The 44,410-nt window shown below is 69.3% G+C and carries 38 protein-coding genes; 17 read left to right on the top strand and 21 right to left on the bottom strand.

What is annotated here, in order from left to right; translation table 11 throughout:
- Nucleotides 1-331: 331 nt before the first annotated feature.
- The 3 genes from QL987_RS09745 to QL987_RS09735 all read right to left on the bottom strand — a co-directional run bounded on the left by QL987_RS09745 (nt 332) and on the right by QL987_RS09735 (nt 6,548).
- Entirely contained in the window at nt 332-1,630 is a 1,299-nt protein-coding gene (locus QL987_RS09745) for a SpoIIE family protein phosphatase (RefSeq protein ID WP_290157453.1), read from the bottom strand.
- Nucleotides 1,631-1,784: 154 nt separating this feature from the next.
- A complete protein-coding gene (locus tag QL987_RS09740; protein ID WP_290157451.1) occupies nt 1,785-5,648 on the bottom strand; it encodes a TIM-barrel domain-containing protein in 3,864 nt (1,287 codons plus the stop codon).
- Nucleotides 5,649-5,825: 177 nt separating this feature from the next.
- Complete coding sequence (locus tag QL987_RS09735) at nt 5,826-6,548, bottom strand: type II CAAX endopeptidase family protein (RefSeq protein ID WP_111074850.1); 723 nt, start codon at nt 6,546-6,548, stop codon at nt 5,826-5,828.
- A gap of 156 nt (nt 6,549-6,704) precedes the next feature.
- Here QL987_RS09735 and QL987_RS09730 point away from each other — a divergent pair, with 156 nt between their 5' ends.
- Genes QL987_RS09730 through QL987_RS09710 form a run of 5 tightly spaced genes read left to right on the top strand, consistent with a single transcriptional unit; the run spans nt 6,705 to nt 13,004 of the window.
- Complete coding sequence (locus tag QL987_RS09730) at nt 6,705-8,147, top strand: polysaccharide biosynthesis tyrosine autokinase (RefSeq protein WP_111074851.1); 1,443 nt, start codon at nt 6,705-6,707, stop codon at nt 8,145-8,147.
- Nucleotides 8,148-8,163: 16 nt separating this feature from the next.
- Complete coding sequence (locus QL987_RS09725) at nt 8,164-9,093, top strand: hypothetical protein (protein ID WP_290157448.1); 930 nt, start codon at nt 8,164-8,166, stop codon at nt 9,091-9,093.
- A 13-nt stretch (nt 9,094-9,106) separates the two neighbouring features.
- Nucleotides 9,107-10,573, top strand: a complete 1,467-nt coding sequence (locus tag QL987_RS09720) for a sugar transferase (RefSeq protein ID WP_290157455.1) — start codon at nt 9,107-9,109, stop codon at nt 10,571-10,573.
- Nucleotides 10,570-11,706 (top strand): glycosyltransferase, encoded by a 1,137-nt coding sequence (locus QL987_RS09715; RefSeq protein ID WP_290157446.1) that lies wholly within the window; start codon nt 10,570-10,572, stop codon nt 11,704-11,706. Before QL987_RS09720 ends, QL987_RS09715 begins: the two co-directional genes overlap by 4 nt.
- On the top strand, nt 11,703-13,004 hold the full coding sequence (locus QL987_RS09710) for an oligosaccharide flippase family protein (protein WP_290157444.1): 1,302 nt from the start codon (nt 11,703-11,705) through the stop codon (nt 13,002-13,004). Before QL987_RS09715 ends, QL987_RS09710 begins: the two co-directional genes overlap by 4 nt.
- A 247-nt stretch (nt 13,005-13,251) precedes the next feature.
- On the opposite strand, the gene QL987_RS09705 is transcribed toward QL987_RS09710, so the two are convergent.
- The 5 genes from QL987_RS09705 to QL987_RS09685 form a co-directional block, all read right to left on the bottom strand.
- Nucleotides 13,252-14,565 carry an O-antigen ligase family protein gene (locus tag QL987_RS09705; protein ID WP_290157442.1) on the bottom strand — a complete coding sequence of 438 codons (1,314 nt, stop codon included), beginning with the start codon at nt 14,563-14,565 and terminating at the stop codon, nt 13,252-13,254.
- 220 nt (nt 14,566-14,785) lie between these two features.
- Complete coding sequence (locus tag QL987_RS09700) at nt 14,786-15,553, bottom strand: hypothetical protein (protein ID WP_290157440.1); 768 nt, start codon at nt 15,551-15,553, stop codon at nt 14,786-14,788.
- 152 nt (nt 15,554-15,705) lie between these two features.
- Nucleotides 15,706-16,410, bottom strand: coding sequence for a glycosyltransferase (locus QL987_RS09695; protein WP_290157438.1), 705 nt, complete (start codon nt 16,408-16,410; stop codon nt 15,706-15,708).
- A gap of 266 nt (nt 16,411-16,676) precedes the next feature.
- Nucleotides 16,677-17,606, bottom strand: a complete 930-nt coding sequence (locus tag QL987_RS09690) for a hypothetical protein (protein WP_290157436.1) — start codon at nt 17,604-17,606, stop codon at nt 16,677-16,679.
- Nucleotides 17,607-17,804: 198 nt separating this feature from the next.
- Nucleotides 17,805-18,830: a glycosyltransferase gene (locus QL987_RS09685; protein ID WP_290157435.1), complete on the bottom strand. Its 1,026-nt coding sequence runs from the start codon at nt 18,828-18,830 to the stop codon at nt 17,805-17,807.
- On the opposite strand from QL987_RS09685, the gene QL987_RS09680 reads away from it, so the two are divergent.
- The 3 genes from QL987_RS09680 (at nt 18,793) to QL987_RS09670 (ending at nt 22,756) form a co-directional block, all read left to right on the top strand.
- Nucleotides 18,793-19,842, top strand: coding sequence for a glycosyltransferase (locus QL987_RS09680; RefSeq protein WP_290157433.1), 1,050 nt, complete (start codon nt 18,793-18,795; stop codon nt 19,840-19,842). The genes QL987_RS09685 and QL987_RS09680 overlap by 38 nt on opposite strands.
- 85 nt (nt 19,843-19,927) lie before the next feature.
- Nucleotides 19,928-21,748 carry a DUF4012 domain-containing protein gene (locus tag QL987_RS09675; protein WP_290157431.1) on the top strand — a complete coding sequence of 607 codons (1,821 nt, stop codon included), beginning with the start codon at nt 19,928-19,930 and terminating at the stop codon, nt 21,746-21,748.
- A 450-nt stretch (nt 21,749-22,198) separates the two neighbouring features.
- The gene (locus tag QL987_RS09670; RefSeq protein ID WP_290157430.1) at nt 22,199-22,756 is read left to right on the top strand and encodes a hypothetical protein; all 558 of its coding nucleotides are present in this window, start codon (nt 22,199-22,201) and stop codon (nt 22,754-22,756) included.
- A gap of 268 nt (nt 22,757-23,024) precedes the next feature.
- On the opposite strand, the gene QL987_RS09665 is transcribed toward QL987_RS09670, so the two are convergent.
- Nucleotides 23,025-23,378 (bottom strand): hypothetical protein, encoded by a 354-nt coding sequence (locus QL987_RS09665; protein ID WP_290157428.1) that lies wholly within the window; start codon nt 23,376-23,378, stop codon nt 23,025-23,027.
- Nucleotides 23,375-24,535: an ATP/GTP-binding protein gene (locus QL987_RS09660; RefSeq protein WP_290157426.1), complete on the bottom strand. Its 1,161-nt coding sequence runs from the start codon at nt 24,533-24,535 to the stop codon at nt 23,375-23,377. The genes QL987_RS09665 and QL987_RS09660 overlap by 4 nt, the downstream gene beginning before the upstream one ends.
- A 116-nt stretch (nt 24,536-24,651) precedes the next feature.
- Here QL987_RS09660 and QL987_RS09655 point away from each other — a divergent pair, with 116 nt between their 5' ends.
- Both QL987_RS09655 and QL987_RS09650 read left to right on the top strand, forming a co-directional pair.
- Complete coding sequence (locus tag QL987_RS09655) at nt 24,652-24,984, top strand: hypothetical protein (RefSeq protein WP_290157425.1); 333 nt, start codon at nt 24,652-24,654, stop codon at nt 24,982-24,984.
- Entirely contained in the window at nt 24,981-25,334 is a 354-nt protein-coding gene (locus QL987_RS09650; RefSeq protein WP_290157423.1) for a hypothetical protein, read from the top strand. Before QL987_RS09655 ends, QL987_RS09650 begins: the two co-directional genes overlap by 4 nt.
- A 42-nt stretch (nt 25,335-25,376) precedes the next feature.
- Here the strand turns inward: QL987_RS09650 and QL987_RS09645 are convergent, their stop codons facing one another.
- A complete protein-coding gene (locus QL987_RS09645) occupies nt 25,377-25,916 on the bottom strand; it encodes a VanZ family protein (protein WP_290157421.1) in 540 nt (179 codons plus the stop codon).
- A gap of 284 nt (nt 25,917-26,200) precedes the next feature.
- Between QL987_RS09645 and QL987_RS09640 the strand changes: the two genes are divergently transcribed.
- Together QL987_RS09640 and QL987_RS09635 are read left to right on the top strand one after the other, a co-directional pair.
- On the top strand, nt 26,201-26,524 hold the full coding sequence (locus QL987_RS09640; protein ID WP_290157419.1) for a hypothetical protein: 324 nt from the start codon (nt 26,201-26,203) through the stop codon (nt 26,522-26,524).
- 358 nt (nt 26,525-26,882) lie between these two features.
- Nucleotides 26,883-33,689, top strand: coding sequence for an Ig-like domain-containing protein (locus QL987_RS09635; RefSeq protein ID WP_290157417.1), 6,807 nt, complete (start codon nt 26,883-26,885; stop codon nt 33,687-33,689).
- A 103-nt stretch (nt 33,690-33,792) separates the two neighbouring features.
- On the opposite strand, the gene QL987_RS09630 is transcribed toward QL987_RS09635, so the two are convergent.
- Both QL987_RS09630 and QL987_RS09625 read right to left on the bottom strand, forming a co-directional pair.
- Nucleotides 33,793-34,332, bottom strand: coding sequence for a hypothetical protein (locus QL987_RS09630; RefSeq protein ID WP_290157415.1), 540 nt, complete (start codon nt 34,330-34,332; stop codon nt 33,793-33,795).
- Nucleotides 34,333-34,415: 83 nt separating this feature from the next.
- The gene (locus QL987_RS09625; protein WP_290157414.1) at nt 34,416-35,264 is read right to left on the bottom strand and encodes a histidine phosphatase family protein; all 849 of its coding nucleotides are present in this window, start codon (nt 35,262-35,264) and stop codon (nt 34,416-34,418) included.
- 22 nt (nt 35,265-35,286) lie between these two features.
- On the opposite strand from QL987_RS09625, the gene QL987_RS09620 reads away from it, so the two are divergent.
- Nucleotides 35,287-35,766, top strand: coding sequence for a GNAT family N-acetyltransferase (locus QL987_RS09620; protein ID WP_290157413.1), 480 nt, complete (start codon nt 35,287-35,289; stop codon nt 35,764-35,766).
- 39 nt (nt 35,767-35,805) lie between these two features.
- Here the strand turns inward: QL987_RS09620 and QL987_RS09615 are convergent, their stop codons facing one another.
- The 4 genes from QL987_RS09615 to QL987_RS09600 all read right to left on the bottom strand — a co-directional run bounded on the left by QL987_RS09615 (nt 35,806) and on the right by QL987_RS09600 (nt 38,217).
- On the bottom strand, nt 35,806-36,384 hold the full coding sequence (locus QL987_RS09615) for an NADPH-dependent FMN reductase (RefSeq protein WP_290157411.1): 579 nt from the start codon (nt 36,382-36,384) through the stop codon (nt 35,806-35,808).
- 25 nt (nt 36,385-36,409) lie between these two features.
- Nucleotides 36,410-36,586, bottom strand: a complete 177-nt coding sequence (locus tag QL987_RS09610) for a hypothetical protein (RefSeq protein WP_290157410.1) — start codon at nt 36,584-36,586, stop codon at nt 36,410-36,412.
- A 99-nt stretch (nt 36,587-36,685) separates the two neighbouring features.
- Complete coding sequence (locus QL987_RS09605; RefSeq protein ID WP_290157409.1) at nt 36,686-37,507, bottom strand: ornithine carbamoyltransferase; 822 nt, start codon at nt 37,505-37,507, stop codon at nt 36,686-36,688.
- A gap of 29 nt (nt 37,508-37,536) precedes the next feature.
- Entirely contained in the window at nt 37,537-38,217 is a 681-nt protein-coding gene (locus QL987_RS09600; protein ID WP_290157408.1) for a hypothetical protein, read from the bottom strand.
- Nucleotides 38,218-38,341: 124 nt separating this feature from the next.
- Between QL987_RS09600 and QL987_RS09595 the strand changes: the two genes are divergently transcribed.
- Nucleotides 38,342-38,899: a hypothetical protein gene (locus tag QL987_RS09595; protein WP_290157407.1), complete on the top strand. Its 558-nt coding sequence runs from the start codon at nt 38,342-38,344 to the stop codon at nt 38,897-38,899.
- Between the two features lie 33 nt (nt 38,900-38,932).
- Here the strand turns inward: QL987_RS09595 and QL987_RS09590 are convergent, their stop codons facing one another.
- From QL987_RS09590 to QL987_RS09580, 3 genes are read right to left on the bottom strand one after another with little or no spacing between them, the layout of a single operon-like run.
- Nucleotides 38,933-39,664 (bottom strand): SOS response-associated peptidase, encoded by a 732-nt coding sequence (locus QL987_RS09590; RefSeq protein WP_290157406.1) that lies wholly within the window; start codon nt 39,662-39,664, stop codon nt 38,933-38,935.
- Between the two features lie 38 nt (nt 39,665-39,702).
- Entirely contained in the window at nt 39,703-40,350 is a 648-nt protein-coding gene (locus QL987_RS09585) for a maleylpyruvate isomerase N-terminal domain-containing protein (RefSeq protein WP_290157404.1), read from the bottom strand.
- A 47-nt stretch (nt 40,351-40,397) separates the two neighbouring features.
- Nucleotides 40,398-41,072, bottom strand: a complete 675-nt coding sequence (locus QL987_RS09580) for a hypothetical protein (protein ID WP_290157403.1) — start codon at nt 41,070-41,072, stop codon at nt 40,398-40,400.
- A 130-nt stretch (nt 41,073-41,202) separates the two neighbouring features.
- On the opposite strand from QL987_RS09580, the gene QL987_RS09575 reads away from it, so the two are divergent.
- Nucleotides 41,203-41,628, top strand: a complete 426-nt coding sequence (locus QL987_RS09575) for an organic hydroperoxide resistance protein (protein ID WP_111074879.1) — start codon at nt 41,203-41,205, stop codon at nt 41,626-41,628.
- Between the two features lie 37 nt (nt 41,629-41,665).
- Nucleotides 41,666-42,046, top strand: coding sequence for a YchJ family metal-binding protein (locus QL987_RS09570; protein ID WP_290157402.1), 381 nt, complete (start codon nt 41,666-41,668; stop codon nt 42,044-42,046).
- A gap of 174 nt (nt 42,047-42,220) precedes the next feature.
- On the opposite strand, the gene QL987_RS09565 is transcribed toward QL987_RS09570, so the two are convergent.
- The gene (locus QL987_RS09565) at nt 42,221-43,093 is read right to left on the bottom strand and encodes a shikimate dehydrogenase (protein ID WP_290157401.1); all 873 of its coding nucleotides are present in this window, start codon (nt 43,091-43,093) and stop codon (nt 42,221-42,223) included.
- A gap of 69 nt (nt 43,094-43,162) precedes the next feature.
- On the opposite strand from QL987_RS09565, the gene QL987_RS09560 reads away from it, so the two are divergent.
- Entirely contained in the window at nt 43,163-44,176 is a 1,014-nt protein-coding gene (locus tag QL987_RS09560) for an iron-siderophore ABC transporter substrate-binding protein (protein ID WP_290157400.1), read from the top strand.
- The last annotated feature ends 234 nt before the right edge of the window (nt 44,177-44,410 follow it).

Here is a 44,410-nt window from a genome sequence, read left to right as displayed (position 1 = left end):
GGGGGGCGACAGCGCTCGCGCTGCCGGGCGCGTGCGGTGTCGCTGGGGGCGAGCCTCGGCCTGGCGGACGGTTTGCGCCTGTGGGCGGCCGCAGGGTGTCCGCGTGGCCGAGGCTCGGGCGGGAGGCGCGTGGCGGGGCTGGGACGGGCCTCCCGGCCGGCGTGGGGTTCGCGGTGGGCGACTGCGCTCGCGTGGCTCGCTGCGTGCGGTGTCGCTGGGGCCGAGCCTCGGCTAGGCGGGCAGTTCGCGCCTGCCAGGCGGCGCAAGTTGTCCGCACAGGCGAGCCTCGGCGCCCGCCCGCACGCCCGCGAGCGGCGCGGCCCAGCGCCCCTCAGGCCGCGCGGGAGCGGGACAGCGGCGCGGCCGCGACCTCGGTCGGCTCGGCGGACGCAGCCTCGCGGCGGATCGCGATGACCGTCACGTCGTCGTCGTGCGGCACCTCGGCCGCCCGCTCGGCCAGGGCCGCGACGATCGCCGCCGGCGTCCGGTCGGCACGCGCCAGCTCGGCGACCGAGTCCACCGCGTCGTCGCGCCCGCCGAACAGGTCGAGCACGCCGTCGCTGAACGAGATGAGCAGGTCGCCCGGCTCGAGGGTGCCGGTGGTGGTCGCCCACTCGTCGCGGAGGCCCATCCCGAGCGGCAGGTCGACGGAGCGCAGGCGCTCCACCCCTCCGGCAGCACGGAGGATGAAGCTCAGTCCGTGCCCGGCGTCGGCCCACTGCAGCCCGCCGTCGTCGTCGATGCGCGCGTGGAACAGCGTGGTGAAGGTGACGTCGGTGCCGGCACCCTCGGCGGCGAGGCCGTCGGAGGCGCGGCGCAGGGCCTCGGAGGCGTCGTCGACCGTGCGGGCGCTGCGGATCGTGGCGCGGACGGCGGCGGCGATGAGTCCGGCGCCGACGCCCTTGCCCATCACGTCGCCGAGTCCGACGGCGATGCCGTTCTCGGTGCGGTACCAGTCGAAGAAATCGCCGCCGACGCTCTTCGCCGGCATGCAGGTGCCGGCGACGGTGACGCTCTCGCCCAGGCCGTCGCTCGAGGTGGGCAGCAGGGAGCGCTGCACGGCGGCGGCGCGCTCGATCTCGGCGCGGACGCGGACCTCGCGGGCCTCGGCGGAGCGGACGGAACGGCGGGCGCGGCGGGAGAGCTCGTGAACGATGACGGCGACCGTGCCGAACACGACGACGGTGATGCCGAGGCGCACCAGCTCACTGGCGCGGATCACGGAGCCCGGCTGCAGCAGGTACGGCGCCAGGATCACGATCGTGACGCCGAGGATCGAGTACAGGATCGTGCGTCGGCCGTCGAGCGACGCCCACCACACCACCGGCAGGACCACGAGCGAGGTGAACACGGACGCCCCGGCGCCGGTGCCCGTCCGGAACAAGGCGAGGGACACGAAGTCGACGGCCAGCAGGATCGGCACGAGCGGGACCACGCGCGGGAAGTGTGCAGCGAACGCGGCGAGCAGGGTCGCGACGCCGACGGTGACCAGGCTGGCGAGGAACATCGTCAGGTCGCTGATCTCGAGCGTCGGCAGCGTCACCGTCAGCAGCGCGCCGAGGGCCAGCAGGCCGCTGATCGGAGCCTGCCGGACGAGGGGGTTGTCGATGACGCTGGTTGGGCGAGACATGCTCAGCCGAGGCTACTGGACAACGGGGTGGACCGACGGGGTGTCGACCCGAAGAGGGGCCACGCCGGACGACAGGTGTCGGGCGGTGCGGACGGCGGGACTCCCGTTCCCGGGTGCCCCGCCGTCGTCTGCACCGTGGTGCCGTGCCGCGGACCTACTCGGCCCGACGGTGGCGTCGTCGGCGCTGTGTCAGCAGCAGCCCGCCGGCGGTGAGGAGCACCAGGGCGAGGACACCGAGGGGCACGACGTTCGCACCCGTCCAGGCGAGGGCGCCGTCGCCGGCGGGGGACGAGCCTCCCGGCTGGGTGCCCGCACCGCCGGAACCCGGGCCGGCACCGGCGCCGTCACCCGGCGCGGGAGCAGGCGGGCCCGGTGCGGGAGCAGGCGAGCCCGGCACAGGAGCAGGCGAACCCGGCGCGGGCGACGGCGATGCCGTCGGCGGAGCGGTCGCCGCCGCCGTCACCGTGAACCCGACCCGCGCCAGCACCACGCCGCCCACCGAGGCGGACACCGTCACCCGGCCGGAGGCCGTGGCCGGCACCGCCAGGTCGCTGCGGAACGTGCCGTCGGCACCGGTGCGGACGGTGACCTGGCCACCGAGCGCCGGCGTCGTCGACAGTGTGACCGTCGCCTCCGCCGGGAACCCGGAGCCGGTCACCGTCTGCGTGTCACCGGCGGTGACCGTCGGCGCGGCGACCTGGAGGCTCGGCACCGCAGCAGCGACCCTCGAGTACCGCACGATGGTCCGGTCCGTCACCGAGCGCTCGGCGACCGGCACCGTGATGGTGCGGCTGTCGGCGTCGTACGTCCAGTCGGACGCGGCGACGGGAGCCCCGTCGACCGTGACGGAGACGGGGCGGTCGGCGTCGGTGAACGTCGCCGTCCACGAGCGGTCGCGCACCTGGCCGGTGAACGAGCCGTCGGCCGGGGCGATGTCGAGCGTGCCGCCGTCGGCCTGCTGGGTGAACCGCATCGTGGTCGACGCGGAGTTGCCCGCGACGCGAGCAGAGGAGGCCGCCGCGGTCGGCTGACCCTCGCCCGAGTCCTCGTGCAGGGCGAAGGTGCCGTCCGCGCCGGTCGCGACCGTCACCGTGACCGCGTCGAGCGGTGCGGCGTCGTTCGCGACGTGGTGCGAGCGGGTCGGGACGATGCCGCCGCTGCGGACGAACACCGGCATGGTGGTCAGGTCGGTCGTGACGTCGGCCGTCGTGCCGCCCTGGTAGGTCGTGCCGGTGAACCAGTCGGTCCACGAGTCGCCGGCCGGGAACCAGACCGAACGCGTGGCCTTCCCGGTGTCGTCGTTCGCGGTGGTGACGGGCGCGACCAACACGTCCTTGCCGTAGAGGTACTCGGAGCCGGCCTGGGCATAGGACTCCTGCGCCTCCGGGTACTGCAGGTAGAGCGGCTGCAGCATCGGGGTGCCGGTCGCCGAGGCGTCGGCGGCCAGGGTGTACGTCAGGGGGAGCAGGTCCTCGCGGAGGTTGAGGAACTGCTTCGCCGACGCGTTCGCCTCGGCCGGGTACTGCCAGGGCAGCCGGTCGCTGTGGTTGCTGTGCAGGCGGTCGATCGGCTGGAACGCGCCGAACTGCACCCACCGGGCGTACATGTCGGCCGGCAGCTGGGTCGTGCCCGGCTCCTTGCCCGCGATGCCGTACTGCGCACCGTTGTGCCCGCCGATGTCGTGGCTGATCGCGGACAGGCCGGTCGCTGCCGACTCACCGGGGGTGTAGCCGACCTGGGCGGCGAGCTCGTCCCACGAGGACGTGGTGTCCCCGGTGAAGTGCACGGTGGTGCGCTTGTCGGCCCAGGGTCCGGTCGGCACGGCCTGCGGGTTGCCGTAGCCGCCCGCGGTCAGCGAGCCGTAGGCGCGGGAGAACGCCAGACCGCGGCCCTTGAGCTGCTCGTCGGTGTACTTCGCGTACTGCTGGTTGATGAACGCGTCCGGCGTCACCCCGTTGGCGGAGTACTTCGAGTTCTCACTGCAGCACCAGTCGAGCCACCACATGTCGACGCCCTCCGGCTGCAGCGAGGTGTGCAGGTCGAAGTAGGCCTTGAGTTGGTCGGGGTCCGACCAGTCGAACAGGTAGCGGTCGCCGTCGCCCTGGGTGAGCTTGCCCTTCGCGGTCGCTTGCGCTGCCGCGAACTCCGGGTCCTTGCTGGAGATCGACGGGTGGATGTTGAGGGTGTTGTGGATGCCCTCGGCGTGCCAGTCGGCGAGCAGGCTCGTCATGTCCGTGATCCGGGCCGGGTCGACCGACCAGCCGTCCCACTTGCTGTCGCCCTCGTTGGTGGGGCTGCCGGTCTTGTAGTCGGTGTCGATCGCCATGACGTCGACGGGGACGCCCTCGTCCTGGAAGCGCTTCGCGATGTCCAGGTAGTCCTGCTGCGACCGGTCGTAGTACTCGGAGTACCAGACGCCGTACGCCCACTGCGGCAGGAGCTTCGACGGCCCGGTCAGGGTCGCCAGGTCCTTCAGCGCGGTCGTGTACTCGGTGCCGTACCCGAAGACGTAGCCGTCCTGGTAGCCCTCGCCACCGTGGTCGCCGCGGGGCGTGGTCTGCTCGGTCGCCGGGTCGTACAGTGCCGAAGCGGTGTCGTCGAGCAGCGACCAGCCGTCCTGGTAGAGCAGGCCGGGGTTCGTCTTCGCGGCACCGTTGGCGGTGTCGAGGTCACGCCGGTAGCCACCGAGCGGAGCGTGCGCGGCGAGGACGGGCGACGCGGTGTCGACGACCGCGATCGTGTCGAAGTTCACGTTGCAGTTGGCCGCCACGGTCGGACAGCCGATCGCGATGTCGTTCGCGCCGGCCGCCAGGTGTACGGGGACCGTCACGGTGTTCCAGTAGTCCCAGCCGCTGGTGCGGGGGAGCTCACCGGTCGTGGCGGTCTGGCCGACGGGAGCAGCGGTCAGCGTGGGCGTGCCGGCCGACCCGTTGGCGTACCGGACCTGCAGCGCGTAGTCGCCCGCGGCCGGGACCCCGGTGACGTGCGCGGTCATCTGGGCGCCGGCGCGCTCGAACCCGGCGACGAAGCCGTCGCCGGCGAAGCCGTTGTGGTTCGTCGCCACGGTCGCGGGGTCGCTGCGTGCGGCGTCCTCGGCCTGGCAGACGACGCCGAAGGCGCAGTCCTGGCCGGCGGACGCTGCGGTCGGCGCCGGGTAGGCCGCACCCGAGGGGACGATCGCCAGGCTGTCGACGTTCACCCGACCAGAATCGGCGTCACCACGGACGACCTTGACGGTGTGCGGACCGGCGGTCAGGTCGAGGGCTGCGGTGGTCTGCTTCCACTCGTCCCAGTTCGCGCCGGCCGGCAGGCTGAGGGTGACCGGGGCGCGGTCGTCGACGACGATGCTCAGCGTGCGGGTCTCGACCTTGCCGTCGCCGCCCTGGTTGTTGGCGTACCGCATGGCCAGGTCGTACGACCCGGCCATCGCGACGTCGGTGCGGAACGTCATGGAGTTGCCGACGTTCTCGAACCCGGCGGCGAAGCCAGCGCCCGTGTACCCCTTGTGGTCCGTCGCGTTCGCCAGGCCCTGCAGCGCGAGTGCCTCGCCCTCGCAGAGCGTGCCGATCGCACACGAGGGCGTCCGTGCCGTGACCCAGGGGGACCCGGTGACGGCCTGGCCCGCGGAGGTCTCCAGCGTCACCCGGAGGTTGTCCTGGCTGAAGTCGCCGGTGCCCTGCCGGTACTGCACGGTCATCGACCCGGTGTCGAGCGTCAACCAGCCGTCCTGCACGGTCTTGGTGAACGGCGTCGGGGCGAAGTCGTCACGCCCGACCACGTTGAACGTGCCCTGGTCGGTGAACTGCCCGTCGCCCGCGTACTCGGTGCGGATCAGGGTGGGTGAGAGCACCTGGAAGCGGGCCTCGCCGGACACCACGGTGCGGGCGTCGGGAGCGGCTGCGGCCGGCAGGGCGGAGATGCCGAGCCCGCCGAGCGCGAGCGCTCCGACGACGGCTGTGGCGAGTGACGGCCCGAGGAAGCGACGGCGCCCCCGGCTCGAGATGAGAGTGGGACGCAAGGGATGGGCTCCTCGTGGACGACGTCGTCCGGTCTGATCGGTGGCGCGGGCGCCCCCTAGGCGCCCGCGTTACAACGTGGGAAACTGTAGGGCCTCATAGCTCCTGCATGGAAGACCGCAAGGAGGATGGGCGCCGTCGACGGCGCTCAGTGGACCAGACGGGAGGCGCGGGTCGGCTCAGCGAGGCCAGGTCGCGACGACCGCCACCGCGTTGAAGAGCACGTGCGCCATGATCGCGCCGCCGATGCGGTTCGTCATCGCGACCAGGGTGCCGGTCAGCGACCCGAGCACGAAGATCGTCAGGAACACCCGGAAGCCCTCGAGCTGCGTCCCGCCGGCACCGAGCAGGACGTGCAGCACCGCGAACAGGAACGCGGTGAGGAACACGGCCAGGAACCGCGTGCGCGGGGTGAGCTCGGCGGCCATCCGGCGCTGGAACAGCCCGCGGAAGAAGACCTCTTCGAGGAACGGACTGACCAGCACGATGCCGATGGCCGACACGATCAGCAGCGTCTCGTCCGGGGTCCCGAGCGTCGGCGCCGGGGTCAGGCCCGTCGAGCCGGTGAACGCCAGGCCGAGGAACACGTCGAACACCCGGCACAGGATCACGATGCCGATCGCGAAGATCGCGTCACCGAGTCCCAGGCGCAGCCGGGCCGCACGGTCCGTGCTCGCCGATCGGCGCAGCACCCAGACGATGCCCGCGACGAGCGGCAGCCAGACGGCGAAGTCGGCCACCAGCACCTGCATGACGGGCGGCTGGATCTTGCCGGCGGTGTTGAACCCCGACGCGACCCGGGCCAGGATCACCGCCACCCCCAGCGCGACCAGCAGGATCACGAGGTCCCGCTGACGGCTGGTGTCGGGCTCGGCGTGGGTCACGTCGGACTCGGTGCTCATGGGCTCACCGTAGAGGACGGGTGGCCCAGAACGGCCGATACAGCCGAGCGTTGCTCGATCATGTGGCACTATTTGAATGCCGTACACCGGGACATCCCCGGGCACTCGTGTTGGGACCACGGGCGAGCGGCGGGATCGTCGGGGAAGGCGGGCCGCGTGGAACTACGCGACTACATCACCGTGCTACGTAAGGGATGGGTCCTCATCCTGGTCTTGGCACTCGTCGGAGTTGCCGCTGCCGCGGGCTTCTCCCTGCTCAAGAAGCCGGTGTACTCCGCTTCGGCGCAGGTCTTCGTCTCGACGGAGACCTCGGGCAGCGCGAGTGACCTGGCTCAGGGGAACACCTTCACCCAGCAGCGTGTCCTGACGTACTCGAACCTGGTGTCGACGCCGATCGTGCTGCTGCCGGTCATCTCGAAGCTCCAGCTCGACATGAACGCCGACCAGCTCGCGACGATGGTGTCCGCGACCGCGCCGACGAGCACGACCCTGATCTCGATCAGCGTGAACGACACCGACCCGGTGCAGGCGGCGAACATCGCGAACGCGACCTCGCAGAGCCTGACCAACGTCGTCGAGGACATCGAGGCCACCGACGCCGACGGCAAGAGCAGCGTCAAGCTCACCCGCGTCAAGCAGGCCGACGTGCCGAGCGTCCCGGTCAGCCCGAACGTCCCCGTCAACGTCGCACTCGGCCTGCTCGTCGGGCTCGCCCTGGGCGTCGGCATCGCCGTGCTCCGCGAGACGCTCGACAACCGCGTCCGCACCGAGCAGGACGTCGAGAAGATCAGCGACAAGCCGGTCGTCGGTGGCATCGCCTTCGACAGCAAGGCCTCGGAACGTCCGTTGATCGTGCAGGTCGACCCGCGCAGCCCGCGTGCTGAGTCGTTCCGCACGCTGCGCACCAACCTGCAGTTCCTGGACATCGGCACCGGCGCCCGCACCTTCGTGATGACGTCGTCCGTGCAGTCCGAGGGCAAGAGCACCACGGTCGCCAACCTGGCGATCGCGCTCGACAGTGCCGGCTTCCGCGTGATCCTCATCGACGCCGACCTGCGCCGTCCCCGCGTCGCCGAGTACATGGACGTCGAGACCAACGCCGGTCTGACCGACGTGCTCATCGGCCGCGCCGAGCTCGAGGACGTCGCCCAGCCCTGGGGCCGCGGCAACCTGGTCGTCCTGCCGGCCGGACAGATCCCGCCGAACCCGTCCGAGCTGCTCGGGTCCCGCGCCATGCAGGACCTCATCGAGCGGCTCGAGGGCGAGTTCGACTACGTCCTGTTCGACGCCCCGCCGCTGCTGCCCGTCACCGACGCCGCGATCCTGGCGAAGAAGGCCTCCGGCGCGATCGTCGCCGTGGCCTCGGGCAAGACGCACAAGGGCCAGTTCGCCGCTGCGGTCTCCGCCCTCGAGAGCGTGGGTGCGCCGATCGCCGGCTTCGTCATCACGATGATGCCGGTCCGCGGCCCGGGTGCGTACGGCTACGGCCGGTACGGCTACGGGTACGGCTACGGCATCGAGGACGAGGACACACCGAAGGTCAAGCCGCCCAAGCGCGGCGGGAAGAAGCTCGGCGCCCTGAGTCGCGCCGAGCGCTGAGACGAGGTCGGGGGACATGGACACTCGCCGGGGGACCCGAAACCTCGGTTCGTCGCTCACGCGGACGACCCTGGTCTGGGTCGCCATCGTGATCGTCGTGCTGGTCGTCATCGACATCGCACTCGTCACGCTCGCCTTGGGACGCACCGCACCGAACTCCGGTGACCCGGCGGGCCCGATCCCGACCTTCTCCAGCTCACCGCGCTCCAGCGAGAGCGCGTCCCCGACGCCGACCGCGGACGCCGCCGGCGCACGTCGCTCGCTCTCCGCGGTCGACGGCCAGGAGGCATGGCGCGCGTCCGGCGGGACGTGCGGCGGTCCGGCGCCCACCCTCGAACACACGACCGACGCCGGTGCGACCTGGAAGCCGGTCGCGCTGGGAGCCGACGTCTCGTCGGTGATGGCGATCCGTGCCTCCAGTGCGGACCTGACGATCCTGGCCGGTGTCGGCGACAACTGCGCCCCCACGGTGCGGTCCAGCACCGACGGCGGCGTCACCTGGGGCGCTGGCGGAGCCGGGGCGGCCGGAGCCGGCGTCTCGCCCGCCGGGCTGGTCCTGTCGACCGGGGTCGTCGCCCCGCCCTGCAGCGAACCGGTCGAGGCGTTCCAGGGGAAGCAGACCTCCGTCGTGCTCTGCGACGGCCACTTCGAATGGCGTTCCGGTACCGGCGCCTGGGTGGACGTGCCGCTCACCGGGGTCCGTTCGCTCGCTGACGCCGGCAACGACTACTCGCTCGCACGCGTCGGCGCCGAGACGTGTGCCGGCGTGCAGATCGCGTCGATGCCCGCTGTCGGTGTGACGCCGGCGACGACGCCCACCGCGGTCGGCTGCGACGCGGACGCCGCCACCGACGGTCCGATCGGCCTGGCCCGTTCCGGCGACGACGTGTGGCTGTGGGCCGGCGACACCGTCACGGTCTCGACCGACGGCGGGGCCACATGGTGAGCCGGTGGCGGACATGACCGCGGGCGCGGTTCGCGTCTCCCCGTCGACAGGGTCCACCGAGGAGTGGAGCCGGTCGTTCTCGCGCCGCGTCCTGGTCACCGACCTGCTCGCCCTGTTCTGGGTCGTGTTCGGCGTCCAGATCGCCTGGCTCGGCCTGGACTCCAACCTGGCCACCAACACGGCCGACCTGCGCCTGAGCTACACCGGCATCTCCGTCGTCGTGATCGTCGTCTGGATGACCGCCCTGGCGCTCTACGACACGCGCGGGCACCGGGTCATCGGCGTCGGCAGCACCGAGTACCGCCTGGTCGCTGATGCCAGCGTCCGTGTCTTCGGGTTCCTGGCGATCGTCGCGTTCCTGCTGCACGTCGACCTGGCCCGCGGTTACATCCTCATCGCCTTCCCGGTCGGCATCGTCGTCCTGCTCCTCTCGCGCTGGATGTGGCGCCAGTGGCTGGTGGCGGAGCGCAAGCGTGGCAACTACTCGGCGAAGGTCCTGCTCGTCGGCTCGACCAGCAGTGTGCTGCACCTGGCGCGCGAGCTCGGGCGTTCCCCGGAGGCCGGGTACCGCGTCGTCGGAGCCGCCGTCTCCGCCGGCACCCACGGCACACTGCCCGGCTCGACCGTGCAGAGCTTCGGCGGCTTCGACGACCTGACCGTCGCCCTCGCCACCACCGGAGCCGACACCGTCGTCATCACCAGCGCCGACGACCTGCCCCCGGAGCGCGTCCGACAGCTCAGCTGGTCGCTCGAGCCCGGCCGCCAGCACCTGGTCGTCGCCCCGAGCCTGACCGACATCGGTGGCCCCCGCATCCACACTCGCCCGGTGCAGGGCCTGCCGCTGATCCACGTCGAGACGCCGACCTACACCGGCCGCAAGCTCTACACGAAGCGGGCCTTCGACATGATCGGTTCGACGCTGCTCATCCTGGTCCTGTCGCCCGTCCTGCTCGTCCTGGCCCTGCTGGTGAAGGCCACGTCGACGGGGCCGGTGTTCTTCCGCCAGGAGCGCGTCGGTCTGAACGGCAGCACCTTCCGGATGATCAAGTTCCGGTCCATGGTCGTCGACGCCGAAGCCCGCCTGCAGGAGCTCAGCCAGCTGGACCGGGCCGAGGGCAACGACGTGCTGTTCAAGATGAAGAACGACCCGCGCGTGACCAGGGTCGGGGGCTTCATGCGCCGGTACAGCCTGGACGAGGTGCCACAGTTGTTCAATGTCTTCCTCGGTGACATGTCCCTGGTCGGGCCACGGCCGCCTCTCAGCCGTGAGGTAGAGAGCTATGACCAACACGTGCACCGCCGTTTCCTTGTCAAACCAGGAATGACTGGTTTGTGGCAGGTGAGTGGAAGGTCTGATCTGTCGTGGGAGGACTCGGTCCGTCTTGATCTCTTCTACGTTGAGAACTGGTCGCTGATGGGTGACCTCGTAATCCTCTGGCGGACCGCTCGCGCCGTCGTCGCATCGAAAGGCGCATATTGAAGAACCGAACGTCCCGCCGCCCGCGAGTCGCCATCATCGGCACCCGCGGGTACCCCAGCTTCTACGGAGGCTTCGAGACGGCGGTTCGGCACATCGCTCCCGCCCTCGTTGACGCAGGTTGGGATGTCGTGGTGTACGGGCGTTCAGGCGTCACCTTGGACGAGGCACAAGCGGATACCCGCGTCGAGCGGAGAACCACGAGGGGTATCGAGTCAAAGTCTCTCAGCACTCTGTCGTTCGGGCTGACCGCTGTTCTTGATGCGCTCTTCCACCAGGTGGACGTCGCGCTCGTCATGAACGTCGCAAACGGGTTCTGGCTCCCGCTCCTGCGGGCGCGGGGCATCCCCGTCGCCATCAACGTAGATGGAATCGAATGGGAGCGAGCAAAGTGGGGGCGCCTCGCGAAGCTCGTCTTCTTGTCCGGAGCCCACCTGTCAGCGCGATCGGCGAATGTCCTCATCGCGGACGCGGTCGCGATAGTCGACTACTGGCGTGGGCGATTCGGGAAAACCAGTACGTTCATCCCGTACGGCGCTGAGGAAACCGAGATGCTTCCGGTGCCTCTCGGCCTGGTGCGACGCAAATACGTCCTGGTCGTGGCTCGCTTCGTGCCAGAGAATACGATTGAAGCCTTCTTCGAAGCGGTGCCGATACTTGCGGAGAACCGGGACGTGGTGATCGTGGGATCCAGTGGCTACGGCGGCGACCTGGATCAGAAGGCCCAGGAACTCGCAGATCGGCATGCTCACGTTCGATGGCTCGGACACCTCTCTGATGACGGCCTCCTCTACGCATTATGGCAACACGCTGGTGCGTACTTCCACGGACACAGTGTCGGCGGTACCAACCCCGCACTCGTCCAAGCGATGGCGCTCGGCGCACCGATCGTGGCGCTAGACACTGTCTACAATCGCGAGGTACTCGGGCCGGACCACACCGCTTTCACCTCAGCGGATGGGGATCACATCGCTGCGCGAATCTCCGCATTGCTATCGGATCCCGCCGAGCAGGAGCAGACGAGCGAGCGAGGGATCACTCGCGCACGGCAGCACTATTCGTGGCGGGATGTCAGCGCGCGCTATGAAGCCGTGTTGAGAGCGCTGGTACGGCGAAGTAAGGGGAAAGAGGGTTGACCCCGAATGCGTCCAAGAACAAGCCCAGCAGCCGCCTCCGAGATCTAGGCGCTGCCGCTGTCGGCAATCTGATGGCTCCGCTCGCGTCGTTCGCGAGCGCTCCTATCCTTGCCCAGGCGCTCGGCGTCGCCGAGCGAGGCGAACTCGCGGCCACCACCGCGCCGTTCCTCTTTGCTTCCGTCGCCGCAACCGTCGGTGTCCCAGAAGCGATCACGTACTTCACGGCCCGAAGGAACGGTGGGACACGGCTCGTTTGGCGCAGTGTGCCGGTGCTCGCTCTCGTGTCCGTGCTCGCCGCAATGGTGATCTACTTTGCAGCGCCGTTCATCGCTGCCGGCGATGATCAGCTCGCGCTGCTGATCCAGGCTTCTGGTGTTTCGTTGCTGCCCACCGCGATCTTGGCCGCTCTCCGAGGAGCAGCTGCGGGACACGGGGACTGGGCTGCGGTGCGCAACGAGCGCATCATCGGCGCAGTCGCCCGCCTCGCACCCATCGCTGTGCTGGCGACCCTCGGCATGCTCACGGTGACGAGCGCAACCGTGATCGTCGTTCTTTCCCCTCTGGTGGGGGTACTCGCCTTCGTGCGGCTCAGGAAACACCCGCGGAGCGAAACGACCGCCGCCCAGCGGCAGATTCTTGCCTACGGCTGGCGCGTCTGGATCGGATCGCTGTCGGGCATCCTGCTCTCGAGGCTCGACCAGATCCTGCTCAATCCACTCGCCGGGCCTGAACAGCTGGGTTTGTACGTCGTCGCGGTGAACATCAGCGACGTGACTCTCATCGTGATGACCACAGTCACTTCCATCATGTTCACGTCTGATGCAAGGGATCGAGACGACGCCCTGCTGGCAAAGACCTCGCGTCTGACCTTCTTGGTCATGATCATGGCCTCGGTGGTCATCGGAGTGACGTTGCCGCTGTGGGTAGGGCCGTTCTTCGGCGAAGGCTTCCAGGCATCAATCCCAGCGGCACTCATCATGCTGGCCACCTACGCGCTCACGGCGCCAGGCGTGGTGGCCGGGACGGCACTCGGTGCGCGCGGCCGACCCGGCAGCAGGAGCCTCTCTCTCCTTATCGCAGTCGCTGTCAACTGCATCGCAGTTGTGGCTCTGGCTCCAGTGTTTGGTGCATTTGGTACTGCACTAGCCACGTTGCTGGGGAACGGTACGGCCGCAGCGTTGAATCTGTACTTCTTGCACACGAGACTCGATGTTGACGTGCGCCGTTTTCACTCCGTGCACCCGTCGGAGCTGCGCGATCTTTGGCGTGGTCTCAGGAAGCGATCATCAGCGCGTTGACTCGAGTGCTCGTCGCGTGCGCACCGGTCTCCGCTCCGGTGGCCAAAACCGCGATGGTCCAGTTGACGTGCTCGCTGCGGCGCCCTGTCGCTGAATGCTGAAGCGATGGACTTCTACTCCGCACGGGGTCGTGTAGTCCGGAGATTCGCTGACCCTCGATGATCTGAGCAAGACGAGAGGTCCGGCCGAAGAGCAAGCCAGCCGGTCAGCCTACATACGATTTTGCTTCGTGCTGGCACGTCAGGTTTCAGCGAAGTGGTCGGTACTTCATCGCTGGGGTGAGAGACGCGCGATCGGGAAGTCCGCGCGCGGTCTTCGAATCGATGGCCCGTTTTGTGTCGCGATGCTGATTGAACGTTGCAAGGGTCACCGCGAGTAACGTCCAGGTCAGCGGTTGGAAGAACGCGTTGGAGAAAAATGAACTCGTCAATACTACCAGTAGGAGCGATCCCTCAATGTGTTTGATTCTTGCGACGAGCAAAACAGTGATCAGTGCGAACAGCGGGACGGATAACCAGGCACTGTCGACCCAGAGGCCGAGTGCCCAGTTGCTGGCCACGGAATTAGTCGACTGCGCCGAGTAGAAAATACCAGAAACCCCAACACGCCCACTCGAACTCAAGCCATGTCCGTACCAAGGCGCACTATCAGCCAGGGCGGACAGTGTGCGATTCTGCTCGACCCGCGCCTGTGCTGACACATCGCCCGCTTGTGCGGTCAACGTGCTGCTGAGGCGTGTGACGAGGTCGCGTCTGAGGTCGGGGAGCGCGATCACCGCGGTGACCAACGCGACAAGCGTGAAGAAAAGCGAGCGCAAGCGGCCAGACTGCCCATGTCCCATAATCGGTTCGCTGTGGTTTCGCTGGATGAGCCAGACAGCAACAGCGACTGCGGCGGCCACACCGAAGCCGAGCCAAGCAGCGCGAGCGAATGCAAGCACGAGTGCGGAAAGGTTGATCAAGATGACGAGGATTCGGATCTTCGCAGGCAGAGGCAGCCGCCAAGCAAGAAGCACTCCCACCCCCGCATACATTCCGAGCCAGTCGGGTTCAGGATAGAACCCAGTCGGGCGCCCGAGAGCGGAAACTTCTACATGCCACAAATCCGTCGGAACAATGTGCGCCACTTGCAAGAGACCGAGCAAAGCCGATGCGGTCGTTGCTGTCAACAGCCCGAGGAAGAGGGGGCGGTGCGTGTCTGCCCGCCAAGCGCCGACTATGCAAGCGGCGCAGAGCGTGAAGCTCATGAGTTGGAGTGCCAAGTTCGGGTTGACCACCAGGTCGCCGAAGAAAACTGTCAGCGCGACTGGTGCGCAGGCAAGCGGAAGCGCAAATACCGACCATCGAAGATCAACTTCTCGTCTACCGGCGCGCGCTAGAAACCACGCGATGACGATCGGGGTGAAGACATGGATGTTCGCGAGTTGTACTGCGAATAAGCCGGTTGAGATTCCGACGACGAACGGGACAACAAAATTTCGTGCTCGTGACGACGCAGCCGAGGACACGAAAGTCACCACGAACAGCAAGGCAAGGACTGAGAATTCGATCAATGGGCTCATGTCTCTGGTCCGATCCGGTAACTGTTCACTCGCGCCCAAGCGAGTCCAATGAAGCGCTCGGCCCTACGATTCATTTTGCTGGTCGAGGCATGGCAGGTGAGTACCGCGGCCCTGGAGCCGTCGGCGAGCTCAGATCCCGATCCTAGGCGAACCAGCGTGGTTCCCGCTGTTCGTACAGTCTTGACGTGCAACCTAGTTGTCGCCTTCGTGCGCGCGTTTCTCAGTGTCGTCGACTGGTGGGTCCTCTGGGTGGCACGGAGCGGACTCCATCGAAGTACCCTCGCAGAGCTGCTAGTGACTTTGGGACCCGTTGGGATAGTTCGCGGCGGACCGGCCGCAAGGCGAACTTGATCAGCTGGATCAAGACCCGGGGCCGAGCCAGCGCCGACCAGCCATTGCGCTGGCGCATGATCATGATTCGGTTGCGTGCGGAGTAGTAGTAGAAGGCCTCGCTCTGACCTGAGCCCTGACCGGTGCCGCCCACCGCGTGCCAGACAGGATCAACAGGGCCGAGGACTGTCATTCGAAGGCGTGCATCTTGCGCCCGGAGTGACAGCTCGGCATCTTCCCAATAAAGGAAGAGGTCGTCTCGGAAACCACCCAGCTGAATCCAAGCGTCACGCGTGAAGACGGGTGCTGCTCCGCACATGAAAGAGGTCGAACGAGTTAGTGGGGGCTCCGTGCGATCGTACGGTGAGAGGTAGTCGTCATGGACTACATCACCCGTTTGCTGGTTGACAGCTCCGCCAGCAAACCAGATCTGAAGGGCATGATGCTCTCCTGAGACGATCACTGGACTCAGGATGTCGTCGAGGCCAAGAGAAAGCCGATCAATGAGTGCAATCGGTGTTTCCGCAGGGAATGTCATGTCTGGGTTCACGAGCCAGACCGGATGATCGGGCTCATCACGGAGGGCCAGGCGAATTCCGTCGTTCGCAGCAGCCCCGAATCCCAGGTTGTCGGGCTCGATGATGACTTTGTGGGTCACGGGAAGAGGGAGGGAAGTGAGCCGATCGGCTTCCAGCGGGTCACGTGAGTTGTCAACGAGAACGACCTGACTGCACCACGATGCGTCGACGCTGGCAAGGCATCGTTGGATGTACTCAAAGCTATGAAAGTTGACAATGACGAGACTAAGTTTCAACGCGGCCCTCCCGCTCGGAGCCGGTCCAATGCATCGAGTATTCGTTCGCCAAAGGCCTCTTTGCTGTGGTGCGCTTTCCAGTACTGATGCACCTCGGTCGCCCGCCCACGGAATATCATACCGACGCTGACAAGCTGGGGAAGAGCATCGGACTTCGCCCGAATCACGTGCACGTCGTCGAAGTACTCGTCCATTCCCGCGACCCACGTGGCTACGACGGGCTTGCCGCGCTGGAGCGCCTCAACAAGAACCATGTGGCCCGCAGCTCGCCCGTTGTCTGCGAGCGGAAGGTAGACGACATCACTGTCGGCGATGAGTTCGCTGAAGCTCGCAGGTGTAACCGAACTCAGTCGGACTACCTGGCCGTCGTCGCTCGCCTCGTGGTCACCCGTCGCAATGACCAGCCGTACGGCAGAATGGCTTGCTCGCACCTCCCGCGCGAGGGCTTCGATCGCGTTCGGGTCGCGGTCGGAGGATCCGCCTATGAAGACGGTCACGCTGGTGGGCGTCGCCGCTCCGGCGGTTTGAGGCTCCACAGTCTCGTTGAGCTCGGGGAAGGTTGAGCCGTATCGAACTGCGGCAGCCCGCCCACCGGCGGTCTGCCACCGTTCCGCTTCGTGTTCAGAAAGCGTGACGACCGGGCGATTACCGATCGCGGCACGGAGTAATTTCCAGCTCCGGCTACCCTCCTTCGCATACAAGCCGACGGTAGAGACATCCCGAAAACCGACTAACCGCGCTGCCACAGTCGTCCACGGGTTCATCGCGATGAGGGGTCGCCTTGCCAGGAAGCGGGCCCGGAGAGCCACTCGAAATGCGTCGAGGCCAAGACCAAGAGCCCGCGAGCCAAACCGCCGGCCCGAAGGTGCCGGTCGAACGAGCCGGACTACCCGACCGATACGGGGGTCATGATTCCATCGTTCACCAGTGTCGATTGGAGCCGGGCCAAGATCGAGTACGTCCCACTTCATGAACGCCCCCAGGTCTGCCAAGACTCCAGTGCGCGTCCCGCCACCTCGCGGCGGACCCGCTCCAGCGTTGTCTGTTCGCTCGTTACGGCAGCTTTGACGCGATCTGCCCAGTCTGAGAGGTCCGGCGTCTCGACGAGGTACGGGTAGCTTGCGCCTGTCATCGGTTCAAGCTCCAGTCTGCGGCCTACGACTGGCACGGCCATCTCAAGCGACCGCGCAGCGATACCACTTTGGTAGTAGCGCCGGTAGGGGATCAGGACCGCTGAACTCGTCGCGATGAGTGAGTCGAGTTCGTCTTCGGACACGAACTCGTCCCGAACATTCCAGCCACGGACTGACGGCCATCCGCGGCCGACTATCTCGAGTGTCGCCTCCGGCAAGAGCTCCGCCAGCGCCGTGAGCAAGTTGAGGTCCCGGTCAGGCTTCCACTGCCCGAGAACTCGGACGATCGGAGTGCCAGACACTCTTCGGGGAATTGCGGACGCGATGATCGGATGCGGCACGACATCTGCCCGTACGCCTTTGGCTCGCAGCTCCTTCTGCGCCAGCACGCTGTGTACGAGAAGCGTTCCCGAGTCTGCGACGCGTTTTGCCAGCCATGTGGCGATTGGCCCGTAACCAACTGCACGGACCAGCGGACGCGGATCGTGCATGATGACAGCACCTCGGCGATCGCCTGTCAGTAGTGGGACAAGCAGTCGATCGATGTGCCCCAGGACGGGCCAGGTCACGAGCACGCGGGCGTTACTGCCGCGCACCGACAGGAGCGCGGCGACGTAATCTCGGAGCCACTTGACCCGAGAACCGCCCGATATCGACGGTTCGTAGAGCGTGAGTGCTCTCACCTGCAGCTCAGAACTCTGAAGCGTCTGAAGTAGCTGCCTCGTGTAGTGATGCAGTGCACCTCCGAGCGGATTGATCAGCACGACGTCGTGGACGGTATCGGCTGACACAGGTCGGCGAGGAGCCCCCACGGCGTCCCTTTCCACTTCAGTTTGAGATCTTGGTTCGACGGCTCTGAGCCATGACGACACAATGAATCACGCCCGACCAGCTTCCCCATACTAGTCGGCGCACGCTTCATCCCGGATAGGGCTACGCGGAGGCCTGCACGGCTGGTTCGACTAGCCGTGCAACCACTTGTCGGCGGCGACCCGTCCGTCCTCCCGCGGTAGCGAGGATCGCACGGTCTCGCGGGGAATCGGGTTCGCGAGCGCGGAGAGGATTGCTTTCGGCAGGCTGTCCGTCAGATTCTCAAGCGAGAGGACATGGTGTCCGTTCTGAGCCAGCCAATCCGCAAGCCCGGTCTCGTTGGTGACCACGAGTGTCAACCCTTGCCTCAGGGACTCTCGCAGCTGCAGACCGACCTGCTCTCGCCAACGACCGTCTCTCACGCTTGGCGCGATGAGTACGTCAGCCGACCTGTAGTGGTCGGCTAGCTCGGCGTGCGGGACCTGACCGAGGTAACGTCGAGTTGAGGGTTTCGCGTCCACCCAACGGGCCACTTCGTCGGCGAGAGGTCCACTGCCGATGATCGTGATCCTCGCATCTGGCCTGATGCGTTCGACGTCCGCCCAGGCCTGCATCAGCGGCCGCACACCCTTGCGACGCTCGAGGCCGCCGACGAATAGCGCCTGACCGTTGTTGTGATTCCCCGGCTGGTCGTCTTGCGCGGACGTAGGGCGGGCGGGAAGCTCTGTGATCACGAGCGACTCCTTGATTTGCAGCGTCCCCATGCTTTCGTAGGACCGTTGCGCGGCGGGAGTGCCGAATGCGACCCGGTCCACGAGTAAGCTCTCGACCAGCCCAAGGATGCGGACGAACGTGCGACGGAGCGGAGCGGGAACTGGCGAGTCCCCGAACAAAGCGCGGTCAGGCTCATTGTTCTCGAGCGCGTAAAAGACAGTGCGAACCGGTCTACCTGACGTCAGCCGTGCGATCCGAGCGGCGACCATCAAGGTCAGGCCGGTCGGGAGGAACCTGGCCCAGAGCGGCTCCGGAATCTCGATTGTGTGCGCCCGCGTAGCAAAGATTCGTCGCACCGCTGAGAGCGGCGTCACGCGTACGCACCAGGTCGGGAGTTCGTTCTCCGGGGGAAGATCGCTGTGGGCGATGAAGTACCAGATCTCCGCCGGCCCCATCGAGGGCATGAGCGCTACGTCGGCCCCCCGGAGGTGGACGTGGATTCGGATGGACTTCGAGTGGTCGCGGTTCGGGGCCGTCATGGATGAACACTCCTGGTCTCTTCTGGCGGTCACGTACGCTGAGTCTCGCATGGGCGATCGATCCTCCATGGATGCCCGTGTGGAAAGGGGCCCAGTGCGGACCTTCGCATGCATCGTGACGTACGAACCGGACCTCGGGATCCTTGCTGAGAACCTTCGAGCAGTGGCTCGGCAGGTGGACGCGGTCATCGTGGTCGACAACGGGTCGGCGAACGCGTCCACCTTCGCCGACGACCTCCCCGAAGAAGTGGTCCTCAGCCGTCTCCCTGTGAACAGGGGACTGTCCGTTGCGATGAACATCGCGGTGCAGAGCGCAGAGTCGCAGCACGCGGAGCTCGTGCTGATGCTGGACCAGGACTCGGTGTCCGTGCCGGGACTCGTAGCAACGCTCCGGGCAAACCTTGACGAGAACGAGGATTTGGCCATGGTCGGGCCACGCATCGATGATCGGAACCTCGGGTCCGATGTGGCCCACGACGGGAGGGGGCTCGAGCGGGTGAACGCGTGCATCACGTCCGGTTCCCTCATTCGTGTCGACGACTGGAGGCGTATCGGCGGCTGGGACGAGGCACTCTTCATCGACTACGTGGACTTCGACTTCTGCCTCCGTGTCCGGTCGAGTGGGCGGGCGATCGGCATCGACCACCGGACTGCGCTGCATCACTCGATCGGGGATGCGCGACGTCAGAGCCGTGCGACCGCGTGGGGTCACAGCGCACAACGACTCGAGCGAATGGCCAAGGACGTCCTGTACTACGCGCGGAAGCATCGGCGAAGCCCGATGGACCTTCAGGTGGTCCCGAACCGAAGATCAAGAGCGCTCGCAGTCCTCGCTTGGAAGGCACTGGTCATCGCCGTGCACGAGGACGCCAAGTACGCGAAGATACGAGCCCTTCTTCGGGGCAGCATCCAAGGCCTCCGCTCGTCTGTCGACTGACGCCCGCGCGTTGGGGCCCCGGCACCTTCGGCGTCAGATGCGCACAGGTCTGCCGACACCGACAGCCGAACCCTAGGATTGGCGCATGTCCGACCTTCCCGAGTCGCGGCGAATCCCAACACGACGGACCCACAGGCGCCGGACAGTGTTGTGGGTCGTCCTGGCCTTCGTCATGTTGCTCATCCTCGCCGTGGCATGGGTCGGCATCCGAGGACTGATGGCGAAGCGAGACCTCGAACAGTCGGTTGAACTCGTCGGCACGCTTCGCTCGCAGCTCGTCGCTAGTGATACCAAGGCCGCGCAGAAGACAGCTCGGGCTCTCGGTGATCATGCGTCCTCGGCGCGGTCACTCACCGGCGACCCCGTGTGGAGCGCGTTCCAGCATGTTCCCTTCTTTGGCACCAATCTGCGCGCAGTCCGCGATGTGGCGGTGATTGTGGATGACATCTCGACTGGTGCTGTGAAGCCGGTCGCGAGTGTCATCAACAACGTGAATTTGAACGCTTTCGCACCGAAGAACGGCAAGGTCGATCTCGAGCCGTTGGTACGCGCTCAGCCGGCGGTCGCCAAAGCGACGAATACACTGCAGCAGGCCGATCGCGACGCAGCCCGCATCGACACGTCGTCGACGCTGTCGCCAGTCACCAACGCGGTTGACCGCCTCCGGAATGCGGTGTCGACCGTCTCGCAGCAGGCCGAAGTCGCTAATCGAGCGGTGCAGCTGGCGCCTGCCATGCTCGGGTCCGACGGGGAGCGGAAGTACCTCCTTCTCTTCCAGAACAACGCGGAGCTCCGTGCAGGTGGCGGGATATCCGGTGCTGTTGCTCTGCTGCATGCGCAGGATGGAGCGATCCGGCTCGGTGACCAGGTTTCCGGGTCCTCCTTCGGAGAGTTCGCTGAACCAGTGCTGCCGCTGAGTGACGACACGAAGGCCTTGTACGGCTCCATCACCGGTCAGTACATGCAGGATGTGAACCTGACTCCTCGCTTCGATGTCTCGGCGCAACTCGCTCGCGAGATGTGGAATCGGCGGTTCGGCGAGAAGGTAGACGGGGTCCTGTCGATGGACCCTGTCACGCTGTCGTACTTGCTCCGCGCGACCGGCCCGGTGCAGCTGCCAACTGGTGACACGCTGACGGCCGACAACGCCGCGAAGGTGCTCCTCAGTGACGTCTACGCCAAGTACCAGAACGGCGACCAGCAAGACGCCTTCTTCGCCTCGGCCGCGAGCACCGTGTTCACCAAGATCTCTAGCGGTCAGTTCGATGCGAAGAAATTCATGGCAGCGCTGGCTCAGGGGGCCGATGAGAACCGACTTCGTCTCTGGAGCGGGAAGGACGGCGAAGAGCGGCAGCTCCAGAACACGCCCCTTGCCGGTGATCTCCCGCGTGCCAGCGCGAGCACACGCGAATTCGGCGTGTACCTCAACGACGGCACCGCCGCGAAGATGGACTACTACCTCGACAAGAAGGTCTCGGTCGGCAGTTCGGTGTGCCGGAAGGACGGGCGGCCGACGTCCGTGGTCGAGGTGACGCTCAAGAACACCGCTCCAGCCGATGCCGCGACGAGCCTGCCTCGCTACGTCACCGGCGGTGGGGACTTCGGGACCGAGCCCGGCAAGATCAAGACGCTCGTCGCGGTCTACGCACCGCCCAACGCGATCTACCTCGGCGCGTCGCAGGACGGGAAGGCCGCGGGCCTGCAGACCACGGTCGACGGCGACCACCCGGTTGCGCAGTTGCGCACGCTCCTCGCTCCCGGGCAGAGCACGACGTTCCGTGTGGCGTTCCTCGGCGATGCCAAGTACGCCAAGGCCGGCGTCCAGGCGGAGTCGACACCCGGGGTGCGGCAGTCGAAGGTCGAGCCCCTGCAGTTCGACTGCACGAAGCCAGTTCCGGTCGGCTGAGCAGCCGACGCGCGAAGGCGACCGCGAACTATACGGCTCCCAGAGCGGCACTCCGACGTAATCACGCACGGCGATTCGCCACATAACGTCGCTCCGGAAGACCCCCACTCCGGGGGGATCCAGCTGACCTGAACGGGCACGGAAGTCTTTCCCAGCGGGCGCATATCGGCATCAGCCGCACGCGATACGCCTCCTGACCTGGTGTTTCATCGCCTGAAGGTGCCGTTCTTGCCCCTCGGCGAGGCGAGCGGGCAGCCGAACCTGTGAGCGAATCCAGCCGGAGTTCACGCATTCGTTGCATGAGGGGTGGCAAAAATCTGTGAAACTCCGCTAGATTGAGGGAACTTCGCCAATCGCACTCGCCATCACTGGTCGTGGGGGATTGACATCTGCGGAGGCAGGGCTCTGGTATCAGGGTCTGTCAGATCAGATCACTAGGGGAACTACTTCATGAAGAAGCTCATCGCCGCGGTCGTGCTGGCTGGCGCCGCACTGCTCGCAACTCCGGCCGCCGCCAACGCCGCTGGTTACGCACCCGACTCGAACGTCTCCATCTCGGGCAACTACGTCGCCGGTGGCGTCGTCGTCGTCAACTTCAGCCCGGGCGCGTTCCAGAACAACGAGACCGTCAACGTGCAGATCACCGGTGCCGGTGTCTCCTCCGCGACCCTCGGCGCTCTGCCCGTGACCACCGTCTCGAAGGCGTACACCGCCGCTGCCGACGGTTCCCTCCCCGTCCGCGTCACCCTCCCCGTGGGTGGCTCGGGTTCCTACAACCTGACCGCCACCGGCGCCACCTCCGGTGTCGTCGGCGTCGCGTCCTTCACCCTCGCGCCGGCTGACGCCGCTGCGGTTGCTGCGGGCTCGAACGGCACCAACGGTTCCCTCGCATTCACCGGTTCGACCGTCTCCGCCCTGGCCCTCTGGGTCGCCGGTGGCGCAGTCGTCCTCGGTGGCGGCCTGCTCGTCGTGCGCGGCTCGGTCCGTCGCCAGCGCGAGACCGTCTGAGCTTCAGCTCACTGAACGAAACCCCCGGGGCCGAAAGGCTCCGGGGGTTTCGTCGTTCGCGGGGCGTGGGTCAGGTCACGACGAGCAGGACGGCGACCACGCCGATGACGAGGAGCGGGGCGACCACCCACAGCCACAACGGGAAGGCGGATGGCCGACGGTACGGTCTGCGATTCGGGTTCACGTGCTGACCGTACGACCCCCGAGCGGTGGACGACGCTGGATCAGAGCCCGCGATGCTGAATACCATCGAGTTTTCGGCTGATCGTCACACGTCGGACACAGAGCCCGGGGCCTTCGGTAGCTCCCACACCTCGGCGTACCGCTCCCTCACCAGCGGCCAGACCTGCTCCACCGCGTCCTCGACCGAGCGCACTGAGTCGCTCAGCGGTGGGGTGAGCACGAACTCGTGGGGGATCGGCCGCCCCGAGCGGTCCTGCCGTCCCTCCGGGTCGGGGAACCGCACGGCGAGCATCCCGGTCCGTCGGCGGATCGTGGCCGGCACGTCCCGGACGCCGGCGAAGGCCTCTTCGTAGCGGGCCAGGGGGTCCTGCCCGGGCTGCTCGGTCGCCAGGAAGCGGAAGCCCCAGGTGCGACCGCGGGTGGCCCAGATGAAGCTCATGCGTCGTCTCCTCGGCGGAGCACCCGGTCGTCGACCCCGCGTTCCAGGTCCTCGGCGAAGCGGGCGAGCACCCGGGTGGTGAACTCGCGTTCGGCTTCGGCCTGGTCCTTCACCTTCGCCACCTTCTTGGCGGCGAAGCTGACGGCCTTCGAGCCGAGTCCACCGCCGATCATGCTGACGGCAGCGCCGACCAGGTTCGACTTCACGAACTTCGACGTGCCCAGGAACCCGACGACCGGTCCGACGAACTTCAGCAGCTGCTCGGCGACCTGGGCACCGCGCTGCCGGGTGGAGGCCCACTTCGCGAAGCGCTCGAACGGCAGCATCGCGGTCATCGGCAGCAGCAGGTCGACGCCGGTGCGGGTGGTGACGTCGATCGCGCCGGGCGTGAACTTGGCGGAGGACAGCAGCAGGAAGTCCTCGCCGACGTCGAGCGCGTCGGGGTCCTCGACGAAGCTCTGCAGCACGCTCCGCAGTTCGTCGAGCTCCCCGCCGGCCTTGCCGATGACGAGCTCGCGGAACTCCTCGACGTCCAGGTCGGGCAGCAGGTCGGCCTTCGACAGCGCGAGGGTCCAGATGCGGGGGAACCGGGCCAGGCGCTTGCCGTCCTCGAGCACGTCGTCCCGCAGGGCGTAGAGACCGGTGTGGAAGTCGGTGAGCAGGGCCTTGAGGTACCGCTCCTCTTCGCCGGCGTTCTCGGCGAGCAGCTGGCCGTCGACGAGCACGACGGCCACGTCCGCGCTGAGCAGGGACCGGAAGGTCTCGACGCGTCGGGCCTCCTCGTCTGCGGAGCTCGGGTCCTCCTCGAACCACTCGCCGGGGTAGTCGTGCCACACGATGCCCAGGGGCTTCGCCGCCTTCTGCTTCGAGCGGCCCTTCGGCAGGTCCTCCGCCGACGGCTCGATGACGAACCGGTACGACGTGGCGCTGAACCGGTTCGCGCTCGGGACGGTGGAGCTGTCCCGCATCCCCAGGTAGTTGCGGTGCAGGGCCCGGCCCTGTGCGCGGTCCTCGGCGGTGACGGCGTACCGGTTCGCACGCCGGACCTTCGGCTCCTGCGCGGCGCCGTAGAACGACGAGAGCAGGACGGTCTTCCCGCTGCCACTGCCTCCGAAGACGGCGATGTGCTGTTCCATCGTGGTGCTGGTCGAGGCCATGACCCGACCGTAGGCGCGTGCACCTGCGCGCTCCGCCCGCCACCCCGGACCTGAGCAACCACGAAGGATAGGGTCGACAGAAGCTCGACATCGGGTCGGCACGACGGGGGACGCAGATGCAGATCAAGCACGTGACGGGGGCTGCCCTCGGGGCGCTGGTGCTCGCGACGACGATGGCGGGGTGCTCGGCCTCGGCGTCGGTGTACCGCACGGTCAGTCCGGAGAGCTTCGAGTCGACGGTGGTCAAGGCGCTGCAGAAGACGTCCGACGCCACCCCGGAAGTCGACTGCGGCGACGAGCAGATCGCGCTCAAGGACGGCGACCAGGTGCACTGCGACGTCAACGCCAAGGGGTACGACGTGGTCTACGACTCCGTCGTGACGATCAGCGCGAAGAGCACCAAGACCTACAGCGTGCACGTCGAGGTCGACGAGCAACCGAAGTCGTGACCGACGGGCGCGAGCCGGCGGATCCGCCGGCCACGGGCCTCCAGGTCGGCCTGTCGGTCACCGCGCTCGTCGTGACGGGTCTGCTCGGGCTCGTGTTCTCGGTGGTCGACCTGGTGCTGATGCTGTTCGTCGGCGGGATCGACGTCTCGAACGGCCGGACCGACGTGACGGCCAGCCGGATCTCCATGGGGCTGCTGTTGCTCGTCGCGACGGCGTTGTGGTGGACCGGCGTGGTGATGACGACCCGCGCGGTCGGGCGGAAGCGCACCGGGTTCGGCCCGGCGTTCGGTTTCGGACTGGGCAGCCTGCTGCCGCACCTCAGCATCTGGGGCATCGGCAACGGCTCCTGAGGCGGTGGCCCCTGGATGGACGAACGGGTCGGTGGCGTGCGGTCAGGCCCGCCGCCGCGCCGCCGCCCCGAGCAGCACGACCCCGAGCACCGCTCCGAGGACCGCTCCCATCGTGTTCGCAACGACGTCGTCGATGGTCGCGAACCGCGCCGGCAGGAACAGCGCCTGCCCGGTCTCGATCGTGGCGCTGACGAGCAGGCCCGCCCCCGCGCCGGCCCACCACCAGCGGGCCCCGGCGAGCAGGACCACGAGCAGCCCCAGCGGCACGAAGAACGCCACGTTCGCCAGCGACTCGATCATGTCGTAGCCGAACCAGCCGGGCGCCCCGCGTCGTTGCGCGGCGGCGACCAGCCGGATGATCAGGGGGTACGCGCCGGAGTCGACGGGGGTGCCCCAGAAGCCGATGAGGACCACGCCCACCCCGTAGGCGACGGCCAGCGCGCCGGCGACGCGGCGACTGCGGCCGGTCGCGTGGGCACTCGTGCCGCCACGGCGGCGGAGCGCGCGTCCGGAGGCGACCACCCGTCGGACCGCAGCCGACGTCACGTCACGCACGTCGGGCTCCGGTCGGTCGGGGGTCACGGGAGCGACGCTACCGGGGCGGGCCTCCAGAGCGGATCCACCGCTCGGCCGACCACCGGACGGGAGGCCCGCCCCACCCACCTGGATTCCGTCCAGAAAGCGAGTACCCCGGTTTGTCCCCTGTACCCCGGAAACGTGACGTTCCGTCCCGGTTTTCCGGGGTTTGATACCGGAGCGGATCAGGAGAACCCGTGAATCGACGGGGCCGGCTGGTGAGGGAACCGGTGCGCGCCGTAGCGTTGTCCCGCAAGCAGATGTACCCCAGAACGTGAAGGAGCAGGGCCATGACGATCATCAGCCACGACGTGCACCAGGTCGAGGTGACGCTGGACACCGACACGGTGGACACGATCGCCGTCCTCGAGGCCCAGGTGGCCCACACTCCTTCCCGCGCCTCCCTCCTGTGGGCCGAGGTCGAACCCGGCCTCTGGTCCGCCAACTACGGCGGCTACTTCGGTGGCACGGTCGACAAGCGCGACGGGCACTACTTCGTGTCCGACACGTTCGGCCAGTACGTCGGGGACTTCCGCTCGCTGGAGGACGCACAGTCGCGTCTCGCCGAGCGTCTGCACATCGTGCTCCCGTCCGTCATCCGCCCGGTCGACTGACAGGCTCGGACGGACTGATCACGGTCACCCGACCACGAGGGATCGAGCGCAGCAGCGAAGCACCACCCGGAGCCTGACCTCCGGAACAGCATGACCGAGGCCCCGCCGGAACACCGGCGGGGCTTCGACGTTCCTCGGACAATCGGCTCCGCCCGGCACGTCCGGACGGAGCCGGAACTGTCCCCAGTGTGGGGGTGTGTACCCCGAATTCTCGGGAGTGGTCCCCCCTACTGGGGACCTCTCATGTCCCCGTGCGTGATCGGCCCACTGCCAGGATCGGGCTCGGCGTGAACGGTCGTTCTCCGATTCCCTCGGGTCCTCGAGCGCCAGGTTCGCTGTCTCGACCCGAAAGTGACTCATGCTGCCTGCTCCCCAGGGCACCGCCCTGCCTCGCCGCGCGTTCGGCCTCCGCCCCCTCGCCATGCTCGGCGCCGCGCTGCTCGTCGGCGCCGGCCTGAGCACTGCAGCCGTGGTCTCCGCCGCGCCCGCCTCCGCCGCGGTGCAGGCGACGCAGGACAGCCGCTTCGTCTGCGACCAGAACACGCTGTACGCGACGAACAAGGCCGGCAAGGTCGTCGCAATCGACATCACGACGGGCGCGAGCAAGGGCACGACGGTCGACGTGGCTGACCTCGGCACGGGCGCGAACAACGGCCTCGGCATCTCCCGCGAGGGCGCGTCGATGTTCGCCGCCGCCAACGGCGGGACCGCCACGCTGCGGTCCTTCGACCCGAAGACGAACACCGCCTCCGCCCCGGTGACGACCGACAAGGTGCGCTCGGTCATCCGCGGTGCGGTGAACCCGGTCACCGGCATCTACTACTACGGCGACAACACCGGCGCGCTGATGGCCTACGACCCGGCGACCGGCAAGGCCATCGGGCAGGTCGGGCAGATCAACGGCCTGAAGTCCGGCAACGGCGACTTCGCCTTCAGCTCTCGCGGCCTGTTCTTCGTCGTCGCGGCCGACAAGGTGTACCGCGTCGACACCGAGACCGTCCCCACCACTGCGGGGACGACCGCGCTGACCACCACCGAGATCGCGACGCTGCCGTCCGGCACGAACAGCCCGGGCATCGCGTTCTCGTCCGACGGCTACCTCTACGTCTCGAACACGACGACCGGTGGGACGACGCAGAGCCCGGTCTCGACGACGACGCTCATGCAGCTCGACCCCACGTCGGGCGCCCAGGTCCGGAGCTTCCCGGTCGTCGGCAACTACAACGCCAGCGACCTGGCCACCTGCAACTACGCCGACACCGTCACCGGACGCGCGAGTGTCGACCAGCGGTGGAAGGCGACCGACCAGTTCGGCCTCGCGATCACCGGCGACGGCATCACCGCGACGAGCAAGGGCACCAGCGCCAGCACCGCCGGCAGCGCCACCGGCCTGCAGGACCAGAAAGCCGGCGCGATCCTCACCACGCCGGGCAAGAAGTACACGGTCGCGCAGACCGCCGCCGGCACCACCGACCTGGCGAACTACACGACCACGTGGAAGGCCGTCGACGTCAACAGCGGCACCGCCGTGGCGGCCGGCACCGGGCAGACCGCGGCGTTCACGTTCCCGCAGGCCGTGGGCACCGACGGCACCGACGTCGTCATCACGTTCACGAACACGCTCAAGCTCGTGCACGCCTCGACCACCGCCGACACGTACTCGACCCCGGTCGACACCACCCTCACGGTCCCGGCCGCTGGCGTGCTGGCGAACGACCGTGGCACCGGGCTGACGGTCACCAACCACACCGACCCGACCTCCGGCACGCTGACGATGAGCGCCACGGACGGCAGCTTCACGTACACACCGGACGCCGGGTCCTCGGGCACCGACCAGTTCGACTACACCGCGACCGACGGCAGCGGCCAGACCTCGACCAGCACGGTCACGATCACGGTCACCCCGACCGCCACCGACGACGCGTTCAGCGTGCACGCCGGCTCGACCGCCACCGCGGACGCCGCCCACGGCCTGCTCGCCAACGACCACGGCTCGCGCCTGAGCATCACCGGCAACACGACGCCGGCCCACGGTTCGCTGAGCCTCGCGGCCGACGGCTCGTACACGTACACGCCCGACGACCGCTTCTCAGGCGCCGACAGCTTCACGTACACGGCGAAGGACGGCTCCCGCGCGACGATCACCGGCACCGTCAGCATCACCGTGCTGCCGACCGCGAAGGCCGACGCCATCACCGCGACCGCCGGTCAGACCACGACCGTCGCCGCTCCGGGACTGCTCGGCAACGACCTCGGCTCGGGCCTGACCGTCACGGACACCACGACGCCCGCGCACGGCACGGTCACGGTCGGCACGGACGGCACGACCACGTACACGCCGGCGCCGGGGTACTCCGGGCCGGACGGCTTCGACGTGACGATCACCGACGGCAACGGCGAGTCCGACACCGTCACCGTCACGGTCCGGGTCGCCCCGAAGGCCGTCGACGACACCGCGACCGTCGACGCCGGCAGCTCGGTCAGCACGACCACCCGTGCCACCGGCGTCCTGGGCAACGACTCCGGCACGGCCCTGACCATCACGAACTCCACGGCACCGGGCCACGGCACGCTGGTGCTCGACGCCACCGCCGGCACGTACACGTACACGCCGACCGCGGGCTTCTCCGGGACGGACCGCTTCGACTACACCGCGACCGACGGGTCCGGTGCGGCGACGTCCGCCACGGTGACGATCACGGTCCGCCCCGTGGCCACCGCCGACACCGTGACCACGCCCGCCGACCACCCGGTCGTCATCGACGTGCAGGCGAACGACTCCGGCACCGGCCTGACCACCACGGTCGTCGGCCAGCCCCAGCACGGCACGGTCGCGGTCGCCACCGACGGCACCGTGCAGTACACGCCCGCCGTCGGCACCTCGGGGACGGACTCCTTCACCTACACGGTGACCGACGCCGCGGGGAGGACGACCGCCCCGGTGACCGTCACCGTGACCGTGACCCCGGTCGCGAACGGTGATGCCGCATCGGCGCAGGCCACGAAGACGCTGACGATCCCGGCCGCGACCGTGCTCGGCAACGACTCCGGCACCGGCCTGACCATCACGAAGGCCACCGGCACGTCCCACGCCGACGTGACGCTCGGCACGGACGGCACGATCACGTACACCGCGAAGCCCGGCTTCTCGGGGACCGACACCGTCACGTACACGGTGACCGATGCCTCCGGGCAGTCGACCACCGCGACGATCACGGTCGTCGTCGGGCCGATGGCGAAGCCCGACACCGCGACCGCCACCGCCGGCACGACCCTGACCGTGGCCAAGGCCGACGGCGTGCTCGCCAACGACCAGGGCTCCGACCTGCGGGCGAAGACCGACCGTGCGCCGGCGAACGGCACGCTCGACCTGCACGCCGACGGCTCGTACACCTACACGCCGGCCGACGGGTTCTCCGGCACGGACACCTTCACCTACACGGCGACCGACGGCTCCGGTGGGAAGTCCACCGGGCTCGTCACCGTGACCGTGCGGCCGAAGGCACAGGACGACCGCCTCACCACGACGGCCGGCACGCCGCTCGTCGTCACCGCGGGCACCCTCACCGGCAACGACGCAGGCACCGGCCTGACCGTCACCGCGGTCACCGACGGTGCGCACACCACCGTCGTCCTCGGCGCCGACGGCTCGATCACCATCACCCCGGCCGACGGGACCTCGGGCACCGACTCGTTCACCTACACGGTGACCGACGCCGCCGGGAACACCAGCACCGCCACCGTCCGTGTCCTCGTCGCCCCGGTCGCGACCGACGACGCCGGCACCGTCCGGGCAGGGGAGACCCTCACCCGCACGACCCCCGCCACCGGGGTCCTCGGCAACGACCGCGGCACCGGCCTGAGCATCACCCGCCACACCGAGCCGGGCCACGGCGTCCTGGTGCTCGACGACACCACCGGCGCGGTGAAGTACACGCCCGTCGACGGGTTCTCCGGCGACGACTCGTTCACCTACACGGTGACCGACACCGCCGGCACGCCCGCCACCGCCACGATGACGCTCGTCGTCACCCCGGCGACCGTGGACGACCGGGCGATCACCTCGGCCAACTGGCCCGTCACGATCGACGTCCAGGCGAACGACTCCGGCGTCGGCCTGCACACCGAGCTCGTCGGGGCGCCCGCACACGGCAGCGTCGTCCTCGAGCGGGACGGCACGGTCACCTACGCACCGGCTGCCGGGACCTCGGGGACGGACACGTTCACCTACCGGGTGACGGACGCCAGTGGACGCCCGAGCGGGCTGTCGACGGTGACCGTCACGGTCCTCCCGGTCGCGATGGCCGACACCGTCGGGACCGCAGCCGGCAAGCCCGTGTCGATCCCGGCGGCGACGCTGCTCGGCAACGACTCCGGCACCGGCCTGACCGTCACGACGGCGGGCGGCGCCGACCACGGCGACGTCTCCCTCGGCACGGACGGCACGGTTCGATACACGCCGACGCCCGGCTTCTCGGGGACCGACACGATCACGTACACGGTGACCGACGCCTCCGGGCAGTCCGCCACCGCGACCGTCATCGTGGTGGTCGGCCCGATGGCGACGCCCGACACCGTGACCGCGACGGCCGGGTCCACGCGCACCGTCGCGGAGGGTGACGGCGTCCTGACGAACGACCGTGGCACCGGCCTGACCGCGACCGTCGACCAGGTGCCCGCACACGGCACGCTCGACCTGCACGCCGACGGCTCGTACTCGTACACGCCGGCCGACGGGTTCTCCGGCACCGACCGCGCCACCTACACGGCGACCGACGGCGCGGGCACGAAGGCGACCGGCACCGTCACGATCACCGTGCGGCCCGCTGCCGGCGACGACACCCGCACCACGAGCGCCGGGCAGCCAGTCACCGCGACCTCGGCTGCGCTGACCGCCAACGACGCCGGCACCGGCGTGCACGTCACCGACGTCAGCGACGGCGCGCACGGCACCGCCACGGTCGACGCCGACGGCACCGTCACCTACGTCCCCACCGCCGGCTGGTCCGGCACGGACAGCGTCACGGTCACCGTGACCGACGCGATCGGCAGCACCGCGACCAGCACCCTCACCATCACGGTGACCCCGGTGCTCGCCGTACCCGACGCCACCGCCACCGCGGACGGCCAGCTCGTCGTCCCCGCCGGACAGGGCGTCCTCACCGGCTCCACCGGCACCGACCTCGAGGTCACCGGCCACGGCACCCCCGACCACGGCACCGTCGACGTCGGCAAGGACGGCTCGTACACGTACACCCCCGCGCCGGGGTACTCCGGGCCGGACGGGTTCGACGTGACCGTCACCGACGGCAGCGGCGGCACCACCACCGGCACCGTGACGATCACCGTCGCCCCGAAGACCGTCGACGACACCGCCACCACGACGGCCGGCAGCCCGGTCGCCGTCGCCGTCACGGGCAACGACTCCGGCACCAGCCTGCGCGTCACCGGTGTCGGCACGGCCGCGCACGGAGCAGTCAGCGTGACCGGCAGTGGGACCGTCACGTACGCCCCGGCGGCCGGGTTCTCCGGCACGGACACGTTCCGGTACACCGTCGTCGACCCGACCGGAGGCACCGCCTCGGCGACCGTCACCGTCACGGTCACGCCGACGGCCACGGCCGACGTCCTCCGCACCGCCGGTGGCCAGGCGCTCACCATCGCCGGTCGCGCCCTCACCGGCAACGACTCCGGCACCGGCCTCACCGTCACCGGACACGGCGACGCCCGACACGGCACCGTCACCACCGGCACCGACGGCGGACTCGTCTACACGCCGGCCGCCGGGTCCTCCGGCACCGACCGCTTCACCTACACGGTGACCGACGCCGCCGGACAGACGACGACGGCCACCGTCACCGTCCTGGTCGGCGCCGTCGCGGTCGACGACTGGAGCACCACGACCACCAACGGAACCGTCCGGATGGCCCGCACGCACGGCGTCCTGTCCGACGACTCCGGCACCGGACTCTGGGCCTCGGTCGACCTCCACCCGCAGCACGGCACACTCCGCCTCGCGACGGACGGGTCGTACGTGTACGCCCCGTCCGCGAACTGGTCCGGCCGCGACTGGTTCACCTACACGGCACACGACGCCGAGGAGAACACCGCCGTCGCCCTGGTCGCGATCGACGTCACCCCGACCGCGACCGCCGACACCGCCCGCACCACCGCGGGCACCGCCGTCACCGTCCGCGGACCCGGCGTGCTCGGCAACGACCGCGGCACCACGCTACGGGTCCTGTCCGTCGGGACGGCCGCCCACGGCACCGCGACCATCGCCGCCGACGGCACCTTCGTCTACACGCCGGCCGCCGGGTTCTCCGGCACCGACACCGTGCCGTACACGGTGCGGGACGCCAGCGGGCAGACCGTCGACACCAGCGTCACCGTGACCGTCGGCATCGCCGCGGCCGACGACACCGGCCGCACCGTCGCCGGGACGGCGCTCGCCGTGGACGCCCGCCACGGGCTGCTCGGCAACGACTCGGGCACCGGGCTCACCACGAGCCTCGCCCGCACGGCGGCACACGGCACGGTCCGCGTGCAGTCCGACGGGTCGTACGTCTACACGCCGGCCGCGGGGTTCACCGGACAGGACACGTTCACGTACACGGTGACCGACGCCTCCGGGCAGACCACCCGTGCGACCGCGACCATCACGGTCGTCGCCGCGGCGGTCGCCACCGACGACCGGGGCACCGGCCGGACCGGACGCGCCGTCACCGTCGAGCCGCTCGACAACGACAGCCCGACCGGCGGCGCCACGTTCGACACCGACACGCTGCACCTGGTCGACCCCGCCACCGGGCACATGACCGACCGGGTCACCGTGCGCGGCTCGGGCAGCTGGCACGTCGAGGACGGGGTCGTCACCTTCACGCCCGTCCGCGGCTTCCACGGCACCGAGAAGGTCGACTACACCGTGCAGGACAGCGCCGGGCAGGTCGTCACCGCGACGATCACCGTCACCTACCCGGTCGGGATCGCGGCCGTCGCCCACGTGGCGCAGCTCGCCTTCACCGGCAGCACGGGCCTGGCCGGGCTCGGGCTCGGGGCGCTCGCACTGCTGCTGGCCGGGGCGGCGCTGCTGCTCCGACGGCGGATGCTGGCCGACGGATCGGTCGAGGAGACCGGGCCGATCGGACCGCGCCGGCGCCGGTAGGCGTCGTCCGGAGTTCCGTGACAGCCGGGAGGCCCGGATCACGTCAGCCGATCGGCTCACGTGATCCGGGCCTCCCGTCCATGTGTGGCGCGGGCGCGGCCCGTCAGTCGGTGCGGAGCGTGTCGTTCTCGTCGGACGCCACCGGCTCGACCGGGGTCCAGCCGTACCAGCGGCCGTCGACCTCGGCCGTGAGGCGGCCGTCGCCGCAGGTGACGAGGGACGTCGTCGGCAGCCGGTCGGGCAGGAAGCCCGCGGTCATCGCCGGGCCGCCCTTCGCGCCGTCGACCGACTTGCACGCGCTCGTGTCGACCCCGTCGGCCGACGTGAAGCCGATGACGTAGCCGGGCTTGCTCGTGTCGAGCCGGACGTCGATGTCCTTCGCATCCGTCGGCACCCACTTCGGCATGAACCAGGCGAGGTCCTCGGAGTCCGCCGTCGACGGGGCATCGGCGTAGGTGTCGAAGTGCTCCTGCTGCTCGGGCAGGTACGGCTTCACCACGCTGCAGCCGGCGAGGGCCAGGACGATGACGCCCATGCCGAGGACGCCGACCGCGGAGGTGAGGGCCGAACGCTCGGATCGGGTGGTGGTCTGGGTGGTGTCGGCTGTGGTGTCGTTCGTGGTGCGGTGCTGCGTCGAGGTCATGTGTCCATCGTCTCGACGGGGTACCTGCCCCGGAATGTGGCCACCTGCCGGAACGGGGTGGGGCTGACCCCCGGGTTGCCGGGCTACTGTGCCGGGATGGCTGACGACCCGATGCGCGCCCTGTTCTCGAGCGCGATGACCGCTGTTCCGGGCGGCGGCGACGCCGGACGGGCGGCCGGACTCGTGGGGCTCCTCGGGCTGCTGACCGCGCTCGTCTCGCTGGTCGGCGCCGTTGTGGTGGGGATCGGCGCGTTCGTCGTCGTGCTCGCACCGCTGGTGGTCGGGTTGGGTGTGGGGCTGCTGCCCGGCTTCACTCCGGGTCCCTGACCGGGGATCGCCGCCGTTCGATCCGTCGCGTCAGCCGACCCGCTGTTCCAGGCGATCCGTTGCCAGGTGGACAGCGCCTCCCAGCGCGTCGGGTCGAACCGGAACATGCTGCCCATGCCCGGCTGGTCGAGCTCGCGGATGATCGGGACCCGGGTGAAGCTCGCCAGCAGGAGCGCCCCGACCCCGCCGTGCGCCACGAACACGATCGACCGCTGCGGCGTCTCGGCGACGAGCTGACGGACCGCCTGCTCGATCCGGCGCTGCGCATCGACGGCCCGTTCCCATCCGCGGACCGACTCCAGAGGCCGGGCGAAGAACGCATCGACGGTCGGCTCGAACTCCTGCGGGTCGAGGTAGCCCGTGGCGCTGCGGTCCATCTCGCCCAGTCGCGCGTCGACTTCGGCGTCGAGCTGCCAGGACCTGGCGAGCACCGCGGCGGTGTCGAGCGCCTTCCGCTCGGTGCTGCTGACCAGCCGCTCCGGCCGGGGCAGGACAGAAGCGGCACGTCCGGCGCGAGCAGCTCCCTGCGGTGACAGGCCCCAGTCCTCGATCGGCACGGCGGGGTCCACGACGACCTCGGGGTGGGTGAGGAACGTGCAGTGCATCCGACGACAGTACTGTCGGGGTGTGGTCCTCGTCGGTGGTCGAACCGTGCTCGACGTCATCTCGCCGGAGCTCGCGCGCCGCATCGTCGCGCGTGACGAGCAGCCGGGGGACGACTGGCATCCGGAGTACCCGTTCGCGGACGAGCTCGACCCGCTGCGGTCGCTCGGGGCTGCATCGAGCCCCGACCCGGTCTTCACCATGTACCTGGTCCGGCGGCGATCGGACGGCTCGGCGGTCGGCGGCATCGGGTTCTTCGGGCCGCCGGACGGCACCGGGACCGTGGAGTTCGGGTACGGGCTCGTCCCGTCGGCCCGGGGTGCAGGAATCGCGACCGAGGCCGTCGAGCTGGCACTCCAGCATGCGGCTGACAACGGGGCACGGGCGGCCGTCGCGGACACCGACGTCGCGAACGTCGCCTCGCAGCGGGTCCTCGAGAAGAACGGCTTCGTCGAGGTCCGGCGCGGCGCAGCGCTCGTGTTCTACCGACGTGAGCTCGTCTGACGGACGGTTGCCGCGCCTCCCGGCTGGTGTTCGTCGCCGTCAGACCTCCCAGTCCGACGAGTACGTCCTGCCCTGCAGCAGTCGTGCCAGTTCGACGTGGACCGACACCGTCTTGTCGAGACGATCGGCGCGGTCCGGCCGCAGCTGGTCGCCGTCCCAGTCCCGCTCGGAGAAGTACGCCGTGTAGGGGTTCACGATGCACTTGAAGTCCAGCATCAATGACTGCGCGAGTGGTCCGGTCGCCATCGTGCTGTGCGGCAGACCGGCAGCGCAGACGAACGTGACGACCTTGTCGAACCATGCCGCGCGCCGACCTGCACCGGTCGCGCCGGTGGACTCGATGAGCGACTTCACCGTCGATGACGGCGCCCAGTTGTAGATCGGGAAGGCGAGGACGACGCCGTCCGCTTCGTCGATGACGCGGTGCACGGCGTGGAACTCGTCGCTGTCGAAGACACCGTCGTTGTCGAACGGCGGCAGCGAGACGTCGGCCAGGTCGACGACCGTGCTCCGGTGTCCCTGGCTGGCGATGGCGTCAGCAACCTGTTCGGCGAGTCGGCGGCTCACGCTCGCCGGGTCGAGGCTGCAGGAGAAGACCGGGAGGTTCAGCGACGACACACGAGCACGGTACCGAAGCGACGGGTCATCCGACGCGACGGCTCCGCTGCCGTCGGACCTGCACGAGCATCACCGTCAGCGCGAGCCCGATCAGCACCGGGATCCAGACGGATCCGGATGCGGCCGGTGCCACCACGACTCCGAGCACCAGGCAGATCCCCGCACAGACCGCGATGACGATGTCACTGGCTGTCCACTTCATGGTCGTCCCCTCGTTCGACTTCCTGACACGCTACGACTCTGCTGCGCCGGTGTCACCCCGGGAGGCACGCCGGCTTCGGCTGGCAGTACGGCTCTGGGATCAGCCGAGGTCCAGACAGAGCGCCATGACGGCCTGCTGCACGGGGAGCAGCGGTGCCTTGAAGGCGTGCCCGACGAAGGCGCGGTGGTCGATCGCGTCGGCGCTCACCTCTCGGCCGCGGATGAACGGCGGGCAGGGCGCGAAGCGGACTCCGACCGGCGCCCGGTCGAGCAGTTCCGCGGTGACGCGGAACGGCGCGAGCGCGTCGGCATGACGGCCGGGTCCGTCGGTCAGGACCACGTCTGCTGACCGGACCGCAGCCTCCAGGTCGTCGGTCCAGACCGCACCCGGAGTCGCGAGCTCAGCGGGGCAGCACTGCACCAGGTCGAGTTGCAGGACGCGAGCGGCCTCTTGCCAGGCGCGGGCGATGTTGCCGTCCGCGCCCACGAAGAGGAAGCGGAGCGCGGTGATGTCGCCGTGTCGGCGCAGCGAGAACAGGTCGGCGAGCACCTCGCACGGATGGTTCTCGTCGGTCATCGCGTTCACGACGGGCAGCGCCTGTGCCGCGGCCAGTTGCTCGATGACCGCCAGGTCGGGGTGCCGGGCCACGACGATGTCGGCCCAAGGAGCCAGGTACTCGGCGACGTCCGCGAGCGCCTCCGGTTTGTCGAGCGTCTTGTCCGGGAACACGATCGGCTGCAAGCCCATCAGGGACGCTCCGCGTTCGAACGTCACACGCGTGCGCAGGCTCGTCGACGGGAAGAAGAGGACAGCTGCGCCCTGCGTCGTCGGACCGCGGCCCTGGTCGTAGGCGTCAGCGAGGGCGAAGACCGCTTCGACGTCGTCCGCCGACCAGGCGTCGAGGGTGGTGAGGGACCGCATGGCACCACCGTAGACAGTGGCGAGTCTGCTCATCGTGCCGCGGAGTCCGCTGCCTCCTGGCTCCCCAGCCACTCTGTGAACCGCGGACCGATGACCTCGGCGTCTGCTCCGGGAACCAGCGCCCCGTTCCGGAAGGCCCGCCCCATCGCGCCCGGGATCGGCAACGGGACCGCGACCACACCCCGGTCGGGCAGGGACCGCGTCATCTCCCAGAGTGTCATCGTCTCCGGGCCCGCAACGTTGACCGCTGTCTCGGTCCGGAGGCCCGTGGCGACGTCGGCGACGACCGTCGCGACGCTGTCGAGTGCGACCGGCGCGATGGTCATGCCGGGCACGAGTGCGAACGGCCCGGTCCGCATGCGCTCGAGGTTCTGTCGAGCGAACTCGAACCACTGTGTCGAGCGCACGATCGTGAGTCGCGGGCTCACGTCCCTCGCGATCTGCTCCTGGATGGTCTTGCCGGCGAAGTACCCGTAGCCCTGCACCGCGGGGAGCGTGCAGTTGACGATCGACAGGAGCACGTGGTGCGCCTGGAGGTCCGTCGCGGCTGCGGCGATCGCTCGTGTCGAGTGGCCGAAGAAGTCGGTGGCGCGCCGCCGGCTCGTGGTGAACATGCCGGTCGCCTCGACGATGACGTCAGCTCCCGCCAGTCGCTTCGTGGCGTCGTCACGGAGCACGTCGAAACCGGTCGCTCGCGAATGTCGCGTCACGTGGCACCCTCGTGCCTGCAGCGCCTGTTCGATCGCGCGTCCGGAAGCGCCCCCACCCACCACTGCAACCTGCATGCCGTCCCCCTCGTGTCTCTACAGATGTAGAGGATACTACGATCGACTGGTGTCCGAGCGGCGGAAGTCCCTGGCAGACGCTGGTCTGCGGCTGGTCGCACGCGAGGGCGTGCGCGCGCTGACGCACCGGGCGGTCGACGCAGAGGCCGGGGTCCCAGCGGGATCAACCTCGTACTACGCGCGGAGCCGGAACGAACTCACGGCCCTCGTGGTCGCTCGGATCTCCGAACGTCTCGCGACCACGCTCGAGACCGTGGCCGTGCCTCCCGTCCTCGACGTCGATGCCGCGACCGGCATCGCGGAGGGGTTCCTCGAGACACTGGCGCGCGAGCACGATGCCCAGGCAGCGCGACTGGCGTTGCTCGCCGAACTGCGGGCCGACGATGCGGTGCGGACGCCCCTGACCGCGGCGGACCCCGTCCGCGCCGCACTCATCGCCACCGCAGAGCAGATCCTCCGCGCGCTGGGCGTGCCCGATGCCCCTGTGGCCGCGGTCGACTTCGTCGGCCTGGTCGACGCGCTCCTGCTCTACCGCATCGCTCGCGTCGGCCCGATCGACTCACATCGCGTCCTCACCGCCTACCTCGGAGGTCTCGCATCGCGGTGACGGAGAGATCGATCCCTAGGGAGGGTTGAGCGATCAGAACAGCGGCTCGATGAGGTGCGGCCCGTCGTTCCGCACACTGTTCACTGTCCGAGCGACCTCGTACTGCTCGAGGCCCGCCGCGACCTCGAGGGAGTCCCGGTCGAGCAGCGCGAGCAGGTCGTTGGTGCCGGCACCGTCGCCGAGCCAGGCGTCGTAGCCGTCGGGGGTCAGGAACGCCGGCATCCGGTCGTGCACCTCACCCGGAGCGACGTGGGCGTCCCGCGTGATGATCGCGAGCGACAGTCGCCACTTGTCCGGGTCGTCCTCGGGCTTCGTGGGGTCGGGCCAGGCACTGACGACACCGGCCATCGCCAGCGCACCGCCGGGCTCGTGGACGAAGTGCGGCTCCTTGCCGTCCTCCCGCACGACCCACTCGTAGTAGCCCTGCGCCGGCACGATGCAGCGGTTCGTCGCGAACGCCCGCTTGAACATGCCGCTCGTGGCGACGGTCTCGATGCGGGCGTTGATCGGCTTCGGGCGCTGCTTCTGGAAGTCCTTCGCCCAGCTCGGTACGAAGCCCCAGCTGATCTGCGGCAGTTCACGCTGCCCGTGCCGCTGCCGGACCGCGTAGACGGGGTCGGTCGGCGCGACGTTCCAGCTCGGCGCGAGGCCAGCGTGGACCTCGCCGGTGTCCTCGTCGACGTGCTCGGTGCGCGCCGCGAGCTCCCCGACGAGTTCGGGCAGCAGGTCAGCGGTGGTGTCGGAGACGACGAAGCGGCCACACATGAGCCCAGTGTGCACGGAGCCGCCGACGCGGGTGCTGGTCACAGTGCGCTGTAGCCCGCCGGCAACGGCCCGCGGCCCGACAGCGCCCGCAGCAGCAGCGGCCCGTCCCCACGCCGGATCGCCGCCTCCGCGAGCAACAGACTGGAGGCCCGCACCGACTCCGCCGGTACCGCGACGTCCACGACATGGCCGGCTCCGGCGACCGCACGCACCAGGTCGTCCCCGTGCACGACGAGTTCCAGCACCCGGGTGCAGAGGTACTCGTCCACGGGGAGACGGAGGCCGCCCACGACGGTGATGCGGGCCTCCCGTCCGGCGGTGTCGACCGCAGCGAGTGCGCGGTCGCGAGCCAGGGCCACCGCAGCTGCCGGTTCGGAGCCGAGCGCAGCGCCGGCGGCGACGCCCCGGGCGGCGACGTCGTCGGGGTCCGCGACGGAGCCCGCGGTGGCGCGGAGGTAGCCGGCGGCGTCCTGGACGTCGTGGGAATCGTCGGGGGAGTCCTTCGCCGACAGGTAGGCGGCGACGGTCAGCAGTGCGCGGTTCGTGTGACCGACGAAGGCGCGGACGTCCCACACGCCGAGCGCCGGGGTGGTCCAGAGCGCAGGGTCGTCCGCCGGCGTCGGGAGGGCATCGACGACCTCGACGAACCAGGCTGCAGTCGTGGCGAAGAGCTGGCGGGGGTCCATGCGCTCATCCTGTCCCGAGCGACGCCTGGCGTCACCCGTCTCCCGGGTCAGCCTCCGGGCAGCCCGATCTTCGATCCGGACGGGAACCGGTTGCGTGCGGTCGGGGGCGTGGCTGCCGTCTCGGACGGCGGCAACGCGGCGGCGGCGCGGTGCGCACGCTCGGTCCGGCCGAGCTGCAGGAACGTGGAGGGGAGGGTCCAGACGACCAGGAGCGTCATCGTGAAGCCCACCGTGGCCCGGTCGCTGGTGGTGAGCAGCGCGATGCCCGCGAGCGAGCAGCCGATCAGCACCGCTGCGGCCCGTGCGACGTCGACCACGAGCGTCCGCCGCACCAGTGCCGTGTCGTGCAGGACGTCGGCGCGGTCCTCGGGTCGCATCTCGGGCGGCTGCGGGACCAGGTAGCGCTGTACGGAGGCGCGGGCCAGCCGCGTCGTCTCCGGACGGACTCGTTCGCCGTCGATCGTGGCGGGCGGCTCGTGGGTCTGCGCGAGCGGGAAGCACCCGACGGTGACCAGGCCGGCCGCCAGCGAGGTGAGCACCACCACGATCGTCGCCCGGACGGGTCCGGTGCCGGTCCAGCCGGTGTTCACGACGGTGAGGCCGAGCACCAGGGCTGCGAGGGGTCCCACGACGACGCCCCCGGTGACGGCACGTCGGAAGCGCTTCGGCGAGACGTCCTCGCCGAACCGCGCACGGAACACCTGCCACCCCAGTCGGATCACGGCCCCTGTCTACCGGCTCCCGCTGAGGATCGCTCGGACACGCCCGGCCATCTGCGGCGGTGCGGCACCCCGGTCGCGCGACCCCGCGCCTCCACAGCGATCGTCCAGCGACGGTCGATGACCTGGCGGCATGAGTCTCGACATCGTCTACACCGCTGCCGCCCACGCCACCGGAGGCGGCCGCGACGGACACGTCCGCACCGAGGACGACCGCATCGACCTCGACACCCGACCGCCGAAGGAGATGGGCGGCAGCGGCGAGGGCACCAACCCCGAGCAGCTCTTCGCCGCCGGGTACGCGGCCTGCTTCCTCGGCGCGCTGCACGCCGCCGGCCGTGAGCTGACGCTGGACACGACCGGCGCCGAGGTCTCCGCCGAGGTCAGCATCGGCGGCAACGGCTCGGGCGGCTTCGGTCTGGCCGTCGAGCTCGACGTGTACGCACCGAGCGTCGCCGGACCCGAACGACAGCGGCTGGTCGAGCTCGCGCACACCATCTGCCCCTACTCGAACGCCACGCGCGGCAACATCACGGTGACGCTCTCGCTCGTCGACTGAGGCGCTCGCGGTGCTCGCCGCTCCCTAGGCTGGAGCGGTGAGCCCCGACCGCTGTCCCTGCCTGAGCGGCAACCCCTACGACGAGTGCTGCGGCCCCCTCCACGCCGGCGCGCCCGCACCCACCGCCGAGCGGCTGATGCGGTCGCGGTTCTCCGCCTTCGCGCTCGGCCTGCCGGAGTACCTGCTCCGCAGCTGGCACCCGCGCACCCGGCCGGAGTCGCTCGACCTGGACCCCGGGCAGCGCTGGACGCGGCTCGACATCGTCGGCACCCAGTCGGGAGGCCCGTTCGACTCCGCCGGCACCGTCACCTTCCGCGCGTGGTGGCGCTCCGACACCGAGCGCGGGACGCTCGAGGAGACGAGTGACTTCGTCCGCGAGGGCGGGCACTGGTACTACGTGGACGGTGTCGTGGTCTGAGGTTCGGCGGCGGCTTCGGCCTCGAGCTGGGGTGCCGTCCGTCCGTCTGGCCGCCGAGACGCCGGCGTCTCGGTGAGACGGCGCGGTCTGCTCGAGACGCCGCGGAGTTCGGCGGCGTCTCGGGCGATCGGCGGCGCCGGACGGAGACGGGGGCGTCTCGCCGCAGGGCCCGCGTCAGCCGATGGTCTCCGGCAGGCCCACGGCAGCGCGCATGGCCCGGCGGACCTCGGCCTCGGCGGGCAGCAGCTCGTCCTCGTCCCCGGTCAGGAAGAAGCGGATCTGCCCGATCGCCTGCTCGCTGAGCATGTCGAGGCCGTTCAGCACCCGGCCGCCCGCAGCCGTCCACGCCGTGGAGGCCCGGGTCGGCCACGGCTCGTACGCCACGTCGAACAGCACCGCGTCCGGACCGGACGGCACGAGGGGCAGTTCGTCCGCCGCGCCTCCCGGCAGGGTCGACACCACGAAGCCCATCGGGTCCGTCGAACCGAGGTCCCGCAGGTCGTGGACCTCGAGCGTCACACCGAGTCGAGCCGCCAGTAGCACCAGGTCGCCCGCCTTCCCGGTGTCGCGCAGGAACACCCGGACCAGTGAGGCGCCGAGTCGCAGTGACGCGGTGAGGGCGCTCGCCGCGGTCGCCCCGCCGCCCAGGATGGTGGCTTCGCCCGGCACGTGACCGAGCGCCGCGACCGGGCGGACGATCCCCTCGACGTCGGTGTTCGCACCCGCCAGGACGACCGACGAGCCCTCTCGGCGGAACGCGACCGTGTTCGCGACCCCGAGCTCGTCGACGAGCGGGGTCGTCCGGTCGAGCAGGGGGAGCACCTCGCGCTTCAGCGGCATCGTGAGACTGAGGCCACGCCACTCGGAGCCGAGCCCCGCGACGAACGCGGCGAGCCCACCGGACGCGACCTCGTGCCTCCCGTACGAGAACGGCACCCCGAGCACGTCGTAGGCCGCAGCGTGCAGCGTGGGGGAGAGCGAGTGCGCGATCGGGGAGCCGAGAACGGCGAGTTCCGTGCGGTCGGCGTCAGGGAAGGTGAGGGCCACGCGCGCAGCCTATCCAGGCAGGCCCCGGCGCCCACCCGGGCCGCGAACCCTTAGGTTAGGCTACCCTTCGTGATTCGTTCCTCCCTCTCCAAGCGCCGTTCCGGGCGTGTGCTCGCCGCGGCCGGCGCCGTCGTCGCGGCCGCGCTCGTGCTGGCCGGGTGCTCCTCGTCGAGCCCCTCGTCCTCGTCGTCCTCCGCCGGCTCGTCGGACGGCGCCTTCCCCGTGTCGATCACGACCGGGCTCGGCACCACGACGATCGCCTCCGCCCCCAAGCGCGTCGTCGCTCTCGGCTGGGGAGACGCCGAGACGGCCCTCGAACTCGGCGTGGAGCCCGTCGGCGCCAGTGACTGGCTCGCCTTCGGTGGCGACGGCGTCGGCCCGTGGCTCAAGGGGGCGTACAAGAAGTCCCCGAAGATCATCAAGACGCTCGAGCCCAGCTACGAAGACATCCTCAAGCTCAAGCCGGACCTGATCCTCGACGTGAAGTCCTCGGGCGACAAGGACCGCTACGACAAGCTGTCCGCCATCGCCCCGACCGTCGCGATCCCGAAGGGCGGCGAGAACTACCTCACCTCCACCACGCAGCAGGTCGACATGATCTCGAAGGCTCTGGGCAAGGAGTCCGAGGGCAAGAAGCTGCTCAGCGACCTCGACGACTCGTACGCCGCCGCACGCAAGGCGCACCCGGACTTCGAGGGGAAGACGGCTGCGATCGGCGCGTACACGTCCGAGGGCTTCGGCGTCTACGCCTCCCGCGACAGCCGCGCGACGTTCATGCAGAACCTCGGCTTCACGATCCCGTCCGCGATCGACAAGGCCGCCGGCAAGGAGTTCTCGGTCTCACTGTCGAACGAGAACCTCGATCTCCTCGACGCCGATCTCACCGTCGTGCTGCCGATCTACGTCGACGCGTCGAAGGCCACCGCGGACCCGCTGTTCCAGAAGGTGCCGTCGGTCGAGGCCGGGCACTCCATCGTCGTGGACGACTCGGACGTCTCGAACGCGTTCTCGCTCGGGACGACCGCCGCGATCGAGTGGGCGCTGAAGCGGCTGCCGGACGAGTTCGCCTCGAAGCTCGGCTGAGGCCGGGGCGCCGGGGCGCCGGGCCGCCGCGGGCGCTGCGGGCGCCGCCGGAGTCGCTGCGGGCGCTGGGGCGCCACGGCGCTGCGCCTGGCGGGCGCTGCGCGGCGCGAGCGGGACCCGCACAACCGGAACCGGCCCGCACCACGGTATGTCGTGGTGCGGGCCGGTTTGTGTTGTGCGTGGGTGCCGCGGCAGCGGGCGCCGGGCCGGCGGGGCGCCGGACGTGGGCCGGTC

The organism is Curtobacterium sp. APC 4022 (assembly GCF_030407555.1).
Taxonomy (GTDB): Bacteria; Actinomycetota; Actinomycetes; order Actinomycetales; family Microbacteriaceae; genus Curtobacterium.
The sequence above is the reverse complement of the archived record's forward strand: the minus strand, read 5'-3'. Positions and strand labels throughout refer to the sequence as shown.

Bases quoted from the DNA above. Each gene is read 5' to 3' on its own strand.
- QL987_RS09590 (WP_290157406.1), bottom strand. From the start codon at position 39,664: ATGTGTGGCCGCTTCGTCGTCTCCGACACCACCGCTGACCTGCTGCCC.
- QL987_RS09640 (WP_290157419.1), top strand. From the start codon at position 26,201: ATGACGATCATCAGCCACGACGTGCACCAGGTCGAGGTGACGCTGGAC.
- QL987_RS09635 (WP_290157417.1), top strand. From the start codon at position 26,883: ATGCTGCCTGCTCCCCAGGGCACCGCCCTGCCTCGCCGCGCGTTCGGC.
- QL987_RS09685 (WP_290157435.1), bottom strand. From the start codon at position 18,830: ATGCCCTCGATGGGGCCGGCGGAGATCTGGTACTTCATCGCCCACAGC.
- QL987_RS09745 (WP_290157453.1), bottom strand. From the start codon at position 1,630: ATGTCTCGCCCAACCAGCGTCATCGACAACCCCCTCGTCCGGCAGGCT.
- QL987_RS09625 (WP_290157414.1), bottom strand. From the start codon at position 35,264: ATGCACTGCACGTTCCTCACCCACCCCGAGGTCGTCGTGGACCCCGCC.
- QL987_RS09610 (WP_290157410.1), bottom strand. From the start codon at position 36,586: ATGAAGTGGACAGCCAGTGACATCGTCATCGCGGTCTGTGCGGGGATC.
- QL987_RS09720 (WP_290157455.1), top strand. From the start codon at position 9,107: ATGACCGCGGGCGCGGTTCGCGTCTCCCCGTCGACAGGGTCCACCGAG.
- QL987_RS09575 (WP_111074879.1), top strand. From the start codon at position 41,203: ATGAGTCTCGACATCGTCTACACCGCTGCCGCCCACGCCACCGGAGGC.
- QL987_RS09605 (WP_290157409.1), bottom strand. From the start codon at position 37,507: ATGCGGTCCCTCACCACCCTCGACGCCTGGTCGGCGGACGACGTCGAA.
- QL987_RS09670 (WP_290157430.1), top strand. From the start codon at position 22,199: ATGAAGAAGCTCATCGCCGCGGTCGTGCTGGCTGGCGCCGCACTGCTC.
- QL987_RS09705 (WP_290157442.1), bottom strand. From the start codon at position 14,565: ATGAGCCCATTGATCGAATTCTCAGTCCTTGCCTTGCTGTTCGTGGTG.
- QL987_RS09735 (WP_111074850.1), bottom strand. From the start codon at position 6,548: ATGAGCACCGAGTCCGACGTGACCCACGCCGAGCCCGACACCAGCCGT.
- QL987_RS09675 (WP_290157431.1), top strand. From the start codon at position 19,928: ATGTCCGACCTTCCCGAGTCGCGGCGAATCCCAACACGACGGACCCAC.
- QL987_RS09665 (WP_290157428.1), bottom strand. From the start codon at position 23,378: ATGAGCTTCATCTGGGCCACCCGCGGTCGCACCTGGGGCTTCCGCTTC.
- QL987_RS09725 (WP_290157448.1), top strand. From the start codon at position 8,164: ATGGACACTCGCCGGGGGACCCGAAACCTCGGTTCGTCGCTCACGCGG.
- QL987_RS09585 (WP_290157404.1), bottom strand. From the start codon at position 40,350: ATGGACCCCCGCCAGCTCTTCGCCACGACTGCAGCCTGGTTCGTCGAG.
- QL987_RS09660 (WP_290157426.1), bottom strand. From the start codon at position 24,535: ATGGCCTCGACCAGCACCACGATGGAACAGCACATCGCCGTCTTCGGA.
- QL987_RS09655 (WP_290157425.1), top strand. From the start codon at position 24,652: ATGCAGATCAAGCACGTGACGGGGGCTGCCCTCGGGGCGCTGGTGCTC.
- QL987_RS09680 (WP_290157433.1), top strand. From the start codon at position 18,793: ATGAAGTACCAGATCTCCGCCGGCCCCATCGAGGGCATGAGCGCTACG.
- QL987_RS09630 (WP_290157415.1), bottom strand. From the start codon at position 34,332: ATGACCTCGACGCAGCACCGCACCACGAACGACACCACAGCCGACACC.